We start from the raw sequence: 56,812 nt of genomic DNA, 5'->3' as shown, positions 1-56,812 counted from the left end.
GAGATTTCTATCGCTGATTGCTTCGGGGGTGACGAATGAAACGACTGCTGCTGGCGACGTCGGCTCTGATTGTCGCAGGCTCCGCTCAAGGTGCCGATCTGGGAGCTCGTCCCTACAGGAAAGCGCCGGTTGCGGCGGCCGTGCCTTTCAGTTGGACCGGCTGCTATGTCGGGGGTCATGTCGGCGGCGGTGCGAGCCGAACGGGCTTCACGGATCCCGGCATCGGAACGGGGGCGGTCATCTCGCCTGCAATGACTATAGGCAGTGTGCCTGGTGATCGCATTGGGGTGAACGGAGACGTCGGAATTGTAGGAGGCGTTCAGGTAGGTTGCGACTACCAATTTGCCAGCAATTGGGTGCTCGGGATTGCCGGCGATTTCACGGCCACCGATCTTCACGGCACCGCCAACGATCCCTTCTTCGCCGGAAAGACCGGCGCGCCCGCCACTCTATCGAGCCGCACCGACTGGGTCGCCAGCGTCACGGGTCGGGTCGGCTACACATGGGATCGCTTGCTCGTTTATGGCAAGGGCGGCGTCGGGTTTGCGCATGACCGATACAATCTGAACAATTTCTCGTCGATTGGCGGCTTCTTTTGTCCCGGTGTGGGATTCCTCGTTTTTGAGCCCTGCAATTCAAGCGCCAGCACCGATCGTGTCGGCTGGGTGGCAGGTGCCGGTGTCGAGTGGGCCTTCGCCCCGAACTGGTCGGCCTTGGTCGAGTACACTCACTACGGCTTCGACAGCAAGCGCGTGGGATTCGCCAATCCAGCCGCCGCCACCACCGCGTTGATCGATATTCGTCAGGACATCGATATCGTGAAGGTAGGTATCAACTATCGGTTCGGCGGGTCACCCGTCGTCGCGAAGTACTGATTGATCGCTTAAGCAGACAAAGGGAGCGGCCGGGGCTCAACCTCGCGCCGCTTCCATGCGATTCACGATCCGCTGCCCGATCGGGCTCTTCAACCAGGCCTGGAAACCGGGCCGGTCCCAGATCATCCGACGCAATACCAGAAGCGATCCATCCGTATGCGATCGCACCGGTTTTTCGGGTTCGGGCTCGAGCGTCCATCCGAGCTTGGACAGATATTGAATGGTCGTCTGATTGCGCTCCAGCACGAACGCGCGGATGCGGCTCAGCTTGAGATCGTCGAACACGAACCTGAGCAGCGGAATGAAGGTGTTCACCGTCGCTCCGGCATTGCGGTGCTCCTTTTCTCCGATCACGGCGCTGACGAGCGCCTCGCTCGCCGCCGCGTTGATGTCGAGGCGGATGAAGCCGACATGGATGCGGCTGCCACGCTCGAATATCCCGAGCAGGAGCCGTTCGCGCTGATCGAAGGATTTGATGTAGTCGGCGATCTCCGCCTTGGTCATCGCGCGCGGTGACGTGTTGAGGACATGCACCGTCCAGGGATCGGACAACCAGTCCGCCCAGCGCTGCGAGGCGTCATCGCGCTTGATGGTGCGCAGAAAATAGCGCCCGGCCGGAAACCACAATTGCTGCTTGGGCAGACGTTCGACTTTCGGCGGCATGCCGCATCTAAGCAGTTTCGAGACGGACGATCAATTTGGATGGCGCTAACGTGCAGGTCTCGTGCGGCGACGCCTTCGTGGGCGCCGCTTCCGCGCTTCAGCAGACCGTCGGCAGCAGGCGCCGGACTTCGTCGAGCAGTTCGGGGACCGCCCTCTTGTCACCCGCGAGGTGCTTGAGCAGCGCACTCTGGAACAGACCGTCGAACAGCGCGTAGAGCGCGCCTGGCGACGACGCCGGCCGCTTGCCGCCGAGCTCGGCATAGCGCGAGGCAATGCGCCAGATCATCGCTTCCAGGCTCTTGTCGATCTCGAGGACATCCTTGCGAAACGCCGCCTCGAACATCGCCTGCGAGCGCAAATCGTACCAAAGCCGGTGCATGCGGGCTTCGTTCTGCAGCGTTGCTGCGAGCTTGGCGAGGAAGCCCTCCGTCAATTCGTCGCGGCTCGTCGCTGTCGCGACGACCTCGTCATAGCGCGTCACGCACTTGGCCTTGTAGTGGCGAACGCAGCAGCAGATCAGGTCGAGCTTGTCGCTGAAATAATAGTGGAACACGCCGTGCGTGAACGCCGAGTTCTGCGCGATCTCCCGCAGGCTCGTCCGAGCGAAGCCGAGCTCTCCAAGCGTTTCGAGCGCGGCCTCGGCAAGCTCGATGCGTCGCGCGTTGAACTTGTCGTCTCGCACGATCTCCGCCACGGCCTCTCGCTTCGCCGCTCCTGTCGCTTGCCGCGCCATCGTCGCGCTGTCTCCCGTCTCTTGGTCACCACGATCACGTCGTCATCGCCTACAGACCATCCTCTTTGACAACTGTCAAATTTTTTCCTTGACAACTGTCAAGTTCCGGGAGGAGTGTGCGCGCCAAGAAATTTGGACAGTCGTCAAGACGTCAGCAAATGGAGGAAATGCACCCGCCGGCGCCGCGCCGCCGGAACGGACTCGCATGCCGTTGCGCAACCGCGCCGGCACCGTGCTGCCAACCCAGCACGCACCGATCATCAGCGAACAGATCAGTCCAACAGATCAGTCCAAGCAAAGGGAGGACGTGCGATGAGTGAGAAGAGTCTTGATGGCCGCAAAGCCCTGGTCACCGGCGGAGCCCGCGGGATAGGAGCGGCTATTGCAGAAGCACTGGCGCGCTCCGGTGCGGCGGTCATGATCGGCGACATTCTCGATGACGTCGGCAAGGATAGCGCCGGCGAGATCGCCAGGCTCGGAGTGAAGACCGGCTTCGTGCATCTCGATGTCGCCGACGATGCGCAGTGGGAGAAAGCGACTGCTGCGACGGTCGCCACCCTCGGCGGCTACGACATCCTCATCAACAATGCCGGCATCGAGATCACGTCGCTGGTCAGCGAGATCAGGGCCGAGGATGCGCGGCGGATGTGCGACGTCAACATCGTCGGCACCGTGCTCGGCATGAAGCACGCCTTCCGCGCGATGCGGCCGGGTGGACCGGCGGGCAAAGGCGGCGCGGTCGTCAACATCGCGTCTGTCGCGGCGACGATCGCCTTCCCGAGCATCGCGGTCTATTCCGGCACGAAATCCGCGGTCGATCGCATGACGCGGGTCGCGGCGATGGAGGCCGGCAAGCTCGGTTATGGCGTGCGCGTCAACTGCATCTATCCCGGCTTGATCCCGACCGACATGGGCCTGCAGCTCGCCAACGACATCGTCAAGATCGGTCTCGCGCCCGACGTCAACGCCGCGGTCGGCTCGGTGGTGGAGCAGACGCCGCTCGGCAAGCTCGCGGAGGTCGGCGACATCGCCAATGCTGCGGTGTTCCTGTGCTCGAACGAAGCCCGCTTCATCACCGGCATCGGACTGCCGGTCGATGGCGGCATGGGAATGTGAGCTGCAAACCCGACAACGAACATTTCGGAGGAACGAGAATGAGCGCGAAGAAGCCCGTCATCGTCTATGGCGCGTCCGGCTACACCGGCCGGCTGGTCTGCGAATACTTACGCGAGTACAACATCCCCTTCATCGCCGCGGGGCGCAGCGCGGAGAAGCTCAACGCCGCAATGAAAGCGAACGTGGCCGGTATCGAGACCGCCGACTACGAGGTGGTGGAAGTGCCGCACACCGTGAGCGCACTGACGGAGCTGTTCAACGGCGCCTCGGTGGTGCTCAACACCGTGGGTCCCTTCGCCAGGTTCGGCGCCGAGGTGGTGCAGGCCTGCTGGGCGTCCCGATGCCACTACACCGACACGACAGGCGAGCAGGACTGGCTGATCACGCTCGAGCAGGAATGGGGTACGAAGTTCGCCAATGCCGGCCTGCTGCTCGCGCCGGGCATCGCGCAGATGTACACCACCGGCGAGATCGCCGCGCAGCTGTGCCTGGAGACGCCCGGCCTCGATACGCTCGATATCGCCGTGTTCTGGGGCGGTAGCCCGACCATCGCCTCGACGCAGACCATCCTGGTCAACGCCGCGATGGCAAAGGCCTACTATCTGGAGCAGAACAAGTATGTCGAGCATCAGGTGGATGCCGGTCTCTACAACCTCGCCATCCCCGGCCAGCATGAGCTCGCACTGGCGCTGCCCTGGGGCGGCACCTCGCACCCGGTGTGGTTCAAGCGCGATCCGCGCGTGGCCAACGTGAAGGTGCTGGGCGGTGTGTTCAACCGCGCGCTGATGCTGGGCGTGCCGCAGATCGTCGCCGCTGCGCTGGACGCGACCAAGGACATGAACCCCGATGACCGCTACGCCGCGTTGGCGCAGACCGCCGCCGGCGTGATGAACACCATGCCGCCGCGCGAGAACCCGCGCGTCAACAAGTCGCTGGATTCGGTGCATGCCTCCGGCCCATTGGGGCGCGCGCACTGCGTCATCAACGGCAACAGCAATTACAAGCAGACCGGCCTGCTGCAGGCCTATGCCGCAGCTCACCTGCTGCAGCAGCCGCCCAAGCGCGTGGGCTTCGCCTCCGGTTGCCAGGCGTTCGGTCATCACGAGCTGCTCGGCCAGCTGCGCAGCTTCGGGCTGGTCAGCAGACCGATCCTCACCGTGCACGACTGAGCAAGATCACGGGTGGCGCGGCCGCGCGCCACCCGCCAGCTGCTTCCGGGATTGATCATGCGCTTCATCGATTACCTCGACAAAGGTGCCTCGCTCGGCCCCGATGCGCCGTGCCTGACCATGGACGGGCGCGATCTCAGCTACCGCGAGGTGCAGTTGCTGAGCTATCGCGTCGCGCGCGGGCTCGCGCGGTCGGGTATTGCTGCCGGCGAGAAGGTCGCAATCCTTTCCGGCAACGATCCGGTCGCGTTTGCATGCGTGTTCGGCATTTCCCGCGCGGGCTCGGTTTGGTGCCCGATCAATCCGCGCAACGAGGCTGCCGAAAACCGGCTCATCCTCGACCAATTCGACTGCAGCCTGCTGCTGTTTCACTCGAGCTTCGCGCCGATGGTCGAGGCGGTGCGTGCAGAGCTGCCGAAGCTGCGTGTCCTCGTCTGCCTCGATGCCGAATTGCCCTTCGCGCCCTCGTTCGACAGCTGGCTCGCGGGCCTGTCCGCCGACCGATATCAACGCGAGACGGTCGACGATCTCGCGATGCTTCCCGGCACCGGCGGCACCACCGGAAAGCCGAAGGGAGTCATGCTGTCGGGTCGCAACATCGAGGCCATGACGGCACTGACGCTGATGGGCTATCCCTTCAAGGGTCGTCCGGTCTATCTCGCGCTCGCGCCGTTGACCCATGCGGCCGGTGTGCTGTGTTTCCCGATCATGGCGCTCGGCGGCCGCATCGTGATCATGCATCACCCCGACATCGCCGAATTCCTCGAATTGATCGAGCGCTACCATGTCACGCACACCTTCCTGCCGCCGACATTGATCTACATGCTGCTCGATCATCCCAAGCTCGACTCGGCGAAGCTCGGGTCTCTGCAATGCTTCTGGTACGGCGCGGCACCGATCTCGGCCGCACGGCTTGCGGAGGCGCTCCGGCGCATCGGGCCCATGGCGCAGTTGTTCGGTCAGACTGAAGCGCCGATGATGATCTCGATGATGGCACCGGATGAGCATTACAATGCCGATGGCACGATCGCGATGGAGCGCCTCGCCTCGGCGGGGCGGATCAGCCCGTTGGTGCAGGCCGGCATCATGGATGGCGACGGCAATTTGCTGCCGACCGGCTCACGCGGCGAGATCGTGGTTCGCGGCTCGCTGGTGATGGAAGGCTACTACAAAAATCCCGAAGCCACGGCGGAGGCCTCCGCGCATGGCTGGCACCACACCGGCGACATCGGCTACATCGACGACGATGGCTACCTCTACATCGTCGATCGCGCCAAGGACATGATCATCACCGGCGGGTTCAACGTCTATTCGATCGAGGTCGAGAACGCGCTGCGGGCGCATGAGGCGGTACAGGATTGCGCCGTGATCGGCCTTCCGGACGAGAAATGGGGTGAGCGTATCGTTGCCGTGGTGCAGCCCCGTGCCGGCCAGAGCGTCGATGCGACGGCGCTGGCGGCCTTCGTCAAGCAGCGGATCGGCAGCGTCAAGACACCGAAGCAGATCGAAGTCTGGGACGATCTGCCGCGCTCCAAGGTCGGCAAGGTGCTGAAGCCGGATATCCGTGGGCGGCTGGCAGGTCGCTCAGGCGGCTAGCTAAAGCATGATCCGGAAAAGTGCGAAGCGCTTTTCCGGAGAGATCATGCGTGAACAACAACCTAAAGCGCGATGATGATTCATCCCATTCTCATCGCGCTTTAGTCCGAAAGCCGCTCCAGCACGTCGCGCACCAGCCCTTGCAGGAGATCGAGCTTGTAGGCCGTTATCGGCAATGGCTTGGCACCTGAGCTCGCCGCTTTCGCCGCCTCTGCGATCGATGCCGCATTGGCAAGCTTGCCGCTGAGCTGGACTTCCACGGCGGTGAGGCGAAGCGGCACGGGCGCGACGCCGCCGGCAGCGAGACGCACCAGCTGGAACTTGCCGCCGGCGGTCACGACGCGGGCGCAGAGTTCCACCAGCGGCCATTCGGCATAGGTCCGGCTGATCGCCCGCTTGTAGGAAGCGCGCTCGCCCTCGAGCGGAGCAGGAAGCGCAATGTTCTTGATCATCTCGCCTGCTGCGAGTGTATGATCGGCGTGCGCGACCGAGCCGTCGCCGAGGAGACCGCTAATCGTCAATCCGCTGCGCCGGTCCGTGGTGATGGTCGCATCATAGGCGAGCAGAGCCGCCGCCATGGTCGAGGGATGCGGCGCGATGCACGGTCCGAGATCGAAGGCAACGCCATAGAGATGATTGCCGGAACGGGCAGGGCAGGTGCTGCCGCCTTTCTTCAGGCAATCGATGTCGGCCCGGCGGAAATACCAGCAGCGTGAACGCTGCGCGAGATTGCCGCCGAGCGTGGCAACGTTGCGCACCTGTGGCGTGGCGAGTCCCTGCGCGCTCGCCGCAATGCCGGGATAAGCGGCGAGGATGCGCGCGTCGGTCGCGATCGTGGCGATGGTGGCGAGCGCGCCGATCCGGGCCGCTCCATCGGCTCCCCAGCTGATCGTCTTGTCGCCGCTGGTCGAGATATCGATCAGCATTCCCTGCGACACCCCGCTGCGGCGGCGTTCGCTGAAGTCGGTGCCTCCGGCGCGGAATTCAGGCGTGGGATTGGCGGTGATGACGGCGACACTCATGCTGCATCCCTCCCTTTCAGCGCGGCCACAAGACGATCGGGCCGGAACGGAATTTCAGTCAGTCTCACGCCGATCGCATCGCGGATGGCGTTGGCGATCGCGGGCGAGGTCGGCACGGTGGCGACTTCACCGATGCCGACGCTGCCGCCCGGCACATGCTCGAAACCGGCCTCGTCGAAATGCACGTCCAGTTTCGGCATGTCGGCAATCCCCGGGATGCGGTAATCCTCCATGCTGCCGCTCAGGATGTGGCCGCTCGAGGGATCGGTCTCCCGCGACTCATAGAGTGCGTAGCCGATGCCCTGAATCACCGCGCCCGCGGCCTGGCTTCGCGCCAGCGCCGGCGCGGCGAGCTTGCCGACCGCGAGGCCCGTATAGGCGTTGAGCACGCGCACATGGCCGAGCCAGGTGTCGACCTCGACTTCCATCACCTGCACCGAGCTCGGCACGCCGGCGCCGACCACCATGTGGCTCATCAGACGCAGCACCCAACCGAACACCCGGCCCATGATGCCCGCCTCGTGCAGCGCGGGCCTGACGCCGGGCGGCGGCTTGCCGTCCTCCTGGCGCTTGGCCGACACGGCGATATCAGGAGAAGCCGCGATCATCTCGCGCCACGGCGCGTTCGAGCCCGGAGCAGGTGTGCGAGAGGCGGTGCGCCTGATTTCCGCTTTCAGCTTGTCGATGGCGAGCAAGGTCGGCGGCACCACCGAGGCGGTGACGCGGCTGCCGCCGGAGCCCGGTCCGCGCGGCAGGCTGGAGCGGCCGATGCGAACGTCCACATCCTGCGGCTCGAGATCGAACGCCTTCGCGACGGTGTTCGCGATCACGCTGCGTGTGCCCGTGCCGATATCCTGCACCGCGCAGCTTGCGACGATGCGGCCGCCCTTGATCGCGAGTTCGACCGAGGAGCCGGTCTGCCAGAGATAGAGCCAGTAGCCGGTGGCGACGCCGACGCCGCGCCGGTAGCGGCCGGTCTGCGACGCCGCCGGCTTGCGGTTCTTCCAGACGTCGAGGCCGGCAGCCCAGTCGTACAGTCGCTGGCGGTTGGGATCGGGGTCCCAGAGCTTGCGCAGGTGAATCGGATCGACCTTCATGCGCTGCGCCGCTTCGTCGACCGCCTGCTCCAGCGCAAACGACATCGGCGGACCGCCGGGGCCGCGGAACGGCGCGCCGGGCGGCAAATTGCTGAGCACGTCGAAGTCGACGAGCTCCTTTGCTTCGGCCGGATAGATCAGCCGCGCCAGGCCCGCGATCAGCGAGTTCACGGCGGCGCCGGTGTCTGCATGGGCAGTGAGCGACAGCGCCTTGAGGCGGCCTTCCGCAGAAGGCAGCAAGGACAGCTTCAGCTCGGCGGCCGGACGATAGCCGGTGACGGAAAGCTCCTCTTCACGATCGAAGGCGACGCGCACCGGCGCTTTCGCGGCGCGCGCAAGCTCGATCGCGGCGATGGTCTCCAGCCCAACGCTGCCCTTGGAGCCGAACCCGCCGCCGACATGATCGGCGATCACACGCACCTTGTCGTGCGGAAGGCCATAACGCTTGGCGATCTTCTCCATGCTCTCGTGGATGGCCTGGGTCGAGATGTGCACAATGAGCTGATCGCCATCGAACCTGGCCACGGCGGCATGTGGTTCGAGGCTTGCGTGCTGTTGCGTCGAGACGCGAAAGGTCTCCTCGACCAGCAGCGGATTGCGTTGCTGGCGCGCCTCGTCAAGCCAGCTCTTGGCGCGCTTGGCTTTCTGCGAGAACGGCGCAGAAGGCCCGCGCACATTGCCCTTCCACGACACCGGAGCGCCGCCTGCGCCCTCGGACACGTTGCCGGCACGCTTGCGGTCCTTCTTTTCGAACACGACCGGTGCATCGTCGCGTCGCGCTGCATCGAGCCCGATCACAGCGGGCAAAGGCTCGGGCTTGAAGCTGACCGCGGCGATGGCCTGCAGTGCGGTGCGGCGATCCTTGGCCGCGACGGCTGCAATCGGCGCGCCGACGAAGCGGACCATGTTGTCATCGTCGAGCAGCGGAACGACGGCGGCAACACCGGCAATGGCGCGCGCCGGCGCCAGATCAAGACCGGTGATCCTCGCATGCGCGACGTGCGCGCGCAGGATGACGCCTTCGAGCTGGCCGTCATGGTGGACGTCGACGGTGTAGCGGGCGAGGCCCGTCACCTTGTCGCGGGCTTCCAGCCGCGGCGCGATGGGCTCGTTGCCGTCGAAGCGGCCTGAACAAGCCTCCGCTACCGCGCGAACAATGCCTTCATAGGCGCCGCAGCGGCAGAGATGTCCAGATAGCGCGGCGGCGATCTCCTCGCGCGAGGGTGTCGCCGCGCCCTTGGTCGCGCGCCAGCTGTCGTGGAAGGCGGCGGCTTCGACGACGAAGCCGGGTGTGCAGAAGCCGCATTGCAGGGCGTCGTGCGCCATGAACGCCTTCTGTACCGGATGCAATCCGGCGGCTCCGACGCCCTCGACGGTCGTCAGCGATTTGTCGGCGGCCGCCTGCGCCGGCAACAGGCAGCTCACGACCGGCGTGCCGTCGAGCAGCACGGTGCAGGCGCCGCAGACGCCGGAGCCGCAGACGAGTTTGGTGCCGGTGAGGCCGCCATCGCGGATCACGTCGATCAAGAGCGCATCCGGATCGTCGGGCAGCGCCAGAGGCCGTCCATTGATGGTCGTGCTGGTCATCTTCGAACTCCCGTTTTGCGTTGGGACTTCTTTGCGGACGGCGCCATCGCGCCGGCGATCAGCATGCGCAGCATGGTCTCGAGCTGTTTCAGGAACGCGCCGACCGGCTGCATGGCAGGGAAAGCGGATTTGGTGCCGTGGATCGCCATCTCGACGCAGCGCGCCAGCTCGCGCACGCTGACGCCGCTTTCGAGGTTAAGCTTTCGCTTGCGGCACACCCGCGCGATCGTGGTTGCGATCTCGTCGGCGAAACGGTTGGAATAGCTCTGGTAGAGGTCGCGCGCCTGCGCGAGGTGCTCGGAAAACAGCTCCTCGGTATGGGGCGAGTCCTTCAGCGAAGCGAGCAGCGACTGCATTCGCGCGCCGATCTCGGCGACCAGGATGTCGGCAAGCTCGAGGCCCGCTTCTTCCGCCGCCTTCGCGGCCGCGATTTCGGCAGCGAGCCCCTGCGCGTAGATCCGCTCGAGCACGGCGCGAAACAGCGCCTCCTTGGAGGCGAAGTGATGATAGAGCGCCTGCCGCGTCAGTCCGGCTTCCTCCGCCGCCAGCTCGATCGAGGAGCGGCGGAAGCCGTGGCGCCGGAACACGCGCAAGGCAGCGTCGAGGATCCGGTCCTGGGGAGGGGCCTTGGCCTGCATTTTGTCAGATTTGACAAACGCGAACGAAATGTCAAATCACGGATTGATGACGGTCTCGTGCGCGCAAGAGCCAAGGCCGCCCGCACGCCAGGGATATCGCATTTGAGAGCTTTTCCTGCGGCCATCCTTCGAGACGCCCGCTTGAGGCGGGCTCCTCAGGATGAGGTCGGAGTGCGCGGCAGCAACGGGACCTGACGCTGATTAGCCTCATCCTGAGGAGGCGCGTCAGCGCCGTCTCGAAGGACGAGGCGTGCGCGCAGACCGCCGCCACAAGTCACATGCGATTGCCCCGCCGCACGCGGGCGGGGACGTCACCGAATTCCCGTTGGCTGGCGATGGCGACGCGAATACCTCGCCGCCCAAATGAAAACGGGCACGCCTTCTTGCGAAGGCATGCCCGTTTGAAACCCTATTCGTGCGACGCGCGTGCTTAGTGCACGCTCACCGCTTGCAGCTCGTTGCTCCAGGCGTTGGCGATCGCAGCTTCGCGGCTGTCGGTCAGCATGATCGGCGTGCCGTCGGCGGCGTGGAGCGCGAAAAGCTTGAGGCCCGGCGCGATCTTGGGCGCCTCGGGGAACAGGCCCGGCACGTCCTCGGAGCGGATCTGCTTCACATAGGCGATATGGCCTTCGCCCAGGGTTGCCAGCGTCTCCGGGGAAACATTCTTGGCTTCGTATTCGAACGCAACGTGACCTTCACTCATGGTCTCGACTCCTCTGGAACACTAAGCGGTCGAGTCCGCTACTCGTTCCATTATTCGTGCTCATTGATAGCGATTGTCTTAACGATCCGCTCCGGTTCAGGCCGGGCCAGATCGATCGACAACAACCCGTTCTTCAGATCCGCACCCAGCACCAGCATCCCCTCCGCCAGCACGAAGGTGCGCTGGAAGTGGCGTGCGGCGATGCCGCGATGGATGTATTGCCGGGTCTTGTCGTCCTGCTGCCGCCCGCGGATCACGAGCTGGTTTTCCTCAATGGTTACATCGAGTTGGTCGCGCGTAAATCCGGCGACCGCCAGCGTGATGCGCAAACGCTCGGGCTGGCCGTCCGTGCGGTCGCACCTCTCGATATTGTAGGGAGGATAACCGTCGGCGCCTTTGACGACCCGATCGAGCACGCGCTCGATCTCGTCAAAGCCCAGCAGGAAGGGACTGGAGAGCGTTGGAACACGAGACATAGTTTACAAAGTCCTCTCGAAGCGACTTTGGTGCATCAGGGCCCGCGAGCGGCGCCCCTTGATCAGCAATATGGGCATGTTCCCCTGTGGGTTCAAGCAGGTAGCGGGGGAGGCTGTGGACGGGCCACTTTCCGCCATCGCCCGAATGCCTGGTTCGTCATGGTTGGCATGACGCGTCGTGCGAGGCGATTTATCCCAACAAAAACAAACCCCCTTCTACTGTGCATGGGGTTGTTTTCACACCTTTGTCGTCGGGCCCCGGAGCCGCTCAGCCCTTGAGCCGCGTCCGCCCGTCGTCACTGAACAGATGCAGCTTGGCCCGCATCGCCGCGACACGGATTCTCGCGCCGATGGCGGGCGCTTGGGTTCCGGGAATGCGGACGATGACCTCGCCGGGCGGCAGCTCGCCGGGCGTAGCGGCGACGCGCTGGTCCTCCTGCTCGCGCGAGCCGTAGACGAAGGTTTCGGCGCCGACGCGCTCGATCGCTTCCACGGTGAGCGGCAGGGCGACGCCGCCGGCCGGGACTTCGTCGGTGATGACAAAATCCTCCGGGCGGATTCCGACGATGCCGGCATCGGCCGCGGCGCTGCCGGCGAGCTGCGACCGGATCTCCTCGGGCCGGGTCGACATCAAGTTCATCGGCGGCGCGCCGATGAAGGAGGCGACGAAGGTCGTCGCCGGTTTCTCGTAGATATCAAGCGGATTGCCGACCTGCTCGACCTGGCCGCCGTTCATCACGACAAGAATGTCGGCGAGCGTCATCGCCTCGAGCTGGTCATGGGTGACGTAGATCGACGTCGTGTTGAGCCGGCGCTGCAATTTGCGGATCTCGACCCGCATCGCGATGCGCAGCTTGGCGTCGAGGTTGGACAGCGGCTCGTCGAACAAAAACACCTTCGGCTGGCGCACGATGGCGCGGCCCATGGCGACGCGCTGGCGCTGGCCGCCGGAGAGCTGGCGCGGCTTGCGCTCTAGCATGGCGGAGAGCTCGAGCACGCGCGCGGCTTCCTCGACGCGGGTCTTGATCTCGGCCTCGGCCATGCCGCGGTTGCGCAGGCCATAGGCCATGTTGTTGTAGACGCTCATATGCGGATAGAGCGCGTAGTTCTGGAACACCATCGCGATGTCGCGATCGGCGGGCTCTACTCCGTTGACGACGCGGCCGCCGATGTCGATCTCGCCGCCGGTGACCGTCTCCAGCCCCGCGACCATGCGCAGCAGCGTGGACTTGCCGCAGCCGGAGGGGCCGACCAGCACGCAGAACTGTCCGTCGCCGACATCGACGTCGACGCCCTTGATGGCCTCGAAGCCGCCGGGATAGGTTTTGCGGACGCTGCGCAGGGTGACGTTGGCCATAAGTCTCTACTTCTCCGTCTCGACCAGGCCGCGCACGAACAATTTCTGCATGGCGACGACGACGAACACCGGCGGCAGCATGGCCAGCACGGCGGTTGCCATCACGATCGGCCATTCGGTCAGCGCGTCGGTGGTGGTGATCATCTTGCGGATGCCGATCTGGATGGTCTGCATGTCGTCGCGCGTGGTGATCAACAGCGGCCAGAGATATTGATTCCAACCGAGGATGAACAGGATCACGAACAGCGCCGCCATGTTGGTGCGCGACAGCGGCAAGAGCGTATCCCAGAAGAAGCGGAAGGGGCCGGCGCCGTCGATGCGCGAGGCCTCCAGCAGCTCGTCCGGCACGGTCATGAAGAACTGGCGGAACAGCAGCGTCGCGGTGGCCGATGCGATCAGCGGCAGCGACAGGCCGGCATAGCTGTCGAGCATGTGCAGGTCGGCGACGATCTTGTAGGTCGGATAGATGCGGACTTCGACCGGCAGCATCAGCGTGATGAAGATCAGCCAGAACAGCGCCATCCGGAACGGGAAGCGGAAATACACGATCGCATAGGCCGAGATGATCGAGACCGCGATCTTGCCCAGCGCGATCAGCAGCGCCATCACCAGCGAGTTCAGCATCATGTTGCCGACCGGCTCGCGGGTCGAGCCGCTCGTGCCGATGAAGATGGTCTGGTAGTAGGTCTGGAAGAAATGACCCCCGGGCAGCAACGACATCTGCCCGTTGGCGATCACCGCGTTGTCCTGGGTGGACGCCACGAAGGCGAGATAGACCGGGAAGGCGACGATCGCGATCCCGATCCAGAGGATGATATGGGCAATGTAGCGCCGAAAGCCTTCTTCCTCGACCATCAGTAGGTCACCTTGCGTTCGACGAAGCGGAACTGGATGCCCGTCAGCACGATCACCATGATCATCAGGATCACCGATTGCGCCGCGGAGCTGCCGAGGTTTCCGCCGAGCAGGCCGTCGGTATAGACCTTGTAGACCAGCGTCTCCGTCGACTTGCCCGGACCGCCGCGGGTCATCGTGTCGATGATGCCGAACGTGTCGAAGAAGGCGTAGACGATGTTGACGACCAGGAGGAAGAAGATGGTCGGCGACAGCAGCGGGAAGATCACGGTCCAGAACCTGCGCATCGGGCGGGCGCCGTCGATCGCAGCCGCCTCGATCACGCTTCTGGGGATGCTCTGCAGGCCGGCGAGGAAGAACAGGAAGTTGTAGGAGATCTGCTTCCAGGCGGCGGCCAGGATGATCAGCGCTGCGGCCTGGTCGCCGTCGAGCAGTGGATTCCAGTCGATGCCCAGCGCCCGCAGGTAGCGCGAGAGCACGCCGAGCGAGGGATGCAGCATGAAGATCCAGAGCACGCCGACGACCGGCGGCGCCACCGCATAGGGCCAGATCAGCAGCGTGCGGTAGAGCATCGAGCCGCGCAGCGGCTTGTCTGCCATCACGGCCAGCAGCAGCGCGAACGACAGCGACGACACCGCGATCGCGAACGAGAAGAAGAAGGTGCGCAGGATCGCCTCGAAATAGGCGGGCTCCTTGAACAACTCGATATAGTTCTCGAACCAGACGAAGCTGGTCGACAGGCCGAAGGCGTCCTGCAGCAGGAACGACTGGATCATCGCCTGCAAGGCCGGCCAGTAGAAGAAAATCAGGACGATCGCGAGTTGCGGCGCAACCAGCGCATAGGGCAACAGCTTCGATTGGAAAATGGCTTGCTTTTGCATGATGCCCCAGCGCGGCAGGCCGGGGGACCGGCCTGCCGCTTGTCGCCTTACTTCACGGCGGTCTTTTCGAACTGGCGCAGCATGGTGTTGCCGCGCTCGACGGCCGCGTCCAGCGCCTGCTTGGCGGTCTTCTTGCCGGCCAGCGCCTGCTCGATCTCCTCCGCCCAGACGTCACGGAGCTGCACCATGTTGCCGAGGCGCAGGCCGCGCGAATTCTCGGTCGGCTCCTTGTTGGTCAGCTCGAGCAGCGGCGTCTCCAGATAGGGCTGATCCTTGTAGAAGCCATCCGCCTTGGCCTTCTCATAGGCCGCCTTGGTGATCGGCAGATAGCCCGAGGCCTTGTGGATGTAGACTTGGCGATCGGTGTCCGAGAGGAAAGAGAAGAATTTGGCGACGCCCTTGTAATCGTCCGCCGGTTTGCCGCCCATTACCCAGAGCGAGGCACCGCCGATGATCGAGTTCTGCGGCGCGCCCTTGGCGTCCGGGTAATAGGGCATCGGCACCGCGGTGAAGGCGAACTTGGCCTGCGCCTTGACGTTGCCGAAGAACGCGGACGAGGTCAGGTAGAGCGGGCATTCACCCGACGTGAAGCGGCCTTCGCCGGTGTTGGTGCGGCCGGCATAGTCGTAGGTCTTGTCCTTCTGGAGCTCGACCAGATTTTCGAGATGCTTGACCTGGAGCGGACCGTTGAAGGACAGCACGGTGTCGAAACCGTCGAGGCCGTTGGCCTTGCTGGCGAGCGGCACGTTGTGCCAGGCGGAGAGCTGCTCGAGATTGACCCAGGTGACCCAGGAGTTGGAGAAGCCGCAGGTGGCGTGGCCGGCCGCCTTCAGCTTCTTGGCGGCGTCGAACACTTCGGGCCAGGTCTTCGGCACCTCGACATTCGCTTTCTTCAGTGCGTCGAGGTTGACCCACATCACGGTCGAGGACGAGTTGAACGGGAAGGACAGCATCTCGCCCTTCGAGGTCGAGTAATAGCCGGTGATCGCAGGCAGATAGGCCTTCGGATCGAACTTCTCGCCGGTCTCGGCCATCAGCTTGTAGACCGGCTTCACGGCGCCGGTCGCTGCCATCATGGTGGCGGTGCCGACCTCGAACACCTGCATGATGTGCGGCGCGTTGCCGGCGCGGAACGCGGCGATGCCGGCGTTCATCGTGTCGGCGTAGTTGCCCTTGTAGGTCGGGATCACCTTGTAGTCGCTCTGCGTGGTGTTGAAATCGTTGGCGAGCCTGACGATGACGTCGTTGTTGGCGCCGGTCATCGCGTGCCACCACTGGATTTCGGTCACGGCAAGCGCCGGCGAGGCGCCGAGACCAATTGTGAGTGCGACGGCCGCCGCCGTGCCAAAATGTCGAAGAGCCATCAAGAACCTCCCTTGCCCGTCACTAAAGAAGCGCTTGCGCTAGCAGCGCCATATGACGTTCACATGACTGTGTAAGCGGGAGAAACGAAAGCAGCAAGCGCGGCCAAATGGGAAGTTGTCAAATAGGCCAAGACGGAGCCGTCAGCCAACTCGTTCGCGCTGCACATGCGTGCGCGCGCCGCAGTGCGGCATTGAGATGAGGCACTATCGTGCCGCGGGCTCCGAACCTCTCCCACTTGCAAGCGGGAGAGGGAGCGCACCACCGTTGACGCTCGCCTTAGCTCAGCGTTTCCGCTCGGGACCGCAGACCGTGCCTTTTTCGACCATCGCGTCGATCTCGGCCTTGGAGTAGCCGAACTCGCCCAGCACCTCGGCCGCATGCTGGCTGAATTTCGGCGGCACGCGGCGCAGGCTCGGCTTGCTGCGGTCGAGCCGGATCGGCGAGGCAACGCCCTTGTACCAGTCCTTCTCGATAATATCGCCACGCGCGATCGTGTGCGGATTGGTCAACGCCTGGTCGATCTTCTGCACGGGACCTGCAGGCAGGCCGGCCGCGAGCAGGCGGTTGCACAGCGGCTCGGCCTCGTGCTGGCTGAACACGGCGGCAAGCTCGGCGCGCAGTGCCTCGCGATTGGCGATGCGGTCCTTGTTGCGGGCAAAGCGCGGATCGGTGCCGAGCTCGGGCTTGCCGATCTCCTTCGCCAGCTTGCGGAAGGTGCCGTCATTGCCGACGCCGATGAAGATGTTGTCGGTCTTGGTCGGGAAGATCGCGTAAGGCACGAGGTTCGGATGCTCGTTGCCGGTGAGACCCGGCGGCTTGCCATGCATGAAATAATTCGCGGTGTGCGGATGCATGATGGCAAGGCCGGTCTCGTACAGCGTCGTCTCCAGGAACTGGCCCTTGCCCGACCGCTGCCGCTCCGACAGCGCCATCAGGATGCCGATCGCCGCATAAAGTCCGGTGGTGATGTCGACCAAGGGAACGCCGATCCGCATCGGCCCGCTCTCGGGCGAGCCGGTCGCCGCGATCATGCCGGTCATGGCCTGGATGATGGCATCATAGCCGGGGTTGCCGCCGCGCGGGCCGTCGGCGCCGAAGCCGCAGATCCGGCAATGCACGAGGCGGGGATATTTCTTGCTGAGGACGTCGTTGCCGATGCCCCATTTCTCCAGCGTGCCCGGCTTGAAATTCTCGATCAGGACGTCGGCGGTCTCCAGCATCTTGAGCAGCACGATTCGGCCGCCCTCGGAGGCGAGGTCGAGGCCGATCGAGCGCTTGTTGCGGTTGATGCCGACGAAATAGGCCGCATCCTCCTCGTGGAACGGAGGGCCCCATTCACGCACCTCGTCGCCCGCGGGCGGCTCGACCTTGATCACGTCGGCGCCGTGGTCGGCGAGGATCTGGGTGCAGTAGGGACCGCCGAGCACGCGCGTGAGATCGATGACGCGCAGTCCGCTCATGGCGCCCGTTGCTGCTTCAGTCATGCCTTCGCTTCCCTGTGTCGATCATTGGCTCACAGGCCTAGCGAGGTTTGTTTGCGCCGGCAATGGCGCCGAGCGTGGAGCCGCATGCGCCGGCGTGCAGCCATGCCGCGGGGTGGCAAATTCCCTCGGATGCGGCCGGCCCGAGGGGGGATTCCCGGGCCAGCCAATCCGCGCTGCCGATCAGACCACCGTCAGGCGAACGTCGACATTGCCGCGCGTGGCATTGGAGTACGGGCACACCTGATGCGCCTTCGCGACCAGCGCCTCGGCGTCTGCGCGGGCGAGACCCGGCAGCGAGACGGTGAGGTCGATGTCGAGGCCGAAACCGCCCTCGGAGCGCGGGCCGATGCCGACGGTCGAGGTGACCGAGGCATCCGCAGGCACCTTTGGGCCGCCCTGCGAGGCCACGAACTTCATCGCGCCGATGAAGCAGGCGGCATAGCCGGCCGCGAACAGCTGCTCGGGATTGTTTCCAGCGCCGCCGCCACCGCCGAGCTCCTTCGGCGTGGTGAGCTTGACGTCGAGCGCGCCGTCGAGGGTCGCAGCATGGCCGTCGCGGCCGCCGGTGGCCTTGGCGCTGGTCTTGTAGAGGACGTTCACGGACATTGTCGTCTCCTCGGGTCTTTCGGGGTTGGGGTGCGGGCTTTATCGCAGACAATTAGATTGTGCGCAATCTAATTCGTCCCGCCTCACATTTAATTGTTCGCAATTGAATGTGGCGCCGGCCGGGACCAGAATGGGAGAAACGCGCAGGATTCTTCATGGCCCGGAAATCAACGGCGGTAGACCCGCTTCGTCTCGACAACCAGATCTGCTTCGCGGTCTATTCCGCTACGCACGCCTTTAACCGCGTCTACAAGCCGCTGCTCGATCGACTCGGCCTGACCTATCCGCAATATCTGGTCATGCTGGTGCTGTGGGAGCGCGATGACGTGCCGGTCAAGGAGATCGGCGAGAAGCTGTTCCTGGATTCGGGCACGCTGACGCCGCTGCTGAAGCGGCTCGAGGCCGCCCATCTCGTCAGGCGCACCCGCTCGCGTGAGGACGAGCGTCAGGTTCTGATCGCCCTGACGCCGCAGGGCCATGCACTGAAGGAGAAGGCCCGCAGCGTGCCGCAATCGATCCTGGCGGCATCGGACTGCTCGGTGTCGGAGCTGGTCGCGATGAAAGACGAGATCGTCGCGCTGAGGGATCGGCTGAATGCGGTGATCGGGGAGTAGGGGGCTAAAGCCGCTTCTTGGCGAAGGAGCGGCCTGATGCTGACTTCAAGTACTTTTCGAATGCGACGGCCTGCTTCTCGTCGCTGAATGCGACGTAAGTCTTGAGCCGCCAAGGTCCGTATTTCGAAGTGTGGGGCACCTCGCCAGCATTGTGCTTTGCCAGTCGGGCGCGGAGGTCGTCAGTGATCCCGACATAGAAGTGGAGAGAATCAAGGCTCTCAAGGATGTAGACGTACTTCACGGGCACACTCCTCGGTAGGCGAGGAGAGCTTACACCCGCTCTTGTTTTGCTGAAGCCCGGCTTCGCCCTTCGGGCTTCGCCGCGGCAGCCTTCGCTAGCTTCGCCACGAGGGAGCGCAGCTGGCTTGCCGAGCCGTAGCTGGCGAAGCCAGCGAAGGCTGGTGGAGCCAGGCGGGATCGAACCGCCGACCTCTTGCATGCCATGCAAGCGCTCTCCCAGCTGAGCTATGGCCCCTTAACCCTAGACGGAGTGAACCTGGTCGATCACCCCGGACCGGCGAGCCTTCCGACTCGCGCGGTGCACCCTTTTTCACAGATCAGGGCTGATCTCAAGTCTCTTCATCACCGCCGACATCACCAATGATGTCGGTCACGTCCTCATCGCCCTCTTCTTCGTCGGCAATGAAGGTCGAATCGTCGTCATCATCGTCATCGAGGGTCTCGTCGACCTCGATATCGTCCTCCGATTCGGGCACGACCGCCTTGACCTTGCCGGTGTTCTCCTCGGCATCGGCCTCCTCGAGCGAGACCAACTCCTCGGTCTCCGCCGGCTCCGGCGCGTTGTCCTGGGCCATGTTGCGGGCCTCGGCCGCACGGGGGCCGCGGGCAGGAGCGACCGGGGCGATCGGCACCACTTCGCCAGTATAGGGCGAGATCACCGGATTCTTGTTGAGGTCATAGAACTTCTTGCCCGTGGTCGGGCAAATACGTTTGGTTCCGAGTTCGGACTTGGCCACGGCAGGAATCCTGGGAATGTCTGAAAAGCGGTGCTTCACTTGGCTAGTTGGCGGCCCGCTGTCAATAGCGCATTACGGGAGAACGACATGCCCGTGACGGGGCGCGGACCATGTGGTACCTGCGCGCCAGCCCACCGGGCCTATTCAAGGACACAATCTTGACCCATTCCGATCAACCGAGGCCGCTCCAGTCTCGCGCCAGCGGTCCCCTGACCGGGAAAGTACGGGTGCCCGGCGACAAGTCGATCTCCCACCGCGCCCTCATCCTGGGCGCGCTCGCGGTCGGCGAGACCAGGATTTCGGGCCTGCTCGAGGGCGAGGACGTCCTCAACACCGCCAAATCGATGCAGGCGCTGGGCGCCAAGGTCGAGCGCACCGGCGATTTCGCCTGGACCGTCAACGGCGTCGGGGTCGGAGGCTTCGCCCAGCCCAAGGCAGCACTGGATTTCGGCAATTCCGGCACCGGCTGCCGGCTGGTCATGGGCGCCGTCGCCGGCTGCCCGATTTCGGCGGTGTTCGACGGCGACGCGTCGCTGCGCAGCCGTCCGATGCGCCGGATCCTCGATCCCCTGGAAAAGATGGGTGCCAGAGTCACCGCCGGCGGCGAGGGCGGGCGCCTGCCGCTGACCCTCCAGGGCGCGCGCGCCCCCCTGCCGATCGTCTACAAGACCCCGGTCGCGTCGGCCCAGATCAAATCGGCCGTGCTGCTGGCGGGCCTCGCCGCTCCCGGCACCACCACGGTCATCGAGACCGAGGCCAGCCGCGACCACACCGAGCTGATGCTGAAGCATTTCGGCGCCGACATCACCTCGGTCCAGGAAGGCCGGCACGGCCGCCGCATCACGCTGGTGGGCCAGCCCGAGCTGCATGGCGCCAATGTCGTGGTGCCCGCCGATCCCTCTTCGGCCGCCTTCCCGATCGTCGCGGCGCTGATCGTGGAGGGCTCCGATGTCGTGCTGTCCGACGTCATGACCAATCCGCTGCGCACTGGGCTGTTCACCACGCTGCGCGAAATGGGCGCCTCCATCGAGGAGAGCGAAGTGCGCGGCGATGCCGGCGAGCCGATGGCGCGCTTGCGCGTGCGGGCGTCGAAGCTGCGCGGTGTCGAGGTGCCGCCGGAGCGCGCGCCGTCGATGATCGACGAATATCTGGTGCTGGCGGTGGCGGCGTCGTTCGCCGAAGGCACTACGATCATGCGCGGCCTGCAGGAGCTGCGCGTCAAGGAATCCGACCGGCTTGAAGCCACCGCCGCCATGCTGCGCGTCAACGGCGTCAAGGTCGTGGTCTCCGGCGACGATCTGATCGTGGAGGGTCGCGGCCACGTCCCGGGCGGCGGCACTGTCGCCACCCATATGGACCATCGCATCGCGATGTCCGCGCTGGTGATGGGCTGCGCCTCCGATCAGCCCGTGACCGTCGACGACACCGCCTTCATCGCCACCAGCTTTCCGGATTTCATTCCGATGATGCGTTCGCTAGGGGCCGAGTTTTCATGATCATCGCCATCGACGGGCCCGCGGCTTCGGGCAAGGGCACGCTCGGCAAGCGTCTCGCCCACCATTACGGCTATCGTCATCTCGATACCGGCGTGATCTATCGCGCGGTCGCCTACTCCTTGATGCAATCAGGGCACGATCTCAACGATGAGGCGGCCGCGGTGCAGGCCGCGTTGGAGCTCGATCCCGAAAAGTTCGGCAATCCTGCGCTGAAGACCCAGAAGGCCGGCGAGGGAGCCTCGATCGTGTCGGCAATCCCTCGGGTTCGCGAGGTCCTGGTCAATTTCCAGCGCCAGTTCGCCGCCGATCCGCCCGGCGCCGTGCTCGACGGCCGCGATATTGGAACCGTGATCTGCCCCCATGCCGACGTGAAGATCTTCGTGGTCGCCGACCCCAAGGTCCGCGCCCGGCGCCGCACCATGGAGGCCAAAGCGCGGGGCGAGGAGGCGGACGAGGCGGCCGTGCTCGCCGACATCCTCCAGCGTGACGAACGTGACAAGAATCGGCCGATTGCGCCTTTGAAACCGGCCCCGGATGCTTACTTGCTAGATAACTCCCAACTGGATATAGAAGGCGGCGTCCGGGCCGCCATCGACATTATCGAGGCTGTCCGAGCGGGCCGGTCGCGGGGTTAAGCCGCCGCCGTCATTGGAGGAAGTGCCCGCTCCCGCTCTTTGAGGTCGATACGCTTCGTCCCGGTTTCGGGACCGGCGCGATCCAGGTTCCGGACAAAGCTTTCAACGTATCGAACGCGCGGGCCTCAGCCGGCCCGCTTCCGCTGTTCTGGTCGCTAGATCGGGGCAACGAGCGGTCGCTCGAAGGTCTTGCGGACCTTCCGACACTGCGCGCGCGATGCGCCCATGAACCCAACGGCCGGCAAGACATCCGCAACTGGAGAACAAATGGCTTCGACTTCTGCTGATACCTATAGCCCGTCGCGCGACGATTTCGCCGCGATGCTCGACGAGTCCTTCGCAGGTGGCAACCTGCAGGAAAGCTCCGTCGTCAAGGGCAAGGTGGTTGCAATTGAAAAGGACATGGCCGTCATCGACGTCGGCCTGAAGACCGAGGGCCGCGTCGCGCTGCGCGAATTTTCCGGCCCCGGCCGTGAGAGCGACCTCAAGGTCGGCGACGAGGTGGAAGTGTTCCTCGATCGCATTGAAAACGCCCTCGGCGAAGCCGTGCTGTCGCGCGACAAGGCGCGCCGCGAAGAGAGCTGGGGCAAGCTGGAGAAGGCGTTCCAGAACAACGAGAAGGTCAACGGCGTCATCTTCAACCAGGTCAAGGGCGGCTTCACCGTCGACCTCGACGGTGCCGTGGCCTTCCTGCCGCGCTCGCAGGTCGACATCCGTCCGATCCGCGACGTTGCGCCGCTGATGAACAACTCGCAGCCGTTCCAGATCCTGAAGATGGACCGCCGCCGCGGCAACATCGTCGTGTCCCGCCGCACGGTGCTCGAAGAGACCCGCGCCGAGCAGCGCCAGGAGCTGGTGCAGAACCTCGAAGAGGGTCAGGTCATCGACGGCGTGGTCAAGAACATCACCGATTACGGTGCGTTCGTCGACCTCGGCGGCATCGACGGCCTCCTGCACGTCACCGACATCGCCTGGCGCCGCGTCAACCACCCGACCGAGGTGCTCTCGATCGGCCAGACCGTGAAGGTCAAGATCATCAAGATCAACCACGAGACGCACCGCATCTCGCTGGGCATGAAGCAGCTGCTGGACGATCCGTGGCAGGGCATCGAAGCCAAGTACCCGCTGGGTGCCCGCTTCACCGGCCGCGTCACCAACATCACCGACTACGGTGCGTTCGTCGAGCTCGAGCCGGGCATCGAAGGCCTGATCCACGTCTCCGAGATGTCGTGGACCAAGAAGAACATGCACCCCGGCAAGATCGTGTCGACCTCGCAGGAAGTCGACGTGCAGGTGCTGGAAGTGGATTCCGTCAAGCGCCGCATCTCGCTCGGCCTCAAGCAGACCATGCGCAACCCCTGGGAGGTCTTCGTCGAGAAGCACCCGACCGGTTCGGTGGTCGAGGGCGAGGTCAAGAACAAGACCGAGTTCGGTCTGTTCCTGGGCCTCGAGGGCGACGTCGATGGCATGGTCCACCTCTCCGATCTCGACTGGAAGCTTCCGGGCGAGCAGGTGATCGACAACTACAAGAAGGGCGACATGGTGAAGGCCGTGGTGCTCGATGTGGACGTCGAGAAGGAGCGCATCTCGCTCGGCATCAAGCAGCTCGAAGGCGATCCCTTCGCCGAGCCGGGCGATGTCAAGAAGGGTGCGGTCGTGACCTGCGAAGTGCTCGAAGTGAAGGAAAGCGGTATCGAGGTGAAGATCGCCGGTACCGACTTCACCACCTTCATCAAGCGCTCCGAGCTCGCCCGTGACCGCAACGACCAGCGCGCCGAACGCTTCGCCGTCGGCGAGAAGGTCGATGCCCGCGTCATCCAGTTCGACAAGAAGGCCCGCAAGGTCCAGGTGTCGATCAAGGCGCTCGAAGTCGCCGAAGAGAAGGAAGCCATCGCGCAGTACGGCTCCTCGGATTCGGGTGCGACGCTGGGCGACATCCTCGGCACCGCGCTGAAGAACCGCGACAGCAAGTAAGCGAAACGTCCGTTTTGCGACATCAAGGCCCCGGCGCAAGCCGGGGCTTTTTTGTTACGCTTGTCTTTCTGTAGCCCGGATGGAGCGCAGCGAAATCCGGGGCGGCTCCAGTGTGGCAGGAATCCCGGATTACGCTGCGCTCTATCCGGGCTACGTCGCCGCAGGCCTTGTTTTCTTCAAATTGCGCCGCAATTGATGTATCGAGATAGGCCAATGGTCACGCCGTGACGGCACAACGCGCCTGATCTTTCATTTGGAGATATTCCGATGTCGCTCGATTCGGACATCATCGTCGATCGCCGCAGGATCCGCCGCAAGCTGACGTTCTGGCGGGTGATGGCGGCGCTGATCGCGATCGCGGCGATTGCAAGCTTCGCGCTGATTGCGACGCCCGGTGCACGCGGCACCCTCGCATCCGCCGGCTCGATCGCGCGCGTCCAGATCGAGGGATTGATCCGCAGCGATTCCGACCGCACGCAGGCGCTGGAGCGGCTCGAGAATTCGCAGGCCGCCGCCGTCATCGTTCACATCAACTCGCCCGGCGGCACCACCGCCGGCTCCGAGCAGCTCTATGACTCGCTGGTCCGTCTCAAGGCGAAAAAGCCGCTGGTGGTGGTGGTGGAGGGGCTGGCCGCCTCCGGAGGCTACATCACCGCGATTGCGAGCGACCACATCGTCGCCCAGCAAAGCTCCCTGGTCGGGTCCATCGGCGTGCTGTTCCAGTATCCCAACCTCTCCGAGCTCATGAAGACCATTGGCGTCAAGGTCGAGGAGGTGAAGTCCTCGCCGCTGAAGGCGGCGCCCAACGGTTTTGAGCCGACCAGTCCCGAGGCGCGCGCCGCGCTCGATGCGCTGGTGAAGGATTCCTATGCCTGGTTCAAGGGAATGGTGAAGGAGCGGCGTGGCATGGATGACACGCAGCTCGAAAAAGTCGCCGACGGCCGCGTCTTCACCGGGCGCCAGGCGATCGATCTCAAGCTGATCGACCAGATCGGCGACGAGAAGACGGCCGTGACCTGGCTGGTCGAGCAGAAGGGCGTCAAGAAGGGGCTACCGGTGCGCGACTACAAGCTCCAGCCGCGCTTCGGCGACCTGCCGTTCCTGAAGACGGCGGCCGCATTGACGCTGGAAGCGCTCGGTTTGGGCTCGATCGCGCACCAGATCGGGCAAACCGGCGTCGCGCAGGCGGTAGATCGGCTCGGAATGGATGGAATGCTGGCCTTGTGGCAGCCGGCTGCGTCCAACTAACCGTCGGCAGGCGAGTTTCAGAGCTTTTTCGCGTCTGACGCGTGCTGGCGCAGCCTGCTTTTTCGGCATTTGTCACGCATTTTCACGACGCCCATCCTTGATTTAGCGTCTTGACAGATCACGGTATTTTCACGGAAATGGTCATCCGCACGCTCCCGGGTCCTATCTCTCGATGATCAAATCCGAACTTGTTCAGCGTATCGCCGAGCACAACCCGCATCTGTACCAGCGGGATGTCGAGAACATTGTGAATGCGATTCTCGAAGAGATCGTAGCGGCGCTTGCACGCGGTGACCGCGTCGAGCTGCGCGGCTTCGGTGCCTTCTCGGTCAAGCATCGCCCTGCGCGCGCAGGGCGCAATCCACGCACCGGCGCCCATGTGCCCGTCGATCAGAAGAGCGTTCCGTTCTTCAAGACCGGCAAGGAAATGCGCGAGCGGCTGAACCGCGACCATCCGGATCCCGGCGGCGTAGACTGAAGCGCGACGTGAGCGCGCTTTGGGGTTTTTCGCGGTCGCACAGGATGCGGCCGCAAGCTTGATTCAAGGCGAGCGAAGCCAGATGCGAAAGTTCCTGACCGCGCTGATCGTACTTCCGCTGGGCCTGATCCTGGTGGCGTTCGCCGTCGCCAACAGGCATTTCGTCACGGTCTCCTTCGACCCCTTCATTGCCGACGACCCCTCGCTGTCGATCACCCTGCCGCTGTTCCTGTTGCTGATCCTGGCGGCGGCCCTGGGCGTTGTCGCGGGCGGCTCCGCCGTCTGGCTCGGCCAGCGGCGCTGGCGGCGCGCCGCGCGCCGGAATGACGCGGAGGCCCGGGCCGTCAGGGCCGAACTGGCCGATCTGCGGGCCCAGGCGACGGCAGCGAAGGCGGAGTCCCAGCGCCTTCCCGTTCCCTCCGGGATGGGCCTGTACGGGCCCGTCGGGCGAGACAAGCAGCGCGCGACGTTGTAGAAGCGGCCCCGACCGAAAAGCCCCGTTTTCCGGCCGCGCACCCCGCGGCCTCTACCCGCTTTGAGACCATGTCCCTGCTCGTCAAGATCTGCGGCCTGTCCACGCCCGAGACGCTCGAAACGGCGCTCGAGGCGGGCGCCGACATGGTCGGGTTCGTGTTCTTTCCGCCGTCGCCCCGGCACCTGTCCCTGGAACTCGGCCGTGACCTCGGCCGTCAGGTCAAGCGGCGCGCGCTCAAGGTGGCGCTCACGGTCGATGCCGATGACGCAACGCTCGACAACATCATGGACGCGCTGTCGCCGGACATCTTCCAGCTCCACGGCGGGGAGAGCGTGGCGCGGCTGCGCGACCTCAAGCAACGCTTCGGCCGCCCGGTGATGAAGGCGGTCCCGGTCGCGACAGCGGCCGATCTCGCGGTGCTGCCCGGCTACGCCGCGGTCGCCGATCGCATCCTGTTCGATGCGCGCGCGCCGAAGGACGCGACGCGGCCCGGCGGCCTCGGGGAGCCCTTCGACTGGCACCTGCTCGAAAAGCTCGATCTGAAACTGCCCTATATGGTTTCGGGGGGGCTGCACGCCGAGAATCTCGCCGAGGCCCTTCGTGTCACCCGCGCCAGCGGCGTCGACGTGTCCTCCGGTGTCGAGAGCGCTCCCGGCGTGAAAGACCCAGAGATGATCAAGGCCTTCATCCGCGCCGCGCGCGCCAGCAAAGATGCCAGTCAAGAGTTGAGCGTCCGATGAACATTGCCAAGCCAAATTCCTACCGCAGCGGCCCCGACGAGCGCGGCCATTTCGGCATTTTCGGCGGGCGCTTCGTCGCCGAAACCTTGATGCCGCTGATCCTCGACCTGGAGAAGGCCTACACCGCGGCCAAGGCCGATCCGGCGTTTCAGGCCGAGATGAACGGCTACCTCAAGAACTATGTCGGCCGGCCCTCGCCGCTCTATTTCGCCGAGCGCCTGACCGAGCATCTCCGCGGCGCCAAGATCTACCTCAAGCGTGAAGAGCTCAACCACACCGGCTCGCACAAGGTGAACAACGTGCTCGGCCAGATCATGCTGGCACGGCGCATGGGCAAGAAGCGCATCATCGCCGAGACCGGCGCGGGCCAGCACGGCGTTGCCACCGCGACGCTGTGCGCGCGCTTTGGCCTCGAATGCGTGGTCTATATGGGCGCCGTCGACGTCGAGCGGCAGCAGCCCAACGTCATCCGCATGGAGATGCTGGGCGCCAAGGTGATGCCGGTGCAGTCGGGCACGCGCACGCTGAAGGACGCCATGAACGAGGCGCTACGCGACTGGGTCACCAACGTGCACAACACGTTCTATTGCATCGGCACGGTGGCCGGTCCGCATCCCTATCCGACCTTGGTGCGCGATTTCCAGTCGGTCATCGGCGACGAGACCAAGGCGCAGATGCAGGAGATCGAGGGGCGCCTGCCGGATTCGCTGGTGGCCTGCATCGGCGGCGGCTCCAACGCGATGGGCTTGTTCCATCCGTTCCTCGATGATTCCTCCGTGGAGATCTTCGGCGTCGAAGCCGCCGGCCATGGCCTGACGCAGCTGCATGCGGCCTCGATCGCGGGCGGCCGCCCCGGCGTGCTTCACGGCAACCGCACCTATCTCTTGATGGATGCCGACGGCCAGATCCAGGACGCGCATTCGATCTCGGCCGGTCTCGATTATCCCGGCATCGGCCCTGAGCATTCCTGGCTGCACGAGGTCGGCCGCGTCAATTATCTCTCCGCGACCGATGACGAGGCGCTCGCCGCGTTCCAGCTGCTGTCAAAGCTCGAAGGCATCATCCCCGCGCTCGAGCCCGCGCATGCCATCGCCAAGGTGATGGAGCTCGCGCCGAAGCGGCCGCGGGACCACCTGATGGTCGTCAATCTCTCCGGCCGCGGCGACAAGGACGTCCCGCAGGTCGGCGACATCCTGAGGGGCAAGAAGTGACCACGCGTATCGATACCCGTTTTGCCGAGCTGAAAAGCCAAGGCCGCGCGGCCTTTGTCACCTATGTGATGGCCGGCGATCCCGATCCCGCGACCTCGCTCGAGATCGTCAAGGCGCTGCCGAAGTCCGGCGCCGACGTCATCGAACTCGGCATTCCCTTTACCGATCCGATGGCGGACGGTCCTTCGATCCAGGCTGCAGGCCTGCGTGCGCTCAAGATCGGCATGACCTTGAAGAGGACGCTGGAGCTGGTGCGCGACTTCCGCAAGGACGACAATGTCACGCCGCTGGTGCTGATGGGCTATTACAATCCGATCTACATCTACGGCGTCGACAAGTTCTTGGCTGATGCCAAGACGGCCGGCGTCGACGGCCTGATCATCGTCGATTTGCCGCCGGAGGAAGACGACGAGCTCTGCATTCCCGCGCTGAAGGCGGGGCTCAACTTCATTCGCCTGGCGACGCCGACCACCGACGACAAGCGCCTGCCTGCGGTGCTCGCGAACACATCAGGCTTTGTCTATTACGTCTCGATCGCCGGCATCACCGGTGCAGCGGCGGCGGACGCCAATGCCGTCGGCGAAGCTGTCGCGCGCATCAAGCGGCATACCAGGCTGCCGATCTGTGTCGGTTTCGGCATCCGCACGCCGGAGGCGGCGCGCGCCATTGCCGAGAAGGCCGATGGGTCGGTGGTCGGCACCGCGCTGGTGGACGCCCTCAAGAACAGCCTCGATGCCGAGGGACGGGCGACCGCCAAGACCGTTAACGCCGTCGCCGAATTGACGGCCGCTCTGGCCCAGGGCGTCAAGGGCGCGCAGCAGGCGGCGGAATAGGCCATAATTCCGCTGTAGCTCTTTAGTTTGGGCATGATCTGGTCGGAAAACCGCTTCACACTTTTCCGGATCATGCTCTAACGCGGGCGACACGGCGGCTTGCCGGGCAGATGTCCGGCCGCCATATATCCTTCAGGCGATTCCCGGCGGGATCGCACATCGGAGCAAACCATGAACTGGCTTACCAACGTGGTCCGGCCGAAGATCCGCAACATGCTGCGGCGGGAGACGCCGGAGAACCTGTGGATCAAGTGCCCGGATTCCGGACAGCTCGTGTTCTACAAGGACGTCGAGGCCAACCAGTTCGTCATCCCCGGCTCGAACTATCACATGCGCATGGGCGCGGTCGCGCGGCTCAAGTCGATCTTCGACAACGAGACCTGGTTCGACGTGGCGCTGCCCGAGGTCACCCCTGACCCGCTCAAGTTCCGCGACGAGAAGAAATATGTCGACCGCGTCAAGGATGCGCGGGCGCGGACCAATCTGAACGATGCGGTCAAGGTCGGCTACGGCAAGCTCGAAGGCTCCGCCGTCGTCGTCGCCGTGCAGGATTTCGACTTCATGGGCGGCTCGCTCGGCATGGCCGCGGGCGAAGCCATCGTGCGCGGGATGGAGCTCGCGGTCGAGAAGAAGTCGCCGTTCATCGTGTTCGCCGCGAGCGGCGGCGCACGCATGCAGGAAGGCATTTTGTCCCTGATGCAGATGCCGCGCACCACCGTTGCGGTGCAGATGCTGCGCGAGGCAAAGCTGCCCTACATCGTCGTGCTGACCAATCCGACCACCGGCGGCGTCACCGCGTCGTATGCGATGCTCGGCGACGTGCAGATCGCCGAGCCCGGCGCGCTGATCGGCTTCGCCGGCGCGCGCGTGATCGAGCAAACCATCCGCGAGAAGCTGCCTGAAGGCTTTCAGCGCGCCGAGTACCTCAAGGAGCACGGCATGGTCGACATGGTCGTGCATCGCCACGAACTGCGGCCGACGCTGGCGCGGCTCTGCCGCCTCTTGACCAAGGCGCCGGCGCAGGAGGGTGCATCGAAGTCCGTGCAGCCGGTCGCAAGCCCGGCGCAGATCGTATCGGCCGCCGAGACGGCGCCGGCTGCGCCGCACGCGTGAACGCCTCCCCTGACAGTGCAAAGACACCGCTCGATGAAGTGATCGGGCGGCTGTCGGCCCTGCATCAGAAGCGCATCGATCTCGGGCTGGAGCGGATGCACCGCCTGCTCGCTCGGCTCGGCCACCCCGAGCGCAAGCTGCCGCCGGTGATCCACATCGCCGGCACCAACGGCAAGGGCTCGACGCTCGCTTACCTGCGCGCGACGCTGGAGGCTTCAGGTCTGCGCGTCCACGCCTATACGTCCCCTTATCTCGTCCGCATCAACGAATGCTTCCGGCTCGGCCGCTTCAGTGGCGGTGTGCTCGTCGGCGACGACGAGCTGCGCGCGGCGTTGGAAGAGGTCGAGCGCGTCAATGCCGGCGAGGCCGCGACATTGTTCGAGCTGAAGACGGCGGCCGCTTTCCTGCTGTTCGCGCAGAACCCGGCCGACATCGTGCTGCTCGAAGTCGGCCTCGGCGGCCGGCTGGATTCGACCAATGTGGTCGATCAGCCGGCGGCCTCTGTGATCACGCCCGTCAGCATGGATCACATGGATTTCCTCGGCGATACGTTGGCGTCGATTGCCGGCGAGAAGGCCGCGATCATCAAGCGCGGCGTGCCCGTGATTTGCGCCGAGCAGATGCCGGAGGCGATGGCCGTGATCGAAGCGCAGGCGAGGCGCATGCGTGCGCCGCTGTTCGCCGCAAACGAGAGCTGGCACGTCAATGTCGAGCGCGGGCGTCTGGTCTATTCCGACGACCGCGGCTTGATGGATCTGCCGGCGCCGCGTCTGTTCGGGCGCCACCAGTTCGCCAATGCCGGGCTCGCGATCGCGACGCTACGTGCGCTGCCGACCATCAAGGTCAATCACGCCGCGTTCGAGGCCGGCATCGTCGGTGCCGACTGGCCGGCGCGGATGCAGCGCCTCACCTCGGGCGAGTTGCTGTCCTGGGGTCCGCAGGGCTCGGAGATCTGGCTCGACGGCGGCCACAATGCCGAGGGCGGGCGCGTTGCGGCGGCCGCGCTCGGCGACCTCGAGGAGCGGGTGTCGCGGCCGCTGGTGATCATCGCCGGCATGATGGCCAACAAGGATGCGCACGCCTTCCTCGCCAATTTCGCCGGCCTCACCCGCCACATCATCGCAGTGCCGATTCCCGACACGGAGAATGCGATGCCGGTCGACCGTCTCGCCGATGCCGCGCGCAGCCTCGGCATGCGCGTCGAGCCTGCCCCCGGCGTCGAGGCCGCCCTGCGCGCGCTGGCGCAGCTCGCCTACGAGCTGCCGCCGCGGATCCTGATCACCGGCTCGCTGTATCTCGCCGGCCACGTGCTGGCCATCAACGGCACGCCGCCTGCATAGAGGTTGCCGTAGCCCGGATGGAGCGAAGCGCAATCCGGGATCGTGCCACAAGCAAGGAAGGTCCCGGATTACGCTGCGCTCCATCCGGGCTACAGGAAATGCCAATGCGCTTCGCCGCGATTGCCGATGTCCACGGAAACTATCTCGCGCTGGAGGCCGTGCTCGCCGACATCCGCGCGCTCGGTATTGCCGACATCGTCAATCTCGGCGACATGCTGAGTGGCCCGCTCGATGCGCGCCGCACCATCGAGATCCTGATGCCGCTCGATGCCGTGCACGTCCTCGGCAATCACGACCGCTATCTGCTCGACCGTCCGCCGGAGAAAATGGGCTCGTGGGATCGCCCCGCTTACGAACAGCTCGACGCTGTGCACCTCGACTGGCTGCGCGCGCAGCCGATGGCACGGGTCTTCCGCGACCAGGTGTTCCTCTGCCACGCGACGCCCGGCAGCGATGAGGTGTACTGGCTCGACACCGTGCATCCCGACGGCACGGTGGCGCTGTCCGCGCTCGACCACATCGAGCCACTCGCCCAAGGCATCACGCAATCGCTGATCCTGTGCGCCCACACCCACCTCGCCCGCGCGGTGCGCCTGCGCGACGGCCGGCTGATCGTCAATCCCGGCAGCGTCGGTAGCCCTGGTTTTCGCGACAAGCATCCGTACGCGCATGTGGTCGAGGCCGGCACGCCGCACGCGCGCTATGCGATCCTCGAACGTGCCGATGCTGCCTGGCAGGTGACGTTCCGCCACGTCGCCTACGATCACGAGGCCATGGCCGCGCTGGCGCGCCGCAATGGTCAGCCGGAGCTTGCGAACGCGCTGGCGACGGGGTGGATCAAGTAGGTGTTGCTGCGTAGCCCGGAGGGAGCGCAGCGCAATCCGGGGCCATCGTTGCTTGGGGGCATGATTCCCGGATTACGCTGCGCTCCATCCCGGCTACGCGCTACTTCAACAGCTTCATCGGATCGGCCGCCTTCTGCTTCAGCTGCTCGAACGTGCATTGCCGCGGCGCCTTGTCCGGGCGCCAGCGCAGGATTGAGGTGCCGTGACGGAAGCGTTCGCCGCTGAAATGGTCGTAGCAGACCTCAATCACCAGCTTCGGCTTCAGCGGACACCACTTTGCGGAACGCTCGGTCGACCAGCGGCTCGGCCCGCCCGGCGCGTTGCCGGTGAAGCCGGGCTCGCCGATCAGTGCTTCGAGCCGATCGGTCAGATCAGGCTTCGCCTCCGCCTTGATCGCCGAGGTGAAGCCGACATGGTGCAGCAGGCCGTCATCGTCGTAGAGCCCGAGCAGCAGCGAGCCGACGACGTTCCGGCCGGCGATCTTGTTGGTGGCATAGCGGAAGCCGCCGACCACGCAATCGGCGCTGCGGAATTTCTTGATCTTCTGCATGCCGTCGCGATTTCCCGCCTGGTAGGGCAGATCGATCCGCTTGGCGATGACGCCGTCCGAGCCGCCGCCGGATCGCGCCAGCCATTTCTTGGCCGTGGCGTAGCTCGTGGTCGCCGGTGAGAGGTGGAACAGGCTGCCCTTGATGTTGGCTTTCGCGAAGGCTTCCAGCGCCGGCCGGCGCTCGCGCAGCGTCTTCTCAGCCAGGCCCTTCTGTCCGGATGTCGCGAGCAGATCGAAGACGAGGTAGAGCGCCGGTGTCTCCACTGAGAGCTTCTTCACGCGGCTTGCCGCCGGATGAATGCGTTGCAGCAGCGCGTCGAAGGAAAAGCTCTTGCCGTGCGGCACGACGATCTCGCCGTCGAGCGTGAAGCGGTCGGCCTTCAGCTCCAAGGCAGCAGTGACGACTTCCGGGAAGTAGCGCGCGAGGTCTTCGCCGGATTTGGAGCGCAGGTCGACGTTGCTGCCGTTGCGCGCCAGCAGGCAGCGGAAGCCGTCCCACTTGGGTTCATATTGCCATTCACCGCCGCGCGGGATCGCGTCGACCGAGCGCGCCTCCATTGCGGCGAGAGCGGTGGGCTTGCGGTCGCGCTTTCGGGGAGGAGCAGGCAAGGGCGGGACTCGTCATACGCTGAACACGTCCCATCAACGCCAAACGGCCGGCTTTCGCCGGCCGTTGTCGAAAATAATCTTGCGCCAATAATCCTGGCCAGTTGATCAGACCGCGGAGGTGATCCACTGCTGCAGCTTCGCCTTCGGCGCGGCGCCGACCTGGCGCGAGGCCATCTCGCCGCCCTTGAAGATCATCAGGGTCGGGATCGACATCACGCCGTACTTCGAGGCGGTCTTCGGGCTCTCGTCGACATTGAGCTTCACGATCTTGACCTTGTCGCCCATCGCGCCGGCGATCTCGTCGAGCGCGGGTGCGATCATGCGGCAGGGGCCGCACCATTCGGCCCAGAAATCGACGACCACGGGGCCGTTCGCCTTGAGCACTTCGGCTTCGAAATCGGCGTCGGAAACCTTGCTAACGGCCATTGGGAGTACCTCACTCGGTTGAAAGAGAATCGGCGCGACCTGGAATCGCGCCCGGGGTCATGGGGTGAACCTATGAACGGCCCCTTGCCGGGTCAAGGACGCTCACACCGAGATGAAGGGATGCCAGCGCCGCGTCCAGCGCGGGGGCCGAAATCTCCATATATTCAAGGGCCTCGGTCCAGAGCAGGACGGCCCTGACGGACCTTTGGGGATAAAGCCGCGACAGCACCGCCCGGTACAGCGCAAGCTGGCGGACATAGGTCGCCGGCGCCTCGGCCGCGCTTTTGGGCGCTGCCTGGTTGGTCTTGAAGTCGACGATCAGGACTTCCTCTGGGCGCACGACCAGCCGGTCGATCTGTCCCGATACCAGGGCCGGCGTGCGGCCCGGCCGCTCCAGCCGCCCGGCGATCGCGACCTCCGCCCGGCTGCCGGCGGCAAAGACGGGCGCGAAACGCGGCTCCGTGATCAGGGCGAGCACCTTGTCGGCCAGTGCGATGCGATCGGCCTCCGGCCAGTCCGCGGCGTTGCGCGCCATGAAGCCGAGCGCGGCCTCGCGCCGGCGCTCGCCGGCGATCTCGGGCAGCGATTGCAACAGGCGATGCACCAGCGTGCCGCGTTGCAACGCCAGCGCGCGCGACTGCACCGATTCGCCCGATCGGACGCTGCGGCCCTCCTCGGCAGGCTGGCCCGAGGGGCGCACGGGATCCTCGTCGATGGTCTCGCGCGGGGCCGGTGTCCGCAGCCACTCCGGCAGCGCGATGGTCTGGTGCACGGAGGCCGCCGGCGCGCCCAGCGCCGCGACGTCCTCGGGACGGGCGAACCGGGTGACCTTGCCGAGCGGCGTCTCGATCACCTGCTTGTCGAGGCCCGAGCCTTTGAGCCCGGTGTCGACGAGGTCGTACCAGCTCAGCTTGCGCACCGTCTTCATGTTGCCGGGCATGCAGCCGCCGACGATCAGCCGATCGGCCGCGCGCGTCATCGCGACGTAGAGCAGGCGGCGATATTCGTCCTCGGTCTCCTCCAGCATCGCCTTGCGCGCCTCGGCGACAGGCCTGGGATCGTCGGCCTTGCGGCCGGCCCAGACCACGACCTCGCCGCCATTACCGCGCGGTACCTGGATCAGCCGCAGCCGCTGCGAGTCCGCGGGCGAGGACGTGGTGTCGACCATGAACACGACCGAGGCCTCCAGGCCCTTGGCGCCGTGTACGGTCATGACCCGCACCTCGTCGCGCGAGATCTCCATGTCGCGCTTCACTTCGGTGTCGGCCGAGCGGAGCCAGGCCATGAAGCCCTGCAGCGAAGCCGGCGCCTTGCGCTCGTAGTTCAGCGCGAGCTCCAGGAATTCGTCGAGCGCGTCATTGGCCTCGTGGCCGAGCCGGCGCAGGATGCGCGCACGCCCGCCATCGCCGCCCAGCAGCCAGGCGTAGAACGCGAACGGCGTCTCCTCGCGGGCGCGGATCTCGCAGGCTTCTAGGCGTCGCAACGCCGTGGTGAATTTCTCGCTTGTGGCCGCATGGTCGCCCAGCGCGCGGCGCAGCGATCCCTTGCGGTCCCACGCAAGCTGGAACAAATCGTCGTCATCGAGCCCGAATAGCGGGCACTTCAGCGCCACCGCGAGCGCGAGATCGTCCTGCGGCAGCAGCAGCGCGTCGGCCAGGTTCATCAGGTCGATGATGGCGATGTGCTCGGTGAGCTTGAGGCGGTCGGCACCGGCGACCGGAATGCCGGCGTGCTTCAGCGCCTGGATCACGGCGTCGAATGCGTTGCCGCGCCGGCGCACCAGGATCAGCATGTCGCCATAGCGAAGAGGACGACGCTCGCCCTCGTGCCCGGTCAGCGTGCCGCTCTCGACCAGCCGCTTGATCTCGGCCTGGATGCGTCGGGAAAGCTTGACCTCGGGGCTGGTGACGGCGACGCCGTCGAATGGCGCACGCCAGCCCTCGATGTCCTGCCGATCGTCGGCCTCGGCGAGATCCCACAGCTCGATCACGCTCGGGCCGGCATCGCTCAGCGAATTGTGCAGGGGATGGCCGATCTCGACCGAATGGATGCTCTTGTAGATCGCGGGATCGCGGAAGACGTGGTCGACCGAATGCAGGATCGTCGCGCCCGAGCGGAACGAATAGGTGAAGGCGACCGGATCGAATTTCAGGCCGGCGGCGGTGAACTTGCGATGCAGCTCGCGCCTGCGCGCGTCGAACTCGTGGGGAGCTGCGCCCTGGAACGAGAAGATCGACTGCTTCTCGTCGCCGACAGCGAAGATGGTGCGGTTCAGCCCCTCGCGCGCACCTTCGCCGGCGGTGAACTCGGAGATGATGTGCGCGATGATGTCCCATTGCCGCGGGCTGGTATCCTGCGCCTCGTCGATCAACACGTGATCGACGCCGCGGTCGAGCTTGTAATGCACCCAGCCCGAGGCGATACGGTCCAGCATCGCCAGCGTCTTGTCGATGAGGTCGTCGTAGTCGAGCAGGCCGCGCTCCTGCTTCTCGCGGCGGTAATTCGCGGCGGCCGCTGTCGCGATATGCAGCAGGGCCGCGGTGCGGTCCCGAACCGTCACGGCGCGGCGCTTTTCGATCAGCCCTGCAAGGCGCTGCGCCTCGGCTTCGAACAGGCGGGCCACGGAGGGATTGTGATCGCAGAACTTCTTGGTCAGCACTGCCTTGCGCGGCAGCTTGTCGTCCGTGAGGAAGACGGACAGATAGGCGTCGACCTGATCGCTGCCGGAAAACACCTTTGCCGCGCGCAGTCGCCCTGCCTGGTCATTGTCGGATTTGCTGCCGTCCTCCAGCGCGAAGGCAATGTCGTCCCAGCGCGCGCGCGGCAGGAACGGGCCGTCGAGAATTTCCGTCTCGACGGCTTCGATACGGTCGCCGATGTCAACGCCCAGCACCGCAGCCATCTGCGCCGCTGCGGCTTCCGCATTGCCGGCCTGGTCGGTCCAGGCCATGAAATGATCGCGGCTGAGGCACGCCTCGCGCACGACCTCCTTGAAGGTGACATCCGCGGCGCTCGCCATCGCCGTCAGCAGCGCGCGGCCGGTGACGCTCTCCGGATCGCGTGCGGCTTCCAGCAGCACCTTCAAATTGGCGCGTTCCATCATGTCGGTCTGGTCGCGCTCGTCGATCACGGCGAAGCGTGCGGGAACGTTGGCCTCGAACGGAAATTGCTGGAGCAGGCGGGTGCACAGCGCGTGGATGGTCTGCACCTTCAGCCCGCCCGGCGTCTCCAGCGCGCAGGCGAACAGTTTTCTCGCGTCGCGGCGCAGTTTGGCGCCGGGATGCGGGATGCCGACCGCGCGGATCGCCGCGTCGAGCGCATCATCGTCCAGCGTCACCCAATGGCCGAGCGTGGTGAACACGCGCTCGGCCATGTTGGCGGCGGCAGCTTTTGTGAAGGTGATGCAGAGGATCTTCTCCGGTGGCACGCCCGAGAGCAGCAGGCGGATCACGCGCTGCACCAGCACATGCGTCTTGCCCGAGCCGGCATTGGCCGAGACGAAGGCCGATGCAGTCGGATCGGAGGCGCGCGCCTGCCGCGCTCGCACCTCGTCAGGGATGGGACGCGGCGCCTTCACCATTCCTCGATCCCCAACCCGCCGGCCGCGGACCATTCCTTGATCCGGGCAAGGTCGTCATAGGTGCCGTAGCGATTCGCCCACATCGGCAGGTTCAGCGATGTATAGGCCTGGTTCTCGTCCTCGAAGGCGCGGATCAGCGCTTCGAGCTTTGCCCTCGCCTCGGCGGCCGCGGTGTCCGGCGGCTGCGGCTCGTCGCCCGGCTTGAACTTGAGCTCGAGGATGCGCTCCTCGCCGGGTGGATTGTTGCCGCTGAGGCGGACATAGACGAGCTGGCTCACGGAGGCGCCGGCGTCGATGTCGGGAAAACCGCCCTCGCGCAGGATCGCGGCTTCCAACGTCAGCTGCGGCGACAGGCCCATGCGGACCTGCTTGCCGGTCGGCGGCTGGCCGGTCTTGTAGTCGAGGATGGCGTAGCCGCCGCCCTGGCGGCGTTCGATGCGGTCGGCGCGCGCGGAAAGGCGGAAGCTGCGCTGAGGATCGAGCATGAACGAGATCTCGCCACGGGTCTCCGCGACGATCGCCGCGATCGCCTCGCGCCGCGCCGTCTCCCATTCGCCGAACCAGCGCGCGATGCGCTGGAAGCGCGGCCACCACAGCGCCCGTGCTTCGGGCCGCTCCATCAGCGGTGCAAAGTGCTTCTCGCCGATCGCGCGCAGCACCCGCGCGGGATCGTCGGGCAGACGCGCCGCATAGCTTTCCGTGAATTCGCCGATGGCATCGTGAATCGCCGATCCGCGGTCGGCGGCCGAGAGCGGCATGTCGACGGGATCGAGCGCATCGAGCCGCAAGATGCGTTTGGCGTAGATCGTGTAGGGGTCGCGCAGCCAGTCTTCGATCTCGGTGACGGACATTTTGAGCGGGCGTGTCGCGCGCGGCGGCCGTGGTTCCGGCTGCTTGATCGGCTTGACCTCGTCGGGCTGGTCGAGCGCCGAAGCGAACTGCACATATGTCTCGCCGGCGCGAACGGCCGCCTGCCAGAGCTCATCGCCGGCCACCGCCTCCAGCCGATGCAGGAAGCGCGAGGCCACCGCCGGCGCGCCGCCGGCCTTGGCCGAGTGAGTGAGAATGACCTCGTCGCCGCCGAGCAATTGCGCGAAGTCATGGGCGGACAGGCCGATACGGCGCTCCGGCAGATCGAGCCCGAGCTCGTGCCGCATCGGCCGGCTGAGCCAGGGATCGATGCGCGGCGCCGGTGGCCAGACGCCTTCGATCAGGCCGCCAATGATGATGCGGTCGGCCTGCATCAGGCGCGATTCCAGCGGGCCGTAGATTTGCAGCCGCGCGCCCGGCCTGTCGCGCCGCCGCACCGCGCGATCGCTGAACGCGGTCTGGAAGACGTCCGGGTAATCCGCTAGCTGCACCAGCAATCCGCTGGTCGTGCCGCCGCGCAAGAGATCGTCGAAGGCGCCGGCGAGCGCGAGTCCATCGCGATCCTCGAAGGCGAGCGGAATGCCCTGATCGTCGCGCGACAGCTCGATCATGATCTCGCGATGCCGATGCGCAAGCTCCGCGAAATCATACGGCTTCGCCGGCGGCAGGCTCTCGATCGACGCCAATGCCTTTTGCAGGGCGTCGATCAGAGCCTGGATGCGATCGAGATCCTCGGCCTTGAGACGCGCCCGCGGCTCGGCGCGATGCAGTGCGGAGACCTCGCTGCGCCACAGCTTTGCCAGCTCCTCGCGGAAGCGGTTGAACTCGCGCAGGAGGCCGGCCGTGCCTGCCGGCGGGCGCGTGCCGCGCAGCAGCGCAAGCTCCAGGCTCTCGATTGCCATCTTCCACGCGCCCGGCGCGCGGCCGAGCCGGCACAGCGGATGCTTCAGCATCGCCAGCAGCGTCGGCGGCTCCAGGCCCTTGGTCGCCGCCTCCGCCGCAAGGCGCGCAAACGTGCCGGCGGAGGTTTCCATCAAGACGTCGCCGCCGGAATCGTCGAAGGCGAGATCCCATCGGGTCAGCGCCGCCATCACCCGCCGCGCCAGGGCGCGGTCGGGCGTGACCAGCGCCGCGGATTTGTCCAGGTGTCTGGCCTCGCGCATGGCGATGGCGATGGCGAGCGCTTCCATTTCAGGATTGGGCGCTTCGACCACCGCGAGGTTCTTCATGCCGCCCGCGATCTTCGCGGCAACATCGGGCTGCTTCAGCCGGTCGTGCCAGACCTCGGTCTTGGCGGACGGCCGCATCGATTCCGACGCGAGCAGGTCGCGGCCGTCTTCCGCTGGCGGCTGCAAAATCTCGACGTCGCTGCGCTTGATGCCGAAGCGTTGCAGCAGCGCATGCATCGCATATTGCGGATGGTTCGACGCCGGATTCTCGGTGATGCCCAAGAGGTCCCTGCTGCCGCCGATGCTGCGCCAGGCATCCTCATCGAGATCGGTGTCGAGACCGGGCAGCACCACGGCGCCATGCGGCAGCGAAGCAACCGCGCGCAGGAATTTTGCGGTCGCTGGCATCGAGCCGGTCGAGCCGGCCGCGATGACGGGGCCATGCGGATCCGCGATCAGCCGTTTGGCTTCCGCTTCGATCAGTTGGTCGCGCCGCGCGGCCGGTTCGATCCGGTTGATCTCGGCGAGATGATTGGGCCAGGCGATGCGGGCGATGCGCAGGAATTCGAGCGAGTGCTGCCAGTAGCGGTCGAGGTTATCAGGCACGAGCCCATCAAGGGCGCTCCAGTCGACGCCGCGCGTCACCATGTCGTCCATCAGGCGCGCGAGATCGGACGCCAGCGCCAGCGTCGAGGCGGGGCCGCCGACGACCAGCGGCGCCAGCACCGGGCCCTTGGCCCAGGCGGCGACGAGCTGCGCCAGCGTCAGACGCCGTTCGAGCTCGCCCAGGCGCGGCGGAATGTCGAGCGGCGCGGTCCCGGAAAACTGTTCGCTCTCGCCCGCGAAAGCGAGCTCGTCCTCGTCGATGTCGCCGAGCGCGACGATGCGCGGCAGCACGACGGCATCCGCCTTCATCTCGTCGAGAAAGATCTCGCGCACGATCCGCATGGCGCGCCGCGTCGGCAGATACAGCGTGGCGTCCGCCAGCCGCGCCGGTTCCTTGCGCGCCTCGAATCCCTCCACCAGCCGCCCATCGAGCAGGGCGGTGACGACCGTGCGCAGGAACGGAACTGAGATGGGAACGCTGAAGACGCGCATGGGCTGCCTGATTCGAAGGATCAGGCAATATAGGGAGGCGGGGTCAAATGGTCATGGGTGGAGGAGGAGTCGTCCCCGCTGTTCGCCGGACCGAAACAGGTCTCGGAGGTGGGCAAAGCGAAGCGTGCCCACGCATTTTTGCGTCGAGAGAGATGGTGGGCACGGCGCAAGGGCGCCTTTGCTCACCCTACGGCACCGTCTTCGAGGCAGCCCCTACGCCACGCTCTCCAAAAAAGCCTCTTCCGCGGCGTGCACGGCGTCGGGCGTGCCGACATGCATCCAGACGCCGTCGAGGCGCAGGCCGAACAGCCGTTCCTGCTCGCCCGCGCGATCGAACATCTTCGTCAGCGAGAATTCGCCCTTGGGTGCGTCCACGAAGATCGCGGGCGACATGATCGCCGCGCCGGCATAGACGAACGGAACGACCTCCTTCTCCTTGCGCTTGCGCAAGGCGCCGTCGGGCAGCATGCCGTAATCGCCGCGGCCGCCATAGCCGATGCTGGTCGCGGTCGGCGCCATCAGGAGCAGGATGTCCATGCGATCAGGGTCGAAATTTTCCGCGAGCCGCGTCAGGTTCGAGCGCACACCGTCGATCCACAGCGTGTCGGAATTGACGTGGAAGAACGGCGCATCGCCGAGCAGCGGCAGCGCCTTGACGACGCCGCCGCCGGTGCCGAGCACCTGGTCGCGCTCGTCGGAGATCGTCACGCGCGGAAGCTGGCGTGATGCGACGTGGTCGATGATCTGGTCCGGCAAATAGTGCACGTTGACCACCGCCTCGGTCACGCCGGCCTGGCCGAGCTTGTCGAGCACGTGGTCGAGCAGCGGCTGGCCTGCGACCGGCACCATCGGCTTCGGCATCTTGTCCGTCAGGGGGCGCATGCGCAGGCCAAACCCTGCGGCGAGCACCATGGCTTTGGTCGGCTTGACGGACATCCTTCCTCTTCTCAGGACCTTTCGCGTTCGCAGCAATCCTAACACGAGGCTCGATCTGCCGCACCGCATCTCAACCGCCTTAACCACCCGCCGTGACGGTTGTACGACGGGTGTTGCCGTCACGCCCCAACGGCTGTGGAACGTACCTTCTTCTTCTTGTCGCCCACTTTCAGGAAATTGACGCCGATCTGGTCGCCATTGACCCAGGCCAGCTCGCAACGCCGGTAGGCGAGCCCCGTGGACGACAGCAGGAGAAAGAATTCCTTCAGATGCAGGCCTTCGACCGAGCCGTCGATGGTCAGCTTGGCGCCGGTCTCGGAGACGTCCTCCATGGTGCAGTCGCGCCGCCAGGTGCCGTCGATTCCCATCATCTGGGCCGAAAACCCGCGCTCGAAAATAACCCGGCTATTTCCGCGCTGATCCGCTTTCGCTGCCATCTGCCCCGCTCCAGCTCCGCAATGTTCCGGCTCCCTCGGCGCCAGAATAGCGACATCTTGGCTAACGGCCGGTAAATCGGTCCTGAATCAGCCCGGCGGCGGGACGTTGGCGAGATACCAGTCGCGCAGATGGGCGAGCGTGGGATGCGCCAGCGAGCGCTGGAGATAGGTCCAGATCCGCGGCTGATGGCGCAGGTAATGCGGCTTGCCATCGCGGCGGTTGAGCCGGGCGAAGGTGCCGAGCAGGCGCGTGTTCCGCTGCGCCGACATGATCGCGTAGAGCTCGGCGAAGCCGGCGGCGTCGAAGCTCGAATCCTGCGCCCGCCGCGCCTTGATGTAGCGCGACAGCAGCGTCAGCTCGATCGTCTCGGGTACGTCGATGCGAGCGTCCTGGAGCAGCGACACCACGTCGTAGGATTGCGGCCCCAGCACGGTGTCCTGGAAATCGATCACGCCGACGCGTTCGATACCGCTGCGGTTGCCGAGCCAGATCAGATTGGGCGAGTGATAGTCGCGGATGATCCACGTCCTCGGCGCCGCCAGCGGTCTCTTCAGCAATTCGCGCCACATCGCAAAAAATTCCGCGCGCGCCTCATCGCTCAGCGGCGCGTTGCGATCGGGCAAATACCATTCCGGCATCAACCCGATCTCGATCAGCAGCGCCTCGACGTCGAAGACGGGGATCGCGTAGGTCTGCCCGTCTAGCGGCAGCGTCTCCGGCAGCGCCTTGCCGTGCAGCATCGCCAGCACGTCGGTGGCGGCTTCGTAGCGCTCGAGAATCGGCCGCGGCGGATCGCCCTCGATCACGCCCTCGCTGCCGAAATCCTCGGAGATCAGAAAGCCCTGGTCGAGATCGAAATGATGGATCGCAGGCGCGGAGATCCCCTGCGCCCGCAGGCCTTCGTCGATGGCGACGAAGGGTTTTACGTTCTCGGCCAGATGCACCGCGGCGCTGTAGGATTTTCCGTTGTAGAGCGCCGCGCCGTCGGGCCGCTGCGGGAAGTTCATGAGGATGACGATGTCCTCATCGCGCACGAGCCGCGCATAGGAGCGTGTCGAGGCGTCGCCTGGCATGCGCCTGCGCGTCGCATCGATGTAACCGGATGCGTCCAGGAAGTCGCGCAGCGCCTTCAGCCGCGCAACTGTAGCTGCGCTCTTGCCATGGCCTGTGATGTCGGCGGCACGTGCGCTCGCGCCCAGCGCCGGCCGGTGCGTCAGCGCGATGTCGATGCGGTCCTCGGGCATCGCCGACGGGGCGCGCTCCGGCCATTCGATCAGCACCAGCGTGGCATCGGGCAGCGGCGACAGCCCGATCTCCTCGAGCTCGCTCTCGTCCTCGACGCGGTAGAGATCGGCATGCAGCACCGGGAAGGGGGGCAGCTCGTAGCCCTGCACCAGCGTGAAGGTCGGGCTCGGCACTTCCAGCGCATCGTCGGCGGCGAGATAGCGGATCAGGCTGCGCGCCGCCGCGGTCTTGCCGGCGCCGAGATCGCCGGTCAGCGTAATGACGTCACCGGGACCGACCAGCAGCGCGAGGTCGGCCATTAATTGCGCCGTGGCCGTCTCGTTGTGAAGCGCGACGGAGAATGTGGTTGTTTCCGTCATTCGGCGGCGTCGCGATGCGCCGCCTGGTCGGTCGGGAAATCGCAGATCACGACCGTGCCCCGGCCGACGATCGAATCCACCCGCACCTTGCCGCCATGCAGCTCGACGAAGGAGCGCACCAGCGACAGGCCGAGCCCGGCGCCGCGGTGACGCGAGCCCTGCGAGCGGCTTTCGAACCAGTTGAACACCTTGTCTTTCATGTCGGCAGGTATTCCAGGGCCCGAATCTGTCACGGTGAAGACCACGCTGCGTTCGGTGCGCCGCGCGCTGATGCCGACGGTGGAATCCTGTGGAGAAAACCCGACGGCGTTGGCGAGGAGGTTATAGAGCACCTGCACCACGCGCTTCTCGTCGCCGACGAAGCTGCCGACGTCGGGCGCGATCTCGACCTTGAGGCGGATGCGGTCGGTGGCGAGCCGGTCCTGGATGCCCTCGGCGGCAAGCTCGATGGCCTTGCTGACGTCGACCTGCCCGAGTTCCAGCTTCATCGCGCCGGCGTCGATGGTGGCGAGATCCAGGATGTTGTTGGTGAGCGCGAGCAGAGCGTTGGTCGATTTGGTGACGTAGTCGAGATATTCGGCCTGCTTCGGCGTCAGCGGTCCGGTCGAGGGATCGCTGAGGAAATGCGCGAAGCCGATGATAGTGGTGAGCGGCGAGCGCAGCTCGTAGGAGACGTGGTGGACGAAATCCACCTTCATCTGGTCGGCCGCCTCCAGCGCCTCGTTGCGCTCGCGCAGCGCGCGCTCGACATTCTCGGTGTCAGTGATGTCCTGGAAGGTCAGCATGGTGGCGCCGTCCGGCAGCGGCCGGATCATGCCGTCGAGCACGCTGCCGTCCTTGCGCTCCAGCTTCAGCGGCAGGTCGGCGCGGTTCTCGATCGCGGTGATGGCCTCGCGGATCTGGCGCCAGACTTGCGGATCGTCGAACAGCTGATGGCACCAGCCTTCGACGGTCTGGATATGCGGCTCGTCGCGCATGGCATCGCTCGACAGCTTCCACATCCGCACGAAGGCCGGATTGAACAGCTGCGCCTTGCCGTTGCTGCCGAACACCGCGACCCCCTCGGCGAGGCTGTCCAGCGTCTCGCGCTGGACGCGGATCAGGCCGTCGAAGCGGCGGGCGAGGTCGAGGCTTTCAGTGACGTCGTCGAACAGATAGGTGACGCCTCCTTCCGGGTTCGGCGTGGTGACGACCGAAAGCGCGCGTCCGTCAGGCAGGAACCAGGTGTCCTTGGCGGTCTCGACCGCGCGATAGGCCTCGTGCAGCTTGGCCTTCCAGGCGCGGAAATCCGGCTGCTCCGGCAATTTGCGCGCGGCGCGGAGCTGGTCGAGCACGCTGGAATCGTCCGGATGGGCGTCGAGGAAGTTGCGATCGAGATCCCACAGCCGGCGATAGGAATCGTTGTAGAAGGCAAGGCGCCGCTGGCCGTCGAACACGGCAACGCCGGAGGAGAGCTGGTCGAGCGTGCGGCGGTGCGCCTCCGCCATGCGCACCAGCGCCGAGCTCAGCGCATCCGCCTCGCTGGCATCGATGGCGACGCCGACGCTGCCGCTGCCGACATTGACGGCGCGCACGTCGTAGATGCGCCGTTCGCCGCCGACCACGATCGGCAGCCGCGAGGTGAAATTGGCGGCTTCCTTCAGCCCCCGCTCCATCGCATTGCGGTCGTCGCTGTCGAGCAGCTCGAGCTTGCGCTCCTGGGCATCGATGGCGCTGGTCGCTTCGGTGGCGCGCACATAGGCCGGGTTGGCGTAGGTCAGCGCGCCGTTCTCGCCCTTTGCCCAGATCGGCCACGGTGCGGCCGCGGCAAAGCCGCGAAGCATCTCGGTCTCGTTGGAGAGCGCCTTGTAGCGCAGATTGGTTTCGGCCAGATCACGGCGCAGGCCCGAGAGCTCGCGAATGCGGACGATGGCCTGGCCGCCGATGGCGCGCCCGATCGCTTCCAGCATATGGCCGTGCGCGGTGGTCAGCGTCAGCTGGAACCCGTCGCCGCGCTCGCGCAGCGCATCGACCGCGTGGTCCATCAGCAGCGCCGGTTCCGGCGGCAGCCAGGTTCCGAACGCCAGCACGCGCTGCGGCGAGGAATCGCGCGGCAGCACCAGCGCGATATCGCCGGAAATCTGCGCGCGGTTGTCGCCCGCCGGCCATGAGATCAGTATCTGCGGCTCGGCGAACAACAGTGCGCCGAAGCGGTCGGCCTGGAGCTGAAGTTCCCCGATCCGCGCGCGCAGCCGCGCCTCGTTCTTCGCCGTGCGCACCCGCGTCCGCATCAACAGGATCGCGGCCATCACCGAGAAGCCGAGCAGGGCCAGCGCGGTGGCGAGCACCGCGAGTTCCTGCCGGTTGAGATCCATCACGAGGGCGAGGGTGTCGATGAGGTCGGCGGCCTTGGCCGGCGCAGCCGGCAGCAGCGCTGCGAGAGCGCCTCCCACCAAGCCGTTGCGCGCCAGCGATGTGCACGACAACAGCGTCCGACGCATCGACACGATCACGCCTGACATAGTTGCCCCAAGACGCGGAAATTCAAGACCGCACGAATCTGCGCGCGGCGACCCCCGTCGCGCGCGAATCAAAAGACAATACCCTCACCGCGACTCCGCCGGTAAGAGTCCAGATCGTGAACGCAAAGGCGGCCCCAAAAAAATGCGGGCCGCGCGGTTCCAAGGCGCGTGATTCTGCGGATGATTCGGCTGGAGTTGTCTTGGGTTAGCGCCCGGTCGAACCAAAACCGCCGGCGCCGCGGTCGGTCGACGACAATGTGGCGACGGGAACCAGCGCGGCCTGCAGCACCGGCGCGATCACCATCTGGGCGATGCGCTCGCCGCGCTTGATCACGAAAGGCGCGGTGCCGTGGTTGATCAGGATCACCTTGATCTCGCCGCGGTAGTCCGCATCGATCGTGCCCGGCGAATTCAGCACGGTGACGCCGTGCTTGGCCGCCAGCCCCGAACGCGGCCGCACCTGCGCCTCGTGTCCGGGCGGCAAGGCGATGGCAAGGCCTGTCGGCACCAGCGCGTATTGGCCTGGTGCGAGCGTCATGGGCTCGTTGTCCGGCACCGCGGCCATCAGATCGAGGCCGGCGGCCTCGCTGGTCTGATAGGCCGGCAGCGGCAGGCCCTCAGCGTGGGCGAGGCGTTGCAGCTCGACGGTCATCGTGCTCAAGATGCGGACTCCAGGGATTTGCCGGTCACGCTCTTCGCGATCTGCGCGACCAGTTCGATCGCGACCTGTTCCTTGGTCATCGCCGGCCAGGAATCAACTGCAATCTCGCCGTCCGGCGCACCGGTCTTGCGGCTGAGCAGGTGGACCGTGTTGCGGTCGCCGCCCATCACGCCGGTGGCGGGCGAGACGTCGTTGGCGACGATCCAGTCGCAGCCCTTGCGCGCGAATTTTGCTTTGGCGTTGTCGATCAGGTGCTCGGTCTCGGCGGCGAAGCCGATCACGAGCCTCGGGCGCTTGTCGGTGAGCTTGGAGATCGTGGCGAGGATGTCGGGGTTCTCGACCAATTGCAGCGGCGGCATGCCGGCCGCGGTTTTCTTCAGCTTCTGCTCGCCTTCATTGGCGACGCGCCAGTCGGCGACTGCGGCGGCGAAGATCGCGACGTCGGTAGGAAGCGCGGCCTTGACCTGCTCCAGCATCTGCCGCGCCGATTCGACATGCTTCACCGTCACGCCCGGGGGATCGTCGAGGTCGACCGGGCCGCTCACCAGAGTAACCTCGGCGCCCGCGGCCTGTGCAGCGGCGGCAATGGCAAAGCCCTGCTTGCCGGAGGAACGGTTAGCGATATAGCGCACCGGGTCGATCGCCTCATGGGTGGGACCGGCGGTGATCAGCACGCGCGTGCCCGCGAGCGGCTTCGGCGTCGGCGGCCGCAGCAGGCGCTCGGCGGCATTGGCGATCTCGATGGCTTCCGACATGCGGCCCGTTCCGGCTTCGCCGGCCTCGGCCATCTCGCCCGCGTTCGGGCCGATCAGCACAACGCCGTCGCCCTGGAGCTGGGCGACGTTGCGTCGGGTCGCCGCGTTGCTCCACATCAGCGGATTCATCGCCGGCGCCAGCAGCACCTTGCGGTTGCTCGCGAGCAGGATGGCGCTGGCGAGATCGTCGGCATGACCGTTCGCCATCTTCGCCATCAGGTCGGCCGTGGCCGGCGCCACCACGATCAGGTCGCAGTCGCGCGCGAGGCGTATATGGCCGGCATCGAACTCGCTCTGCGGGTCGAACAGGTCGGTATAGACGCGCTCATGCGACAGGGCGCTCGCGGCCAGCGGCGTCACGAACTGCTGCGCCGCCTTGGTCAGCACGCAGCGGACCTCGATACGGCGCTCCTTCAGCCTGCGGATCAGGTCGAGCGACTTGTAGGCCGCAATCCCGCCGCCGATGATCAGGGTGACGCTTGCCTCGGGAACGGCGCCACTGCGCTGCGGCGTCGGGGCGGCGGAGGGCACCGCAAACGGCGTCAGCGGCTCCTCGCGGCCCTCGATCAGCTCCCGCAGGATGACCCGGACCTCCTCCTCGACCGACCTGTGGTTCTTGGCCGAGCGCAGCCGCAAATAGGTTTTGACGGCGTCGTCGAGCTTGCGGATGGTCAGGCTTGCCATGACGCCCTCCGGCACGGAATGATAGCGATGCTATCACTCCAGTGATTGCAGTGCAATCACAGATTCCGGACGGCGATCAGAATCCCGATGAAGGTCGCGGCGATGATCCAGAGCGCCACGGTGCGCCAGCGGTTCTTGCGGCCCTCGCTGCGTCCCATCGCCGCGATGCTCTCCGGCGACAGCCTGATGCCCTCCCGCGTCATGGTCTCGAGCTGCTCGAGCACCTTCACCGACCGCTCGGCGATCTCAGGCAGGCGCATCAAGACCCGCGCGATGTCCCCGGTCCCTGTGAGGGCGCCCTCGATGCGGCCGATCGGTCCGAGGTTGCGCTCGATCCATTCGCGCACCACGGGGTCGGCGATTCGCCAGATGTCGAGCTTGGGATCGAAGCCGCGCGCCACGCCCTCGACCACCACCATGGTCTTCTGCAGCAGGATCAGCTCGGGCCGCGTCGTCATATCGAACAGGCCGGTGACCTCGAGCAGCAGCGTGAGCAGCCGCGCCATCGAGATCTCTTCCGCCGTGCGGTTGTGGATCGGCTCGCCGATGGCGCGGATGGCTTGGGCAAAATTCTCGACCGAATGATGCGCGGGCACATAGCCGGCCTCGAAATGCACCTCGGCCACGCGGCGATAATCGCGGGTGATGAAGCCGAGCAGGATCTCGGCGAGGAAGCGCCGCTCCTTCATGCCGAGCCGGCCCATGATGCCGAAATCGACCGCGACGAGGCGGCCGGCGTCATCCAGGAACAGATTGCCCGGATGCATGTCGGCGTGGAAGAAGCCGTCGCGCAGCGCGTGGCGCAGGAAGCTCTGGATCACCTTGCGGCCGAGATCGGGCAGGTCGACCCGCGCCTCGGCGAGGCGCTTGTGATCGTTCAGCGCGATGCCGTCGATCCATTCCATCGTCAGCACGTTGTGCGTGGTGCGGTCCCAGTCGACGGCGGGCACGCGGAAATCGGGATCGTCGCGCGTGTTCTCCGCCATCTCCGACAGCGCGGCAGCCTCTAACCGTAGGTCCATCTCCATCGCGACCGAGCGCGACATGGTGTTGATGACCTCGATCAGGCGCAGGCGCCGCGCCTCGGCCGAATAGGCCTCAGCCTTGTGCGCGACGTAGAAGAAATCGGAGAGATCGCGGCGGAAGCGCGCGGCGACGTTGGGTCTCAGCACCTTGATCGCGACGGACTTGCGGATGCCGTCGCGCACCACCTCGCCGCGATGCACTTGCGCGATCGAGGCCGCCGCGACCGGCGGGCCGAAGCTCACAAAGATGTCCGTCAGCGGCCGTTCCAGCGAGGTCGCGATCGTGGCCTCGGCTTCCTGCTGCGGAAACGGCGGCAGGCGGTCCTGCAGGCTTTCGAGGTCGCGCGCCATGATGACGCCGACCACGTCGGGGCGCGTGGCCAGGAACTGGCCGAGCTTGAGATAGGCCGGGCCCATCCGCGTCAGCGCGCGCGAGATCCGCGGTCCCTGCTTGGCGCCACGGCGCTCGATGATGCGCGCCAGCTTCAGCGCGAGCTGTCCCGGCGGCGGCACCAGGCTCGGATCGACCGCGCCGAACACGCCTTCGTGCGCAAAGACGAACGCGGCGCGGATCAGGCGCGCAATGTGGGTGACGGCAGAGATCACAAACGCCAGCCCGAATGCAGTGCGACGATGCCGCCGGAGAGTGTCTGCCAGCTGACGCGGGCAAAGCCGGCCTCGCGGATCATGTCGGCGAAGGCGGCCGGCTTTGGAAATCTGCGGATGGACTCGACGAGATACTGGTACGATTCGGCGTCGCCCGTGACCATGCGCCCGAGCGGCGGGATCACCTTGAACGAGAACAGATCATAGAGCTTGTCGAGGCCGGGCATCTCGACAGTGGAGAATTCCAGGCACAGGAAGCGGCTGCCGGGTCTCAGCACGCGATAGGCCTCGCGCAGCGCAAGGTCGATCCGGGGCACGTTGCGGATGCCGAAAGCGATCGTATAGGCATCGAAGCTGCGATCGGCGAAGCCGAGCGATTCGGCATTGCCTTCGACGAAATCGACCTGGGTGTCCAGATGACGCTTGGCGGCGCGTTCGCGCCCCACGGCCAGCATGTCCGCATTGATGTCGCACACCGTGGCGTGGAAGCCGGGGCCGGCGGCCTTGGCGGCACGGAACGAGATGTCGCCGGTGCCGCCGGCGACGTCAAGCAGCGCGAACGGCCGGTCGCCCCTCGGCGGATCCAGCGCGGTGATCATGATGTCCTTCCAGACCCGGTGCAGGCCACCGGACATCAAATCGTTCATCAGGTCATAGCGCGACGCCACGCTGCGAAACACATCGTTCACCAGCGTCTGCTTGTCCCCGAGGGGAACGTCCCTGAAGCCAAAATGCGTGGTTTCGCCCGGCCGATCCATTACTCTACTCCACTCGGCGGACCATAGCCCGCCCGCCGCAATGGCGCTATCACACCGCCTTCATAAGGTGAATGCCCGACCATGCCTGAATTGCCCGAAGTCGAGACCGTCCGCCGCGGCCTTCAGCCCGTGATGGAGGGCGCGAAAATCCTCGATGCGGAGGCCCGCCGGCCGGATTTGCGCTTTCCGTTCCAGCCCGACTTCGTGGCCCGGCTCAAGGGGCAAGTCGTCACGGGCCTCGGGCGCCGTGCAAAATATCTCATGGCCGATCTCGCCTCCGGCGACGTGCTCTTGATGCATCTGGGCATGTCGGGCTCGTTCCGCGTCATCAAGCCGGACAACGAGGCTCAGCCAGGCGAGTTTCATTATCCGAAGGCTAAGGATTCCGCCCACGACCACGTGCTGTTTCGGATGTCCTCGGGCGCCGACATCGTCTTCAACGATCCGCGCCGCTTCGGATACATGAAAGTGATTGCGCGTGGCGCGCTCGAAGACGAGCCGCTGCTGCGCGGGCTCGGCCCCGAGCCGCTCGGCAACGAATTCGACGCCGCGATGCTGGCGCGCTCCTGCCAAGGCAAGACCACGAGCCTGAAGGCCGCGCTGCTCGACCAGCGCGTGGTGGCCGGGCTCGGCAACATCTATGTCTGCGAGGCGCTGCACCGCTCGCATCTGTCGCCGCGGCGCATTGCTGCGACGCTATCCACCAGGAAGGGCGAGCCGACGGATCATGCGCAGCGCTTGGTCGGCGCGATCCACACCGTGCTGAACGATGCCATCAAGGCCGGCGGCTCCAGCTTGCGCGACCATCGCCAGACCTCGGGCGAGCTCGGCTATTTCCAGCATTCGTTCAGGGTCTATGACCGCGAAGGCGAAAAATGCACGACGCCGCGCTGCGGCGGCACGATCAAGCGGTTCGTGCAGAACGGTCGTTCGACGTTCTGGTGCGCGAAATGTCAAAAGTGACCGTCGGGATTGCCGCAGCGTCGTAGCCCGGATGGAGCGCAGCGTAATCCGGGGCCGGCCTCTCCGCGGAGAGACCTTCCTGGATTGCGCTTCGCTTCATCCAGGCTACGGGAGCCCTCGCTACAACGCGCGAGGCGAAGCAATCCGGCCGGGCTGGTGGCCGAACTGCTTCGTCGCTTGGGCCCGTTCACCGGATGGCGAAGAGCCCGACTGTCGTCCGAGCGATCGCCCCGCTCAGGACGCCAGTGCCGTGGTCTCGTCCGCCGCCTGTTCCGCAGCGATCTGCAGCATGCCGTGCGCAGCCGAGATGACCTGGTCGATCAGGACATTGGTGGTGGCTTCGAGCTCGAGCCGGGTCTCGATCCAGCGCCAGAGGCCGCGGATCTCGTCCGCCGATTTGCCGTTCGGCGCGAATTCACTCACGGCAAGGCCGCTCGCAAGCGCGTCCTGGTGATCGTTGCGCATCACGATCAGCGGACGCGCGAGCACCTCGGCAAGATCGAGCGCGGCTTCCTCGGCGAGCGCGGTCGCGGCGTTGTCGATGCGCTGTCCGCGGATCGGCGTCTGGTTGAGCACGAAGCTGTAAGGCCGCTTCCAGGCGCGGGCGACGCTGAGCGTCGAGACGGTCGCCTCGATGTCGGCGACGCTGGGACGGGCCGGGATCAGGCAGAGGTCGGAATGGCGGATCGCGGCGGTGGTGGCGGCGCTGAGGCCGGCGGCGGTGTCGACGATCGCGAGCTGGAGGCCGCTGTCGGCGAGCATCTTGAGACGCGGCGCGATATCGGCGGCGTGATAGATCGGCTCGACGACGAGATCGTCGGTAGAGCGGCGGCGCTGCCAGTTGGAGAGGGTGCCCTGCGGGTCGGTCTCGATCAGGCGGACGGTGAAGCCGGCCTGCTTGGCGGCCAAGGCGAGGCCGATGGCGAGCGTGCTCTTGCCGCTGCCGCCCTTTTGGGTGGCCAGTACGATCGTGTGCATTGAAGGTCAATCCTTTGGAGTGCTGGGTCAGGGATACGCCACGCGAACGTGCATCGCTTCTGGATGCTGAGCGCTTCTCGCTCAGGACGTGCCGGCCCGATCCAAAGGGGATCGCGGAGGTCCGAATCAACGGCAACGATGATGGCGGAATCGCGAATGCCAGCGAATCCGTACCATTACCGGCTCCGTAATCGTACGTAAGGTGGCCCGCACGGCCGTGCCCCGGCTCTGCGCGGCAGCGCAAGCGCTGCAACGCGTCCAGGGGCACGAGACCTACTTGCGCACGCAGATCACGCGCACGACGGCGGCTTTGGCGTCGGTCGACGTGCCATTCGGGCTGACGCCCTTCGCCTTGAGAAACCCGCGCACCGCCTCGGCAGAGACCATCATCGCCTGTGATGCCGGCACCGACGTCGCGGGTCCCGCGACCACCGCCGGCTTCAGCAGCGCGATGCCGGCGAACTTGCCGTCGCCGTCGACGGCTGGGCTGCCGGAGAAGCCGACCGCCGGCGGCGGCGAGAGCGCGGAATTGCTGCTCATCGCCGGCGTCAACGCGGCCTTGAGGTTCGACACGGCGGCGGCGCCGCCCTGGCTTTGCGGATCGGCGATGCCGACGACATCGACATTGGTCTTCGCGGCCCCGCCGGCGAGGCTGAGCGGCCTCAGGTCGCGCGCGCCGTAGATGCGCAGCAGCGCGAGATCGTGCTCCTTGTCCTCGGCGAGACGGTCGGCGCTGCCATGGCCGGCGATCGTGATCGCAAGGCAGCTGTCGGTGACGAGGCGGTCGGTGACGATCGCGCCGTCCTCGCTGACGACGATGCCGGTGCCGTATTCAACGTTCTTGCGCGGCGGCGGCCCGGCCAGCGGTCCCGAGGGAAACGCGTTGAACGCGCTCGACATCGCGATCACGACCGGCTCGACCGTATTCTCTGTCGCCTGGTCGTAGAGGATCGTCATGGTGCGGACCTCGTCACCCTTGAAGGTGCCGCGGACGTAGAACTTCTTCTGGCCCTGCAAGCCCGACAGCACGAAGAAATCCGGCTTCACCACGGTGTAATCGACCTTGCGGCCGGACGGCTCCTTCTCGAGATCGGCGAGCTTGGCCGAGGTCGGGCTCACTTCCTTGCGGCGGCTGAGAACCACCTGCACCGTCCCTGTCGGCGAGGTCCATTTCGAGCCGTTGGCGTCGCTTGCCTGCTGCGGCACCAGCTTGCCGGGAATGCCGAGCCGGGCGCCGCTGGTCGGCTCCGTCACGATCTTCCAGCCGACGCTCTCCTGCTTCTTGCGTGCCGCCTCGGCGAGCGCGGTGCGCTCCTGCGGATTGAGCACGCCGGTCGGCTTGCCGCCCTTGGCCTTCTGGTACTCCTTGATGGCGTTGACCATGCGCTCGCTGACGTCGCCGGTGATGGCGCCGTTATATTGTCCGACCCAGGCGAGGTCGGACTGGAGCGCCAGCCGCTCGGCTTTGGCCATGCCATCGGCCGTCGCTGACGGCGTCTGCATCGCAGGGGGCTTGACCGGAACGGTCTGGACCGTCTTCGGGGTGGCGCCTGGCACTTGGGGCGTCGTCATCTGGGCGTGCGCGCCCGTGGCAGCCGCCAACATCAGTGTTGCCGCAAGCATCGATCTCATGACAAATCCAGCCAGCCCGTTGAACGCCAAAACATTGAAAAGCATGCGATTGAAGCACATCTCGTTGGTCGCGAACAATGTTGCGGTGGTTCAGTGGCGTAGAGGCCGCGAGCTGAGATCCTCATCCTGCGGAGCGGCCTCGAGGCCGCGTCTCGAAGGATGGCCGCGGCGAAATCGGGACCTGCATGGTTCGAGACGGCGCTTTGCGCCTCCTCACCATGAGGGTTGAGAGCGGCGGCTTGGTAGGAGAGGCGTACGACGATGCTGAGCCCGGACGAACTCGAACGCTATGCCCGCCACATCGTGTTGCGCGACGTCGGCGGCCCCGGCCAGGCGGCGCTGAAGCGGGCCTCGGTGCTGGTGATCGGCGCCGGCGGGCTCGGCGCGCCCGCGCTGATGTATCTGGCCGCCGCCGGCGTTGGCACGCTCGGCGTGGTCGACGACGACGTGGTGTCGCTGTCCAACCTGCAGCGCCAGGTGATCCATACGACGCCCGACATCGGCCGGCACAAGGTCGAGAGTGCCGCCGAGCGGATCGCGGCGCTCAACCCGCATGTCCGCTTCGTCGGCCATGCCACCTGGCTCAACGCGGATAACGCGCTCGGCCTGATCGGCGATTACGACCTGGTGCTCGACGGCTCCGACAATTTCTCGACGCGCTATCTCGTTTCCGATGCCTGCTTCTTCGCCAAGCGGCCGCTGATATCAGCGGCGCTCGGCACCTTCGACGGCTCGCTGACCACCATCCGCGCGCATGAGACGAACGAGCAGGGCGAGTTCAATCCGACCTACCGCTGCCTGTTTCCGGAAGCGCCGCCGCCCGGCACGGTGCCGGCCTGTGCAGAGGCCGGCGTCATGGGTGCGCTCGCGGGCGTGCTCGGCTCGATGATGGCGCTGGAGGCCATCCGCGAGATCGTCGGCTTCGGCGACGGCCTCGTCGGCCGCCTCCTGATGATCGATGCGCGCGCGATGCGCTTCGAGACGCTGCGCTATTCACGCGATCCCGCCAATCCGCTCAACGGCGACGGGCCTGTGTTCGAGGATCTCAGCGTCCATCGCACCTGATCGCCGCGGTTACGCCGTCGCTGGCTTCTCGCTGTCGAGATGCGCCATATGCTCGGCCGGGTAGCGCGTGCCGGCCGCGATATTGGGTGGAAACGCCTTGGCCAGCGCCGCGACATGCACCGGCGTCAGCGTCACCTTCGTTGCGCCAAGCGCTTCGCTGAGGCGGTTGCGGGTGCGGGCGCCAACCAGCGGCACGATCGCGTTGTCCTGTGCAGCGACCCAGGCGATCGCAACCTGTGCCGGCGTTGCGCCGATCTCGTCCGCGATTGCGCGCAGCTGCTCCACCAGCGCGAGATTGGCGTCGAGGTTCGCCCCCTGGAAGCGTGGCGTCATCAGCCGGTAGTCACGGCCGGCCTTGCCTGAGTCCTTCGACCAGTGACCGCTGATCAGGCCGCGCGCGAGCACGCCGTAAGCGGTGATGCCAATGCCGAGCTCGCGGCAGGTCTTCAGGATATCGCGTTCGATGCCGCGCTCGATCAGCGAATATTCGATCTGGAGATCGGCGATCGGATGCACCGCATGCGCGCGGCGGATGGTGTCGGAGCCGACCTCGGACAGGCCGATATGCCTGACATAACCGGCCTTCACAAGATCGGCGAGACCGCCGATGGTCTCCTCGATCGGCACATTGGGATCGAGACGCGCGGGACGGTAGATGTCGACATAGTCGGTGCCGAGGCGCTGCAGCGAATAGGCGAGGAAGTTCTTTGTCGCCGCCGGCCTCGTGTCCATTCCCGCGAATTCACCGGCGGGGCCGCGCAGCGCGCCGTACTTCACACTGAGCTGCACCTTTTCGCGCGACACCTCCTTCAGGGCTTCCCGCAACAGCATCTCGTTGTGCCCCATGGCGTAGAAATCGCCGGTGTCGAGCAGGGTGATGCCGCCGTCGAGCGCCGCGTGCACCGTGGCGATGGCCTCGCCGCGATCGGCGGCGCCGTAGACCTCCGACATGCCCATGCAGCCGAGGCCGAATGTGGAGACGGTCGGGCCGGTTGAACCGAGTTTGCGCTGTTCCATGATGATCATCCTCGAAAAGGCGGCTGCGCCGCGTCACGAGGACAGATATGAGCCAGAGCGATTGCGCCGATAAGCTGGACAATCCAGAACGCCTTGTTCACATTGACGAACAATGGCCGAGCCCGATTTGCGCGATCTCGATGTCTTCGTGGCGGTTGCCCGCACCCGCAATTTCCGGCGGGCGGCGGTCGAAGTTCGCGTGTCCGTATCGAGCCTTAGCCAACGGCTGCGGGACCTGGAGGAACGCCTCGGCGTCCGCCTGATGAACCGCACGACCCGCAGCGTCGCGCTGACCGAGGCGGGCGAGCTGCTGTTGTCGCGCGTCGCACCGGCGCTGCGCGATGTCGGCGATGCCCTGGAGCAGGTCCGGGGCCTGCGCGGGGTCGCCTCGGGCCGCCTGCGCATCAATGCGCCGCCGCCCGCGGTCGATCTGGTACTGGCGCCGCTGGCCGGGCCGTTCCTGAGCGCCCATCCGCAGGTCGATCTCGACATCGTCAGCGAAAGCGGCTTCGTCGACATCGTGAGCGGGGGCTATGACGCCGGCGTGCGCTATGGCGAGCATCTCGCGCAGGACATGGTGGCGATCCCGCTGAGCGGCCCACAGAGCTACGTCGTGGTCGCTTCGCCCGGTTACATCGCGCGGCGCGGCAGGCCGAAGCATCCGAAGGACCTGCTCGACCATGAT

At 65.8% G+C, this 56,812-nt stretch carries 50 protein-coding genes and 1 tRNA gene (1 of these 51 running past the window's edge); 20 read left to right on the top strand and 31 right to left on the bottom strand.

Annotation, left to right across the window (positions count from 1 at the left end):
* Positions 1–35: 35 nt before the first annotated feature.
* Entirely contained in the window at positions 36–875 is an 840-nt protein-coding gene (locus I6F28_RS29455) for an outer membrane protein (protein ID WP_225142438.1), read from the top strand.
* 36 nt (positions 876–911) lie between these two features.
* Here I6F28_RS29455 and I6F28_RS29450 read toward each other — a convergent pair whose 3' ends face one another.
* Positions 912–1,538: a GNAT family N-acetyltransferase gene (locus I6F28_RS29450; RefSeq protein WP_036009173.1), complete on the bottom strand. Its 627-nt coding sequence runs from the start codon at positions 1,536–1,538 to the stop codon at positions 912–914.
* A 97-nt stretch (positions 1,539–1,635) separates the two neighbouring features.
* Positions 1,636–2,271, bottom strand: a complete 636-nt coding sequence (locus tag I6F28_RS29445; protein ID WP_050991851.1) for a TetR/AcrR family transcriptional regulator — start codon at positions 2,269–2,271, stop codon at positions 1,636–1,638.
* 312 nt (positions 2,272–2,583) lie between these two features.
* On the opposite strand from I6F28_RS29445, the gene I6F28_RS29440 reads away from it, so the two are divergent.
* Genes I6F28_RS29440 through I6F28_RS29430 form a run of 3 tightly spaced genes read left to right on the top strand, consistent with a single transcriptional unit; the run spans position 2,584 to position 6,152 of the window.
* Positions 2,584–3,387 carry an SDR family NAD(P)-dependent oxidoreductase gene (locus I6F28_RS29440; protein WP_225113820.1) on the top strand — a complete coding sequence of 268 codons (804 nt, stop codon included), beginning with the start codon at positions 2,584–2,586 and terminating at the stop codon, positions 3,385–3,387.
* 38 nt (positions 3,388–3,425) lie between these two features.
* Entirely contained in the window at positions 3,426–4,556 is a 1,131-nt protein-coding gene (locus I6F28_RS29435; RefSeq protein ID WP_036009171.1) for a DUF5938 domain-containing protein, read from the top strand.
* Between the two features lie 57 nt (positions 4,557–4,613).
* Positions 4,614–6,152 carry an acyl-CoA synthetase gene (locus I6F28_RS29430; RefSeq protein ID WP_225142436.1) on the top strand — a complete coding sequence of 513 codons (1,539 nt, stop codon included), beginning with the start codon at positions 4,614–4,616 and terminating at the stop codon, positions 6,150–6,152.
* A gap of 101 nt (positions 6,153–6,253) precedes the next feature.
* Here the strand turns inward: I6F28_RS29430 and I6F28_RS29425 are convergent, their stop codons facing one another.
* The 11 genes from I6F28_RS29425 to I6F28_RS29375 form a co-directional block, all read right to left on the bottom strand.
* The gene (locus I6F28_RS29425; protein WP_225142434.1) at positions 6,254–7,174 is read right to left on the bottom strand and encodes an FAD binding domain-containing protein; all 921 of its coding nucleotides are present in this window, start codon (positions 7,172–7,174) and stop codon (positions 6,254–6,256) included.
* Positions 7,171–9,858 (bottom strand): molybdopterin-dependent oxidoreductase, encoded by a 2,688-nt coding sequence (locus tag I6F28_RS29420; protein ID WP_225142432.1) that lies wholly within the window; start codon positions 9,856–9,858, stop codon positions 7,171–7,173. The genes I6F28_RS29425 and I6F28_RS29420 overlap by 4 nt, the downstream gene beginning before the upstream one ends.
* Complete coding sequence (locus I6F28_RS29415; protein WP_225142430.1) at positions 9,855–10,496, bottom strand: TetR/AcrR family transcriptional regulator; 642 nt, start codon at positions 10,494–10,496, stop codon at positions 9,855–9,857. The genes I6F28_RS29420 and I6F28_RS29415 overlap by 4 nt, the downstream gene beginning before the upstream one ends.
* 430 nt (positions 10,497–10,926) lie before the next feature.
* Positions 10,927–11,199, bottom strand: a complete 273-nt coding sequence (locus tag I6F28_RS29410) for a BQ00720 family protein (RefSeq protein WP_007598581.1) — start codon at positions 11,197–11,199, stop codon at positions 10,927–10,929.
* Positions 11,200–11,249: 50 nt separating this feature from the next.
* A complete protein-coding gene (locus I6F28_RS29405) occupies positions 11,250–11,675 on the bottom strand; it encodes an Hsp20 family protein (protein ID WP_024338612.1) in 426 nt (141 codons plus the stop codon).
* Between the two features lie 268 nt (positions 11,676–11,943).
* A complete protein-coding gene (locus tag I6F28_RS29400; RefSeq protein WP_225142428.1) occupies positions 11,944–13,032 on the bottom strand; it encodes a sn-glycerol-3-phosphate import ATP-binding protein UgpC in 1,089 nt (362 codons plus the stop codon).
* Between the two features lie 6 nt (positions 13,033–13,038).
* Positions 13,039–13,887 carry a sn-glycerol-3-phosphate ABC transporter permease UgpE gene (gene ugpE, locus I6F28_RS29395; RefSeq protein WP_225142427.1) on the bottom strand — a complete coding sequence of 283 codons (849 nt, stop codon included), beginning with the start codon at positions 13,885–13,887 and terminating at the stop codon, positions 13,039–13,041.
* A complete protein-coding gene (gene ugpA, locus I6F28_RS29390; RefSeq protein ID WP_036009149.1) occupies positions 13,887–14,768 on the bottom strand; it encodes a sn-glycerol-3-phosphate ABC transporter permease UgpA in 882 nt (293 codons plus the stop codon). Before ugpA ends, ugpE begins: the two co-directional genes overlap by 1 nt.
* Positions 14,769–14,815: 47 nt before the next feature.
* Positions 14,816–16,132 carry a sn-glycerol-3-phosphate ABC transporter substrate-binding protein UgpB gene (gene ugpB / locus I6F28_RS29385; protein WP_036009146.1) on the bottom strand — a complete coding sequence of 439 codons (1,317 nt, stop codon included), beginning with the start codon at positions 16,130–16,132 and terminating at the stop codon, positions 14,816–14,818.
* Positions 16,133–16,414: 282 nt separating this feature from the next.
* Positions 16,415–17,617: a CaiB/BaiF CoA transferase family protein gene (locus I6F28_RS29380; protein WP_036009143.1), complete on the bottom strand. Its 1,203-nt coding sequence runs from the start codon at positions 17,615–17,617 to the stop codon at positions 16,415–16,417.
* Between the two features lie 180 nt (positions 17,618–17,797).
* Positions 17,798–18,223, bottom strand: coding sequence for an organic hydroperoxide resistance protein (locus I6F28_RS29375; protein WP_225142426.1), 426 nt, complete (start codon positions 18,221–18,223; stop codon positions 17,798–17,800).
* A 155-nt stretch (positions 18,224–18,378) separates the two neighbouring features.
* Between I6F28_RS29375 and I6F28_RS29370 the strand changes: the two genes are divergently transcribed.
* Positions 18,379–18,837 (top strand): MarR family winged helix-turn-helix transcriptional regulator, encoded by a 459-nt coding sequence (locus I6F28_RS29370; protein WP_074447577.1) that lies wholly within the window; start codon positions 18,379–18,381, stop codon positions 18,835–18,837.
* Positions 18,838–18,841: 4 nt separating this feature from the next.
* Here I6F28_RS29370 and I6F28_RS37645 read toward each other — a convergent pair whose 3' ends face one another.
* The 3 genes from I6F28_RS37645 to I6F28_RS29355 form a co-directional block, all read right to left on the bottom strand.
* Positions 18,842–19,078, bottom strand: coding sequence for a GIY-YIG nuclease family protein (locus I6F28_RS37645; protein ID WP_225142425.1), 237 nt, complete (start codon positions 19,076–19,078; stop codon positions 18,842–18,844).
* Between the two features lie 158 nt (positions 19,079–19,236).
* Positions 19,237–19,312: transfer RNA gene (locus I6F28_RS29360), tRNA-Ala, on the bottom strand.
* Between the two features lie 94 nt (positions 19,313–19,406).
* A complete protein-coding gene (locus I6F28_RS29355; RefSeq protein ID WP_036009126.1) occupies positions 19,407–19,814 on the bottom strand; it encodes a TIGR02300 family protein in 408 nt (135 codons plus the stop codon).
* Between the two features lie 158 nt (positions 19,815–19,972).
* Here I6F28_RS29355 and aroA point away from each other — a divergent pair, with 158 nt between their 5' ends.
* The 12 genes from aroA (at position 19,973) to I6F28_RS29295 (ending at position 32,202) form a co-directional block, all read left to right on the top strand.
* Positions 19,973–21,310 carry a 3-phosphoshikimate 1-carboxyvinyltransferase gene (gene aroA / locus I6F28_RS29350; protein ID WP_225142424.1) on the top strand — a complete coding sequence of 446 codons (1,338 nt, stop codon included), beginning with the start codon at positions 19,973–19,975 and terminating at the stop codon, positions 21,308–21,310.
* Positions 21,307–21,945, top strand: coding sequence for a (d)CMP kinase (gene cmk / locus I6F28_RS29345; RefSeq protein WP_225142423.1), 639 nt, complete (start codon positions 21,307–21,309; stop codon positions 21,943–21,945). The genes aroA and cmk overlap by 4 nt, the downstream gene beginning before the upstream one ends.
* A gap of 267 nt (positions 21,946–22,212) precedes the next feature.
* Positions 22,213–23,919 (top strand): 30S ribosomal protein S1, encoded by a 1,707-nt coding sequence (gene rpsA / locus I6F28_RS29340; RefSeq protein WP_036009120.1) that lies wholly within the window; start codon positions 22,213–22,215, stop codon positions 23,917–23,919.
* Between the two features lie 267 nt (positions 23,920–24,186).
* Entirely contained in the window at positions 24,187–25,167 is a 981-nt protein-coding gene (sppA, locus tag I6F28_RS29335; protein ID WP_036024439.1) for a signal peptide peptidase SppA, read from the top strand.
* 172 nt (positions 25,168–25,339) lie between these two features.
* Entirely contained in the window at positions 25,340–25,645 is a 306-nt protein-coding gene (locus I6F28_RS29330) for an integration host factor subunit beta (RefSeq protein ID WP_025032949.1), read from the top strand.
* Between the two features lie 82 nt (positions 25,646–25,727).
* On the top strand, positions 25,728–26,120 hold the full coding sequence (locus I6F28_RS29325; protein WP_036009133.1) for a lipopolysaccharide assembly protein LapA domain-containing protein: 393 nt from the start codon (positions 25,728–25,730) through the stop codon (positions 26,118–26,120).
* Between the two features lie 68 nt (positions 26,121–26,188).
* Positions 26,189–26,860 (top strand): phosphoribosylanthranilate isomerase, encoded by a 672-nt coding sequence (locus I6F28_RS29320; RefSeq protein WP_036024441.1) that lies wholly within the window; start codon positions 26,189–26,191, stop codon positions 26,858–26,860.
* Complete coding sequence (trpB, locus tag I6F28_RS29315; protein WP_036024444.1) at positions 26,857–28,071, top strand: tryptophan synthase subunit beta; 1,215 nt, start codon at positions 26,857–26,859, stop codon at positions 28,069–28,071. Before I6F28_RS29320 ends, trpB begins: the two co-directional genes overlap by 4 nt.
* Positions 28,068–28,904: a tryptophan synthase subunit alpha gene (gene trpA / locus I6F28_RS29310; RefSeq protein WP_036024448.1), complete on the top strand. Its 837-nt coding sequence runs from the start codon at positions 28,068–28,070 to the stop codon at positions 28,902–28,904. Before trpB ends, trpA begins: the two co-directional genes overlap by 4 nt.
* Positions 28,905–29,075: 171 nt before the next feature.
* Positions 29,076–30,017: an acetyl-CoA carboxylase, carboxyltransferase subunit beta gene (gene accD / locus I6F28_RS29305; RefSeq protein WP_036009106.1), complete on the top strand. Its 942-nt coding sequence runs from the start codon at positions 29,076–29,078 to the stop codon at positions 30,015–30,017.
* Positions 30,014–31,357, top strand: coding sequence for a bifunctional folylpolyglutamate synthase/dihydrofolate synthase (locus tag I6F28_RS29300; RefSeq protein ID WP_225128049.1), 1,344 nt, complete (start codon positions 30,014–30,016; stop codon positions 31,355–31,357). The genes accD and I6F28_RS29300 overlap by 4 nt, the downstream gene beginning before the upstream one ends.
* 104 nt (positions 31,358–31,461) lie before the next feature.
* Complete coding sequence (locus tag I6F28_RS29295) at positions 31,462–32,202, top strand: metallophosphoesterase family protein (RefSeq protein WP_225142422.1); 741 nt, start codon at positions 31,462–31,464, stop codon at positions 32,200–32,202.
* A 100-nt stretch (positions 32,203–32,302) separates the two neighbouring features.
* On the opposite strand, the gene I6F28_RS29290 is transcribed toward I6F28_RS29295, so the two are convergent.
* The 12 genes from I6F28_RS29290 to ubiE form a co-directional block, all read right to left on the bottom strand.
* On the bottom strand, positions 32,303–33,310 hold the full coding sequence (locus I6F28_RS29290; RefSeq protein WP_225142483.1) for an ATP-dependent DNA ligase: 1,008 nt from the start codon (positions 33,308–33,310) through the stop codon (positions 32,303–32,305).
* A gap of 156 nt (positions 33,311–33,466) precedes the next feature.
* Positions 33,467–33,787: a thioredoxin gene (trxA, locus tag I6F28_RS29285; RefSeq protein ID WP_008540017.1), complete on the bottom strand. Its 321-nt coding sequence runs from the start codon at positions 33,785–33,787 to the stop codon at positions 33,467–33,469.
* Positions 33,788–33,857: 70 nt separating this feature from the next.
* The gene (gene addA, locus I6F28_RS29280) at positions 33,858–37,367 is read right to left on the bottom strand and encodes a double-strand break repair helicase AddA (RefSeq protein WP_225142421.1); all 3,510 of its coding nucleotides are present in this window, start codon (positions 37,365–37,367) and stop codon (positions 33,858–33,860) included.
* Complete coding sequence (gene addB, locus I6F28_RS29275) at positions 37,361–40,504, bottom strand: double-strand break repair protein AddB (RefSeq protein WP_225142420.1); 3,144 nt, start codon at positions 40,502–40,504, stop codon at positions 37,361–37,363. Before addB ends, addA begins: the two co-directional genes overlap by 7 nt.
* Positions 40,505–40,717: 213 nt before the next feature.
* The gene (locus tag I6F28_RS29270; RefSeq protein ID WP_036024455.1) at positions 40,718–41,440 is read right to left on the bottom strand and encodes a nucleotidyltransferase family protein; all 723 of its coding nucleotides are present in this window, start codon (positions 41,438–41,440) and stop codon (positions 40,718–40,720) included.
* 119 nt (positions 41,441–41,559) lie between these two features.
* Positions 41,560–41,877, bottom strand: coding sequence for a PilZ domain-containing protein (locus tag I6F28_RS29265; protein ID WP_036009083.1), 318 nt, complete (start codon positions 41,875–41,877; stop codon positions 41,560–41,562).
* 87 nt (positions 41,878–41,964) lie between these two features.
* Positions 41,965–43,482, bottom strand: coding sequence for a tRNA (adenosine(37)-N6)-threonylcarbamoyltransferase complex ATPase subunit type 1 TsaE (tsaE, locus tag I6F28_RS29260; RefSeq protein ID WP_225142419.1), 1,518 nt, complete (start codon positions 43,480–43,482; stop codon positions 41,965–41,967).
* On the bottom strand, positions 43,479–45,983 hold the full coding sequence (locus I6F28_RS29255; RefSeq protein WP_225142417.1) for a sensor histidine kinase: 2,505 nt from the start codon (positions 45,981–45,983) through the stop codon (positions 43,479–43,481). The genes tsaE and I6F28_RS29255 overlap by 4 nt, the downstream gene beginning before the upstream one ends.
* 205 nt (positions 45,984–46,188) lie before the next feature.
* Positions 46,189–46,644 carry a dUTP diphosphatase gene (gene dut, locus I6F28_RS29250; protein WP_225142415.1) on the bottom strand — a complete coding sequence of 152 codons (456 nt, stop codon included), beginning with the start codon at positions 46,642–46,644 and terminating at the stop codon, positions 46,189–46,191.
* Positions 46,641–48,083, bottom strand: coding sequence for a bifunctional phosphopantothenoylcysteine decarboxylase/phosphopantothenate--cysteine ligase CoaBC (coaBC, locus tag I6F28_RS29245; RefSeq protein ID WP_225142414.1), 1,443 nt, complete (start codon positions 48,081–48,083; stop codon positions 46,641–46,643). The genes dut and coaBC overlap by 4 nt, the downstream gene beginning before the upstream one ends.
* Before the next feature lie 56 nt (positions 48,084–48,139).
* Positions 48,140–49,714 (bottom strand): 2-polyprenylphenol 6-hydroxylase, encoded by a 1,575-nt coding sequence (ubiB, locus tag I6F28_RS29240; RefSeq protein WP_225142412.1) that lies wholly within the window; start codon positions 49,712–49,714, stop codon positions 48,140–48,142.
* The gene (ubiE, locus tag I6F28_RS29235) at positions 49,711–50,472 is read right to left on the bottom strand and encodes a bifunctional demethylmenaquinone methyltransferase/2-methoxy-6-polyprenyl-1,4-benzoquinol methylase UbiE (protein WP_225142410.1); all 762 of its coding nucleotides are present in this window, start codon (positions 50,470–50,472) and stop codon (positions 49,711–49,713) included. Before ubiE ends, ubiB begins: the two co-directional genes overlap by 4 nt.
* An 81-nt stretch (positions 50,473–50,553) precedes the next feature.
* On the opposite strand from ubiE, the gene mutM reads away from it, so the two are divergent.
* Entirely contained in the window at positions 50,554–51,435 is an 882-nt protein-coding gene (gene mutM, locus I6F28_RS29230; RefSeq protein WP_036009051.1) for a bifunctional DNA-formamidopyrimidine glycosylase/DNA-(apurinic or apyrimidinic site) lyase, read from the top strand.
* A 234-nt stretch (positions 51,436–51,669) separates the two neighbouring features.
* On the opposite strand, the gene I6F28_RS29225 is transcribed toward mutM, so the two are convergent.
* Positions 51,670–52,413 (bottom strand): nucleotide-binding protein, encoded by a 744-nt coding sequence (locus I6F28_RS29225; protein ID WP_036009049.1) that lies wholly within the window; start codon positions 52,411–52,413, stop codon positions 51,670–51,672.
* A gap of 273 nt (positions 52,414–52,686) precedes the next feature.
* Positions 52,687–54,045: a serine protease gene (locus I6F28_RS29220; protein ID WP_036009066.1), complete on the bottom strand. Its 1,359-nt coding sequence runs from the start codon at positions 54,043–54,045 to the stop codon at positions 52,687–52,689.
* Between the two features lie 261 nt (positions 54,046–54,306).
* Between I6F28_RS29220 and I6F28_RS29215 the strand changes: the two genes are divergently transcribed.
* Positions 54,307–55,110 carry a HesA/MoeB/ThiF family protein gene (locus I6F28_RS29215; protein ID WP_036009047.1) on the top strand — a complete coding sequence of 268 codons (804 nt, stop codon included), beginning with the start codon at positions 54,307–54,309 and terminating at the stop codon, positions 55,108–55,110.
* Between the two features lie 9 nt (positions 55,111–55,119).
* Here I6F28_RS29215 and I6F28_RS29210 read toward each other — a convergent pair whose 3' ends face one another.
* Complete coding sequence (locus tag I6F28_RS29210) at positions 55,120–56,127, bottom strand: aldo/keto reductase (RefSeq protein WP_036009063.1); 1,008 nt, start codon at positions 56,125–56,127, stop codon at positions 55,120–55,122.
* A gap of 112 nt (positions 56,128–56,239) precedes the next feature.
* Between I6F28_RS29210 and I6F28_RS29205 the strand changes: the two genes are divergently transcribed.
* Positions 56,240–56,812: the 5' portion of a LysR family transcriptional regulator gene (locus I6F28_RS29205; RefSeq protein ID WP_036009045.1), read on the top strand. Its footprint extends 339 nt past the window's final position; 573 of the gene's 912 nt are visible here — the first part of the coding sequence; its start codon is at positions 56,240–56,242; its stop codon lies off the right edge, out of view.

The sequence above is a fragment of the Bradyrhizobium sp. NBAIM14 genome, from assembly GCF_020193895.1.
In the GTDB taxonomy this organism is placed as follows: domain Bacteria; phylum Pseudomonadota; class Alphaproteobacteria; order Rhizobiales; family Xanthobacteraceae; genus Bradyrhizobium; species Bradyrhizobium yuanmingense.
The sequence above is the reverse complement of the archived record's forward strand: the minus strand, read 5'-3'. Positions and strand labels throughout refer to the sequence as shown.

What these genes read in the sequence shown, in the direction of transcription:
- I6F28_RS29455 (WP_225142438.1), top strand. Translation starts at nt 36, where the DNA reads ATGAAACGACTGCTGCTGGCGACGTCGGCTCTGATTGTCGCAGGCTCC.
- I6F28_RS29450 (WP_036009173.1), bottom strand. Translation starts at nt 1,538, where the DNA reads ATGCCGCCGAAAGTCGAACGTCTGCCCAAGCAGCAATTGTGGTTTCCG.
- I6F28_RS29445 (WP_050991851.1), bottom strand. Translation starts at nt 2,271, where the DNA reads ATGGCGCGGCAAGCGACAGGAGCGGCGAAGCGAGAGGCCGTGGCGGAG.
- I6F28_RS29440 (WP_225113820.1), top strand. Translation starts at nt 2,584, where the DNA reads ATGAGTGAGAAGAGTCTTGATGGCCGCAAAGCCCTGGTCACCGGCGGA.
- I6F28_RS29435 (WP_036009171.1), top strand. Translation starts at nt 3,426, where the DNA reads ATGAGCGCGAAGAAGCCCGTCATCGTCTATGGCGCGTCCGGCTACACC.
- I6F28_RS29430 (WP_225142436.1), top strand. Translation starts at nt 4,614, where the DNA reads ATGCGCTTCATCGATTACCTCGACAAAGGTGCCTCGCTCGGCCCCGAT.
- I6F28_RS29425 (WP_225142434.1), bottom strand. Translation starts at nt 7,174, where the DNA reads ATGAGTGTCGCCGTCATCACCGCCAATCCCACGCCTGAATTCCGCGCC.
- I6F28_RS29420 (WP_225142432.1), bottom strand. Translation starts at nt 9,858, where the DNA reads ATGACCAGCACGACCATCAATGGACGGCCTCTGGCGCTGCCCGACGAT.
- I6F28_RS29415 (WP_225142430.1), bottom strand. Translation starts at nt 10,496, where the DNA reads ATGCAGGCCAAGGCCCCTCCCCAGGACCGGATCCTCGACGCTGCCTTG.
- I6F28_RS29410 (WP_007598581.1), bottom strand. Translation starts at nt 11,199, where the DNA reads ATGAGTGAAGGTCACGTTGCGTTCGAATACGAAGCCAAGAATGTTTCC.
- I6F28_RS29405 (WP_024338612.1), bottom strand. Translation starts at nt 11,675, where the DNA reads ATGTCTCGTGTTCCAACGCTCTCCAGTCCCTTCCTGCTGGGCTTTGAC.
- I6F28_RS29400 (WP_225142428.1), bottom strand. Translation starts at nt 13,032, where the DNA reads ATGGCCAACGTCACCCTGCGCAGCGTCCGCAAAACCTATCCCGGCGGC.
- ugpE (WP_225142427.1), bottom strand. Translation starts at nt 13,887, where the DNA reads ATGGTCGAGGAAGAAGGCTTTCGGCGCTACATTGCCCATATCATCCTC.
- ugpA (WP_036009149.1), bottom strand. Translation starts at nt 14,768, where the DNA reads ATGCAAAAGCAAGCCATTTTCCAATCGAAGCTGTTGCCCTATGCGCTG.
- ugpB (WP_036009146.1), bottom strand. Translation starts at nt 16,132, where the DNA reads ATGGCTCTTCGACATTTTGGCACGGCGGCGGCCGTCGCACTCACAATT.
- I6F28_RS29380 (WP_036009143.1), bottom strand. Translation starts at nt 17,617, where the DNA reads ATGACTGAAGCAGCAACGGGCGCCATGAGCGGACTGCGCGTCATCGAT.
- I6F28_RS29375 (WP_225142426.1), bottom strand. Translation starts at nt 18,223, where the DNA reads ATGTCCGTGAACGTCCTCTACAAGACCAGCGCCAAGGCCACCGGCGGC.
- I6F28_RS29370 (WP_074447577.1), top strand. Translation starts at nt 18,379, where the DNA reads ATGGCCCGGAAATCAACGGCGGTAGACCCGCTTCGTCTCGACAACCAG.
- cmk (WP_225142423.1), top strand. Translation starts at nt 21,307, where the DNA reads ATGATCATCGCCATCGACGGGCCCGCGGCTTCGGGCAAGGGCACGCTC.
- rpsA (WP_036009120.1), top strand. Translation starts at nt 22,213, where the DNA reads ATGGCTTCGACTTCTGCTGATACCTATAGCCCGTCGCGCGACGATTTC.
- sppA (WP_036024439.1), top strand. Translation starts at nt 24,187, where the DNA reads ATGTCGCTCGATTCGGACATCATCGTCGATCGCCGCAGGATCCGCCGC.
- I6F28_RS29330 (WP_025032949.1), top strand. Translation starts at nt 25,340, where the DNA reads ATGATCAAATCCGAACTTGTTCAGCGTATCGCCGAGCACAACCCGCAT.
- I6F28_RS29325 (WP_036009133.1), top strand. Translation starts at nt 25,728, where the DNA reads ATGCGAAAGTTCCTGACCGCGCTGATCGTACTTCCGCTGGGCCTGATC.
- I6F28_RS29320 (WP_036024441.1), top strand. Translation starts at nt 26,189, where the DNA reads ATGTCCCTGCTCGTCAAGATCTGCGGCCTGTCCACGCCCGAGACGCTC.
- trpB (WP_036024444.1), top strand. Translation starts at nt 26,857, where the DNA reads ATGAACATTGCCAAGCCAAATTCCTACCGCAGCGGCCCCGACGAGCGC.
- accD (WP_036009106.1), top strand. Translation starts at nt 29,076, where the DNA reads ATGAACTGGCTTACCAACGTGGTCCGGCCGAAGATCCGCAACATGCTG.
- I6F28_RS29295 (WP_225142422.1), top strand. Translation starts at nt 31,462, where the DNA reads ATGCGCTTCGCCGCGATTGCCGATGTCCACGGAAACTATCTCGCGCTG.
- I6F28_RS29290 (WP_225142483.1), bottom strand. Translation starts at nt 33,310, where the DNA reads ATGGAGGCGCGCTCGGTCGACGCGATCCCGCGCGGCGGTGAATGGCAA.
- trxA (WP_008540017.1), bottom strand. Translation starts at nt 33,787, where the DNA reads ATGGCCGTTAGCAAGGTTTCCGACGCCGATTTCGAAGCCGAAGTGCTC.
- addA (WP_225142421.1), bottom strand. Translation starts at nt 37,367, where the DNA reads ATGGTGAAGGCGCCGCGTCCCATCCCTGACGAGGTGCGAGCGCGGCAG.
- addB (WP_225142420.1), bottom strand. Translation starts at nt 40,504, where the DNA reads ATGCGCGTCTTCAGCGTTCCCATCTCAGTTCCGTTCCTGCGCACGGTC.
- I6F28_RS29270 (WP_036024455.1), bottom strand. Translation starts at nt 41,440, where the DNA reads ATGTCCGTCAAGCCGACCAAAGCCATGGTGCTCGCCGCAGGGTTTGGC.
- I6F28_RS29265 (WP_036009083.1), bottom strand. Translation starts at nt 41,877, where the DNA reads ATGGCAGCGAAAGCGGATCAGCGCGGAAATAGCCGGGTTATTTTCGAG.
- tsaE (WP_225142419.1), bottom strand. Translation starts at nt 43,482, where the DNA reads ATGACGGAAACAACCACATTCTCCGTCGCGCTTCACAACGAGACGGCC.
- I6F28_RS29255 (WP_225142417.1), bottom strand. Translation starts at nt 45,983, where the DNA reads ATGTCAGGCGTGATCGTGTCGATGCGTCGGACGCTGTTGTCGTGCACA.
- coaBC (WP_225142414.1), bottom strand. Translation starts at nt 48,083, where the DNA reads ATGGCAAGCCTGACCATCCGCAAGCTCGACGACGCCGTCAAAACCTAT.
- ubiE (WP_225142410.1), bottom strand. Translation starts at nt 50,472, where the DNA reads ATGGATCGGCCGGGCGAAACCACGCATTTTGGCTTCAGGGACGTTCCC.
- mutM (WP_036009051.1), top strand. Translation starts at nt 50,554, where the DNA reads ATGCCTGAATTGCCCGAAGTCGAGACCGTCCGCCGCGGCCTTCAGCCC.
- I6F28_RS29225 (WP_036009049.1), bottom strand. Translation starts at nt 52,413, where the DNA reads ATGCACACGATCGTACTGGCCACCCAAAAGGGCGGCAGCGGCAAGAGC.
- I6F28_RS29220 (WP_036009066.1), bottom strand. Translation starts at nt 54,045, where the DNA reads ATGAGATCGATGCTTGCGGCAACACTGATGTTGGCGGCTGCCACGGGC.
- I6F28_RS29215 (WP_036009047.1), top strand. Translation starts at nt 54,307, where the DNA reads ATGCTGAGCCCGGACGAACTCGAACGCTATGCCCGCCACATCGTGTTG.
- I6F28_RS29210 (WP_036009063.1), bottom strand. Translation starts at nt 56,127, where the DNA reads ATGGAACAGCGCAAACTCGGTTCAACCGGCCCGACCGTCTCCACATTC.